The 47,656-nt window shown below is 31.0% G+C and carries 46 protein-coding genes; 33 read left to right on the forward strand and 13 right to left on the reverse strand.

The window, feature by feature from the left end; all coding sequences use genetic code 11:
- Positions 1-216: 216 nt before the first annotated feature.
- The gene (locus B5F09_RS09485; RefSeq protein ID WP_087373824.1) at positions 217-1,029 is read right to left on the reverse strand and encodes a purine-nucleoside phosphorylase; all 813 of its coding nucleotides are present in this window, start codon (positions 1,027-1,029) and stop codon (positions 217-219) included.
- Positions 1,030-1,205: 176 nt separating this feature from the next.
- Between B5F09_RS09485 and B5F09_RS09490 the strand changes: the two genes are divergently transcribed.
- The gene (locus B5F09_RS09490) at positions 1,206-2,438 is read left to right on the forward strand and encodes an HD domain-containing protein (protein WP_087373825.1); all 1,233 of its coding nucleotides are present in this window, start codon (positions 1,206-1,208) and stop codon (positions 2,436-2,438) included.
- A gap of 15 nt (positions 2,439-2,453) precedes the next feature.
- Here the strand turns inward: B5F09_RS09490 and B5F09_RS09495 are convergent, their stop codons facing one another.
- Positions 2,454-4,331 carry a transglycosylase domain-containing protein gene (locus B5F09_RS09495; RefSeq protein ID WP_087373827.1) on the reverse strand — a complete coding sequence of 626 codons (1,878 nt, stop codon included), beginning with the start codon at positions 4,329-4,331 and terminating at the stop codon, positions 2,454-2,456.
- Between the two features lie 80 nt (positions 4,332-4,411).
- Here B5F09_RS09495 and B5F09_RS09500 point away from each other — a divergent pair, with 80 nt between their 5' ends.
- The 6 genes from B5F09_RS09500 to B5F09_RS09525 all read left to right on the forward strand — a co-directional run bounded on the left by B5F09_RS09500 (position 4,412) and on the right by B5F09_RS09525 (position 9,832).
- On the forward strand, positions 4,412-4,792 hold the full coding sequence (locus B5F09_RS09500; protein WP_087373829.1) for a DUF1934 domain-containing protein: 381 nt from the start codon (positions 4,412-4,414) through the stop codon (positions 4,790-4,792).
- A 2-nt stretch (positions 4,793-4,794) separates the two neighbouring features.
- Positions 4,795-6,315 carry a cardiolipin synthase gene (cls, locus tag B5F09_RS09505; RefSeq protein ID WP_087373831.1) on the forward strand — a complete coding sequence of 507 codons (1,521 nt, stop codon included), beginning with the start codon at positions 4,795-4,797 and terminating at the stop codon, positions 6,313-6,315.
- A gap of 201 nt (positions 6,316-6,516) precedes the next feature.
- Entirely contained in the window at positions 6,517-8,178 is a 1,662-nt protein-coding gene (argS, locus tag B5F09_RS09510) for an arginine--tRNA ligase (protein ID WP_087373833.1), read from the forward strand.
- Between the two features lie 13 nt (positions 8,179-8,191).
- Positions 8,192-8,539 (forward strand): DNA-directed RNA polymerase subunit delta, encoded by a 348-nt coding sequence (rpoE, locus tag B5F09_RS09515; RefSeq protein WP_087298767.1) that lies wholly within the window; start codon positions 8,192-8,194, stop codon positions 8,537-8,539.
- Between the two features lie 79 nt (positions 8,540-8,618).
- Positions 8,619-9,401 carry a uridine phosphorylase gene (gene udp / locus B5F09_RS09520; protein WP_087373835.1) on the forward strand — a complete coding sequence of 261 codons (783 nt, stop codon included), beginning with the start codon at positions 8,619-8,621 and terminating at the stop codon, positions 9,399-9,401.
- Entirely contained in the window at positions 9,401-9,832 is a 432-nt protein-coding gene (locus B5F09_RS09525) for a GNAT family N-acetyltransferase (protein WP_087373837.1), read from the forward strand. The genes udp and B5F09_RS09525 overlap by 1 nt, the downstream gene beginning before the upstream one ends.
- A gap of 49 nt (positions 9,833-9,881) precedes the next feature.
- On the opposite strand, the gene B5F09_RS09530 is transcribed toward B5F09_RS09525, so the two are convergent.
- Complete coding sequence (locus tag B5F09_RS09530) at positions 9,882-10,457, reverse strand: ATP-dependent Clp protease proteolytic subunit (RefSeq protein ID WP_087373839.1); 576 nt, start codon at positions 10,455-10,457, stop codon at positions 9,882-9,884.
- A gap of 246 nt (positions 10,458-10,703) precedes the next feature.
- On the opposite strand from B5F09_RS09530, the gene gap reads away from it, so the two are divergent.
- From gap to B5F09_RS09550, 4 genes are all read left to right on the forward strand, one after another.
- Complete coding sequence (gene gap, locus B5F09_RS09535) at positions 10,704-11,720, forward strand: type I glyceraldehyde-3-phosphate dehydrogenase (RefSeq protein WP_087244524.1); 1,017 nt, start codon at positions 10,704-10,706, stop codon at positions 11,718-11,720.
- 62 nt (positions 11,721-11,782) lie between these two features.
- Positions 11,783-12,691, forward strand: coding sequence for a ketopantoate reductase family protein (locus tag B5F09_RS09540; RefSeq protein ID WP_087373842.1), 909 nt, complete (start codon positions 11,783-11,785; stop codon positions 12,689-12,691).
- Positions 12,692-12,888: 197 nt separating this feature from the next.
- Entirely contained in the window at positions 12,889-13,719 is an 831-nt protein-coding gene (locus B5F09_RS09545; RefSeq protein ID WP_087373844.1) for a PRD domain-containing protein, read from the forward strand.
- A gap of 176 nt (positions 13,720-13,895) precedes the next feature.
- Positions 13,896-18,758: a discoidin domain-containing protein gene (locus tag B5F09_RS09550; protein WP_087373846.1), complete on the forward strand. Its 4,863-nt coding sequence runs from the start codon at positions 13,896-13,898 to the stop codon at positions 18,756-18,758.
- Between the two features lie 34 nt (positions 18,759-18,792).
- Here B5F09_RS09550 and B5F09_RS09555 read toward each other — a convergent pair whose 3' ends face one another.
- The 5 genes from B5F09_RS09555 to B5F09_RS09575 all read right to left on the reverse strand — a co-directional run bounded on the left by B5F09_RS09555 (position 18,793) and on the right by B5F09_RS09575 (position 24,100).
- Positions 18,793-19,488, reverse strand: coding sequence for an LrgB family protein (locus B5F09_RS09555; RefSeq protein WP_087373848.1), 696 nt, complete (start codon positions 19,486-19,488; stop codon positions 18,793-18,795).
- Positions 19,481-19,840, reverse strand: a complete 360-nt coding sequence (locus B5F09_RS09560; protein WP_087373850.1) for a CidA/LrgA family protein — start codon at positions 19,838-19,840, stop codon at positions 19,481-19,483. The genes B5F09_RS09555 and B5F09_RS09560 overlap by 8 nt, the downstream gene beginning before the upstream one ends.
- 76 nt (positions 19,841-19,916) lie before the next feature.
- On the reverse strand, positions 19,917-21,215 hold the full coding sequence (locus tag B5F09_RS09565) for an NlpC/P60 family protein (protein WP_087373852.1): 1,299 nt from the start codon (positions 21,213-21,215) through the stop codon (positions 19,917-19,919).
- A gap of 180 nt (positions 21,216-21,395) precedes the next feature.
- Positions 21,396-22,736 carry a glycoside hydrolase family 1 protein gene (locus B5F09_RS09570; protein ID WP_087373853.1) on the reverse strand — a complete coding sequence of 447 codons (1,341 nt, stop codon included), beginning with the start codon at positions 22,734-22,736 and terminating at the stop codon, positions 21,396-21,398.
- A 149-nt stretch (positions 22,737-22,885) separates the two neighbouring features.
- On the reverse strand, positions 22,886-24,100 hold the full coding sequence (locus B5F09_RS09575) for a C40 family peptidase (RefSeq protein WP_239404307.1): 1,215 nt from the start codon (positions 24,098-24,100) through the stop codon (positions 22,886-22,888).
- Between the two features lie 184 nt (positions 24,101-24,284).
- Here B5F09_RS09575 and B5F09_RS09580 point away from each other — a divergent pair, with 184 nt between their 5' ends.
- Positions 24,285-25,295, forward strand: a complete 1,011-nt coding sequence (locus B5F09_RS09580; RefSeq protein WP_087373855.1) for a glycoside hydrolase family 25 protein — start codon at positions 24,285-24,287, stop codon at positions 25,293-25,295.
- Here the strand turns inward: B5F09_RS09580 and B5F09_RS09585 are convergent.
- Both B5F09_RS09585 and B5F09_RS09590 read right to left on the reverse strand, forming a co-directional pair.
- Positions 25,288-25,728 (reverse strand): rubrerythrin family protein, encoded by a 441-nt coding sequence (locus B5F09_RS09585; protein WP_143357495.1) that lies wholly within the window; start codon positions 25,726-25,728, stop codon positions 25,288-25,290. The genes B5F09_RS09580 and B5F09_RS09585 overlap by 8 nt on opposite strands.
- A 91-nt stretch (positions 25,729-25,819) precedes the next feature.
- Positions 25,820-26,314, reverse strand: a complete 495-nt coding sequence (locus B5F09_RS09590) for a GNAT family N-acetyltransferase (protein WP_087298781.1) — start codon at positions 26,312-26,314, stop codon at positions 25,820-25,822.
- 136 nt (positions 26,315-26,450) lie between these two features.
- Here B5F09_RS09590 and B5F09_RS09595 point away from each other — a divergent pair, with 136 nt between their 5' ends.
- From B5F09_RS09595 to B5F09_RS09670, 17 genes are all read left to right on the forward strand, one after another.
- Positions 26,451-27,227 carry an HD domain-containing protein gene (locus B5F09_RS09595; protein WP_087373857.1) on the forward strand — a complete coding sequence of 259 codons (777 nt, stop codon included), beginning with the start codon at positions 26,451-26,453 and terminating at the stop codon, positions 27,225-27,227.
- A gap of 180 nt (positions 27,228-27,407) precedes the next feature.
- Positions 27,408-27,551 (forward strand): hypothetical protein, encoded by a 144-nt coding sequence (locus B5F09_RS14875; protein ID WP_158095179.1) that lies wholly within the window; start codon positions 27,408-27,410, stop codon positions 27,549-27,551.
- A 194-nt stretch (positions 27,552-27,745) separates the two neighbouring features.
- On the forward strand, positions 27,746-27,973 hold the full coding sequence (gene acpP / locus B5F09_RS09600; protein ID WP_087298783.1) for an acyl carrier protein: 228 nt from the start codon (positions 27,746-27,748) through the stop codon (positions 27,971-27,973).
- A 76-nt stretch (positions 27,974-28,049) separates the two neighbouring features.
- Positions 28,050-28,511 carry an acetyl-CoA carboxylase biotin carboxyl carrier protein gene (gene accB, locus B5F09_RS09605; RefSeq protein WP_087298784.1) on the forward strand — a complete coding sequence of 154 codons (462 nt, stop codon included), beginning with the start codon at positions 28,050-28,052 and terminating at the stop codon, positions 28,509-28,511.
- Positions 28,512-28,513: 2 nt separating this feature from the next.
- Complete coding sequence (locus tag B5F09_RS09610) at positions 28,514-29,866, forward strand: acetyl-CoA carboxylase biotin carboxylase subunit (protein ID WP_087298785.1); 1,353 nt, start codon at positions 28,514-28,516, stop codon at positions 29,864-29,866.
- A 3-nt stretch (positions 29,867-29,869) separates the two neighbouring features.
- On the forward strand, positions 29,870-30,742 hold the full coding sequence (gene accD, locus B5F09_RS09615; protein ID WP_087298786.1) for an acetyl-CoA carboxylase, carboxyltransferase subunit beta: 873 nt from the start codon (positions 29,870-29,872) through the stop codon (positions 30,740-30,742).
- The gene (locus B5F09_RS09620) at positions 30,742-31,692 is read left to right on the forward strand and encodes an acetyl-CoA carboxylase carboxyltransferase subunit alpha (protein ID WP_087298787.1); all 951 of its coding nucleotides are present in this window, start codon (positions 30,742-30,744) and stop codon (positions 31,690-31,692) included. The genes accD and B5F09_RS09620 overlap by 1 nt, the downstream gene beginning before the upstream one ends.
- Complete coding sequence (locus B5F09_RS09625) at positions 31,685-32,146, forward strand: MarR family winged helix-turn-helix transcriptional regulator (protein ID WP_087298788.1); 462 nt, start codon at positions 31,685-31,687, stop codon at positions 32,144-32,146. Before B5F09_RS09620 ends, B5F09_RS09625 begins: the two co-directional genes overlap by 8 nt.
- Positions 32,147-32,154: 8 nt before the next feature.
- A complete protein-coding gene (locus tag B5F09_RS09630; protein ID WP_087373859.1) occupies positions 32,155-33,096 on the forward strand; it encodes a beta-ketoacyl-ACP synthase III in 942 nt (313 codons plus the stop codon).
- A gap of 3 nt (positions 33,097-33,099) precedes the next feature.
- Entirely contained in the window at positions 33,100-34,032 is a 933-nt protein-coding gene (locus tag B5F09_RS09635) for a DUF561 domain-containing protein (RefSeq protein ID WP_087373860.1), read from the forward strand.
- 2 nt (positions 34,033-34,034) lie between these two features.
- Positions 34,035-35,099, forward strand: coding sequence for a nitronate monooxygenase family protein (locus B5F09_RS09640; protein WP_087298791.1), 1,065 nt, complete (start codon positions 34,035-34,037; stop codon positions 35,097-35,099).
- On the forward strand, positions 35,099-36,031 hold the full coding sequence (fabD, locus tag B5F09_RS09645) for an ACP S-malonyltransferase (RefSeq protein WP_087298792.1): 933 nt from the start codon (positions 35,099-35,101) through the stop codon (positions 36,029-36,031). Before B5F09_RS09640 ends, fabD begins: the two co-directional genes overlap by 1 nt.
- 1 nt (position 36,032) lies before the next feature.
- Positions 36,033-36,785: a 3-oxoacyl-[acyl-carrier-protein] reductase gene (fabG, locus tag B5F09_RS09650; RefSeq protein WP_087298793.1), complete on the forward strand. Its 753-nt coding sequence runs from the start codon at positions 36,033-36,035 to the stop codon at positions 36,783-36,785.
- Between the two features lie 8 nt (positions 36,786-36,793).
- A complete protein-coding gene (gene fabF / locus B5F09_RS09655) occupies positions 36,794-38,035 on the forward strand; it encodes a beta-ketoacyl-ACP synthase II (RefSeq protein ID WP_087373862.1) in 1,242 nt (413 codons plus the stop codon).
- Positions 38,036-38,039: 4 nt separating this feature from the next.
- Entirely contained in the window at positions 38,040-38,465 is a 426-nt protein-coding gene (gene fabZ, locus B5F09_RS09660) for a 3-hydroxyacyl-ACP dehydratase FabZ (protein WP_087298890.1), read from the forward strand.
- Positions 38,466-38,571: 106 nt separating this feature from the next.
- Entirely contained in the window at positions 38,572-39,438 is an 867-nt protein-coding gene (locus B5F09_RS09665) for a DMT family transporter (RefSeq protein WP_087373863.1), read from the forward strand.
- Between the two features lie 387 nt (positions 39,439-39,825).
- Positions 39,826-40,521 (forward strand): biotin--[acetyl-CoA-carboxylase] ligase, encoded by a 696-nt coding sequence (locus B5F09_RS09670; RefSeq protein ID WP_087298796.1) that lies wholly within the window; start codon positions 39,826-39,828, stop codon positions 40,519-40,521.
- A 45-nt stretch (positions 40,522-40,566) separates the two neighbouring features.
- Here B5F09_RS09670 and B5F09_RS09675 read toward each other — a convergent pair whose 3' ends face one another.
- The gene (locus B5F09_RS09675; RefSeq protein ID WP_087373865.1) at positions 40,567-41,508 is read right to left on the reverse strand and encodes a GTP-binding protein; all 942 of its coding nucleotides are present in this window, start codon (positions 41,506-41,508) and stop codon (positions 40,567-40,569) included.
- Complete coding sequence (locus B5F09_RS09680; RefSeq protein ID WP_087373867.1) at positions 41,508-42,617, reverse strand: GTP-binding protein; 1,110 nt, start codon at positions 42,615-42,617, stop codon at positions 41,508-41,510. Before B5F09_RS09680 ends, B5F09_RS09675 begins: the two co-directional genes overlap by 1 nt.
- Positions 42,618-42,819: 202 nt before the next feature.
- Between B5F09_RS09680 and B5F09_RS09685 the strand changes: the two genes are divergently transcribed.
- Together B5F09_RS09685 and B5F09_RS09690 are read left to right on the forward strand one after the other, a co-directional pair.
- Positions 42,820-43,566, forward strand: coding sequence for a DeoR/GlpR family DNA-binding transcription regulator (locus tag B5F09_RS09685; RefSeq protein WP_087373869.1), 747 nt, complete (start codon positions 42,820-42,822; stop codon positions 43,564-43,566).
- A 125-nt stretch (positions 43,567-43,691) separates the two neighbouring features.
- The gene (locus B5F09_RS09690) at positions 43,692-43,916 is read left to right on the forward strand and encodes a hypothetical protein (RefSeq protein WP_087373871.1); all 225 of its coding nucleotides are present in this window, start codon (positions 43,692-43,694) and stop codon (positions 43,914-43,916) included.
- A gap of 16 nt (positions 43,917-43,932) precedes the next feature.
- On the opposite strand, the gene B5F09_RS09695 is transcribed toward B5F09_RS09690, so the two are convergent.
- Positions 43,933-44,829 (reverse strand): glycyl-radical enzyme activating protein, encoded by an 897-nt coding sequence (locus tag B5F09_RS09695; protein WP_087373873.1) that lies wholly within the window; start codon positions 44,827-44,829, stop codon positions 43,933-43,935.
- A 181-nt stretch (positions 44,830-45,010) separates the two neighbouring features.
- Here B5F09_RS09695 and B5F09_RS09700 point away from each other — a divergent pair, with 181 nt between their 5' ends.
- Both B5F09_RS09700 and B5F09_RS09705 read left to right on the forward strand, forming a co-directional pair.
- Entirely contained in the window at positions 45,011-47,422 is a 2,412-nt protein-coding gene (locus tag B5F09_RS09700; RefSeq protein ID WP_087373875.1) for a glycyl radical protein, read from the forward strand.
- Positions 47,423-47,440: 18 nt separating this feature from the next.
- Positions 47,441-47,656: transaldolase family protein (locus B5F09_RS09705; RefSeq protein ID WP_272482087.1), on the forward strand; the 216-nt coding region annotated here is incomplete at its 3' end.

The following is a 47,656-nucleotide window of genomic DNA, read 5'->3' on the forward strand; positions in this document are numbered from 1 at the left end:
TTTTAGTTTATCAATACTGATGTGCTGTACCATATCTTTGCAAATCTGGGATTTCTAACGTATCAAGGCTCATTCAATGGTAGTAAAATCGTAGTAATTTGAAGTATTTAAACCCCTTGAAAATGCTGATAGATACAGTGTTTTAGAGGACAATCAGATTTTTAGTTGGTTTTTATAATAAAAAGTGGTATGAGCTGACCCATAGGGTCGAGTTCACTACCACTCTTTAATAATTCCTTTAATTAATGTTGCAAAGTTTTTTTCTGATTTTTCGGCAATTTCAATTACTTCATCATGACTTAGTTCTTGGCTTGATAATCCTGCAGCTTTATTAGTGATTAATGAGATGCCTAAAGTTTTCATATTACAATGACGGGCTACAATAGCTTCAGGAATTGTTGACATTCCTACAGCATCAGCACCTAAAACTTTTAAAGCTCTAATTTCAGCTGGTGTTTCATACATTGGCCCTTGGCAATAAGCATAAACACCATCTTTTAAAATAATATCATTTTCATCAGCTACTTTATGAGCAAGTTCACCAATTTCTTCATTATAAGCTTCACACATATCAGGGAAGCGAGGACCAAATTCGTCTAAATTAGGACCTCTTAATGGACTATTCATAAATAGACTAATATGATCTTTAATCAACATTAATTGACCAGGATTTAAGTCTTCACGAATACCGCCACATGCATTTGTTAAGATTAAATTTTCAATACCTAATCTTTTAAAGACTCTAATTGGTAAAGTGACAATTTGCATATCATTTCCTTCATAATAATGGAAGCGGCCTTTCATGGCTATGACAGTTTTACCTTCTAATGAACCAATAACTAATTTACCAATATGGCCTTTTAAATTAGTTAAAGGAAAGTGGGGGATATCGCGGTAATCCAATTCAATTGGGTTTTTGATTTCATCAACTAGATGCCCTAAACCAGAGCCTAAAATAATCGCAAGATCAATTTTACCATGATATTGCGACTTGATGTAATCAGTAGCTTCATTGATTTTAATGTGCATACATTATACCTCCTGCTTTCAATTATAGCATAAACTTATTAAATGTATTATAATGAAAGTACAAAAAACTAAAGATTATTGGTTTTTAAAATAATAATGGCTTTAAAATACTAAAATATGGTTTACATTAAGTAGTTATAATCATTTTTAGTTTTTTTAACATAAGGAGTGATAATATGGATCGATCAACTTATCAATTAAATCAAACAAAGCTACGTGATAGCAAAGTATTTCGTGATGCGATTCATAATTATATCCATGTTGACCAGCCAGTTATTTTAGATTTAATAAATTCTAAAGAAATGCAACGTCTTAGAAGAATAAAACAATTAGGTGGTGTTCATCAGGTTTATCAAAGTGCTGAGCATTCACGCTTTTGTCATTCATTAGGTGTTTATTATGTCGTAAGAAAAATGATATTCAATAGTGCTATTGGTCAGGCACTATGCGATTATGATAAATTAATAGTCATGTGTGCAGCTTTATTACATGATATTGGTCATGGACCTTTTTCACATTGTTTTGAAGAAGTATATCAAATAAAACATGAAGACTATACAGTTAAAATAATCAATGGTCAAAGCGAGGTCCATCAAATCCTGGAAAATTTTAATAAAGGTTTTGCTAAAGAGGTAAGTAGTGTTATTGAAAAAAAACACCCTAATAAGATTTTGGTTCAAATGGTATCCAGTCAGTTAGATGGAGATCGAATGGATTATTTACTTAGGGATTCTTATTTTACCGGAACTACTTATGGCCATTTTGATATGGCTAGGATCTTAAGGGTGATGCAAGTATATGATGGAAAAATTGTATTTAAAGAAGCTGGAGTTCAAGCTATCGAAAATTATATCTTAGCGCGCTATCATATGTATTGGCAAGTATATTATCATCCAACAAGTCGCAGTTATGAACAGCTATTGATGAGTATTTTTAGAAGAATCAAAGATCTCTATGATTCTGGTTATCAATTTGGTGATATTAACTATTTATTGCCTTTTTTAAAAGGAAATGTTAGTGAACAAGATTATGTTAAATTAGATGAAAGTATCATATTATATTATTTTATGGTATTTAGTGAGGGTAAAGATACTATTTTAGCGAATCTGTGTAATCGTTTTTTAAATCGGAAATTATTTAGTTATCGTGATTATAATAATGAAGATGATTTATGTGATGTAAAAGATTATGTTTTAAAGTGTGGTTATGATCTGCGGTATTATCTTGTTTTTGATGATCAAAAACAAATACCATATCTTTATTATGGTAATAGTGATGATATAAGTGAAATTGAAATTCTAGTTGATGGTAAACTAAAATTTTTACCCGAGGTTTCAGAAATTGTAGGGGCAATAATTAAATCAAAAAATAATAAAGATGATCGTAAAATATTTTATCCCGAAGTATAAACTTCGGGATATTTATTATTCCTTTTTAAACCAGTAGACTAAACCATTTTCATCATTTTCACCAGTTAGTGGATTTATGGCGATTTGTTGTAAAGAAGAAGTTGGCTGATACCAGTTAACTTCCTTGATTTTATTAGTGTATTGTAAAACATCAACGACGGTTTTTTTAGCGACTGTTTTATCATTAGTCGTAGTCATTTTACGATTATCATCATAACCTACCCAGCTAGCAACTAATACTTCAGGATTATAAGCGACCGCTAAATTATCAACATCGGTACTCCCAGTTTTACAAGCATTAATATTATCTAATTGATAACCAGCCATCGTAGCTTGTAAGTAGGTACTAAAAGTATCGTTAAAAGTAGAAGTTAATAGTTGTGATAAAACAAGACAAGTATCCTGATTGAGCATTTTTTGATCTTCACGTTCGTGTTCATATAATACTTCACCGGCAGCGTTAGTAATTTTTTCAATCATATATAAATGATTATAGGTTCCTTCGCTAGCAAGACAGTTATACATATTAGCTAGATTGTAAATATTAGTATTTAAGGTTCCCAGGGCTAGAGAAGCATTAGCTTCAACATTGTCGATACCAAATTTTTTAATTAAGGCGGCTAAATTCTCTTCTCCTAAAAATAAATGGGTTTTAACAGCATAGATATTATCAGATACTGCAATAGCCTGAGCAAGAGTAATATCATCATAAGCATATTTGTCATTAAAATTACCAGGACTATAGGTAGTATTATCATCAAGTTTAAAAGTTGTTGGCTCACATAAAAAAGTGGTTGTTGGGGTAAAGCCGTTTTCTAATGCTAGATAATAAAGCAATGGTTTAATTGTACTGCCGATTTGTCGATTGGTCTGGGTAGCTCGGTTATATTGGGATTGAGCATAATCTTTACCACCGATTAATGCTAGTACTTTACTAGTATAAGGCTCAACAACAATACTAGCGGTTTCTACTTCACTATCTTGAGTGTATTCTTTAGCACTTTTAGTGATGATATCTTGATAGCCTTGATCAAAGGTAGTATAAACATTTAATCCTTGATTTAAATAAGTATTATTATAGAAACCAAGTGCTTCCAATTCTTCGATAACGGCATCTTTATAATAATTATTATCAATATTTTCATCAACTTGGTGCTCTTTAGCTAAGTTTAAATCACTATTTAAAACTCGCTGTTTTTCATTTTCCGTAATATTACCACAATCAATTAACGCATCTAAGACTAAACTTTGTCTTTTTCTAGCGGCAGTTTCATCATTTAAAGGCGAATAATAAGTTGGTCCATTAATTACTCCTGCCAACATGCTGCTTTCATTTAAATCAAGATTTTTAGCACTTTTACCATAGAAATACTGTGCAGCATTTTCAATGCCATAGATACCATGGCCAAAATAAACATTATTTACATATCCTTCAAGAATTTCATCTTTAGTTAAATGAGTTTCCAATTGCATTGTTAAAAAGGCTTCTTTTATTTTTCTAGACCAGGACTTTTCGTTTGTTAAATAGAGCAAACGTGCATATTGTTGAGTAATTGTACTTGCTCCTTGGGATTTATCCTGATTGATTAAATTAACTTTTATTGCTCTTGCAATACCAATTGGATCAAAACCACGATGTTGATAGAAATGCTGATCTTCAATAGCAACAATACTTTCTAAAAAATAATCACTAACGTTATCTAAAGTAACATAATGACCAGCATAATCATTAATAGATTGATAGAAAATATCTTGATTGTCGTCATAGAGTTTTAAGTATCGATTTTTATTTAAATCTGGTTCACCCATACAGTATGCAACTAAATAAAGTGAGAGAACAAAGGTAACTAAACTAGCAGCTATGATTACAAAGATTTTTATGACTTTTTTCATTTATTTGATCACCAAAAGTATTCTTGACGCTTTTGTGCTATAATATGCACTGATTAAATAGAAAAGAAAGATGGGATACGATGAAAAAATTAATTAAATTAAATTATCATAGTGTTTTTAAATATGAAAATGATAAAGAATCATTTAAGTATAATGGTGCTGCTTTTTTAGAAGAGTTAGATGATAAGACGATTATTAGTTATGGAGATAAAACTAAAATTAAATTTATTTTAAAAAAGGATGAAGTTTTTTTACATAATGATGCAAGTGTTTTGCACTTACATAAAAATCGAGTTATACTAAACCATTATCAAACAGAATATGGTATTTTAAAACTACAAACAAGATTAATTAATTATGAATATGATAATACTATCAAAATAAAGTATGCTTTATATGATGGTATGAATTTAATAAGTGAGGTTTATATTGTATTGAATTATCAGATTTTGGAGAATTAGAAATGAAAATTTTAAAGCTTTTACAAAATCGAATCTTTGTATCGGTTACCTTAATATTATTACAGATTATTTTAATTTTCTTATTCATGCAGTTTATCTTTTTAGATGCTAAGGCATTAAGATTTTGTTCGATGATTATTAGTGCTTTAGTAACGTTATATATTATTAATAAAGATGACGATGATCCTAATTATAAAATAATCTGGTTAATTCCTATTTTGGTTTTTCCCGTTTTTGGTGGTTTATTGTATTTAGTTTTTGGTAATAAAAAACCGGCTAAAAAATTACAGGAAGCATATCGAAAACAAGATCAGGCGATTAAACCATATCGTTATTTTAATGAAGTTCATAAAACAATTGGTGATGAGGTAGTTAGGGGCCAAGTAAATTATATTGTTGATGAGCAGTTTCCGGTTTATAAAAATAGTGAGGTAAAGTATTATTCTTTAGGTGACAACGCCTTTCCTGATTTATTAGATGAATTAAAAAAAGCCAAGTATTTTATTTTTATGGAGTATTTTATTGTCGAAGAAGGGGAAATGTTTAATCAGGTATTAGAAATCTTAAAGCAAAAAGTTAAAGAGGGTGTCGAAGTTCGTTTTATGTATGATGATATGGGTTCTTTAACGATGCTGCCATATCACTATTATAAAAAACTAGAAGAATATGGTATTAAATGTATTGCGTTTAACCATGTTGTACCGTTACTTTCTATTGTAATGAACAATCGTGACCACCGTAAAATTACGGTTATTGATGGAAATGTAGGATTTAATGGTGGTTTTAATTTAGCGGATGAGTATATTAATGCTAAAGTTAAATATGGTCATTGGAAAGATACTGGTGTTATGATTAAAGGTGAAGCAGTCTGGAATTTAACACTAATGTTTTTAACGACCTGGAATGCTTCATTAAATCAAACCGAAGAGTATGATCGTTATCATCCACGTCATTATCCTTTGCCTGATATTAAACCAAGCGGATATATTTTACCATATGGTGATTCACCGCTTGATGATAAGCCGGTTGGTAAAAATGTGTATTTAAATATTATCAATCAAGCTCAGCGCTACTTATATATTTATACCCCTTATTTAATTATTAATGATGAGTTAAAAAATGCATTATGCTTAGCGGTATTACGTGGTGTTGATGTTCGAATTGTTACCCCAGGGATCCCGGATAAAAAAACGGTATTTAAAGTAACTCGTTCTTATTATGAACCTTTAGTATTAGGCGGTGTTAAAATATATGAGTATACTCCTGGTTTTATGCATGGTAAAAATTTTGTTTGTGATGATAAGATTGCTACCGTAGGTACTATTAATTTAGACTATCGTAGCTTGTATTTACATTTTGAATGTGGTGTATATATGTATGATGTTGCGGCCATTAAGGATATTAAAGAAGATTTTTTAAATACAATTGAACTTAGTAAAGAAATTACTTATGATGATGTTTTAAGAGGCCGATTTAGAGGCTGGTTTGAAGCAATATTAAGATTATTTGCACCATTATTATAAATGGATTAGTTAATAATAGGAAGAATTGAAAAAGTATTCAATTCTTTTTATTTGGGTGTTTAAAAATTACTCTTGATTAATTTTATTTCAATGATATTATTTTACAGTAGATTTGTGATAAAATTTTTTAAAAACATTGACTTAATGAGGGTTTAATGGTAATTTAATGAAGATATGTAAAAAGATTAAAGGAGGACAATAATGGCAGTTAATAAAATAGAAGCAACTTTAAAAGAAACGTTGAAACAAGCGATAATTTCGTGTGGTTTTGTTGAAGAATATGATCAAAATAGTATTGTAATTGAAATTCCTAAAGATAAAGCTCATGGGGACTATTCAACAAATTTAGCGATGCAATTAACAAAATTATTAAAACGCAATCCACGACAAATTGCTCAAGAAATAGTAGATGCAATTGATAAAGATAAAGCTCAAATTGAAAAAATTGAAATTGCTGGACCGGGGTTTATTAATCTGTTTTTAGCTAAAGATGCGATGACATCAATAATAAAAGAAGTTTTAACAGAAAAAGAAGCTTATGGTAGAAGCAATTATGGAAACGGAACTAAATATAATGTTGAATTTGTATCTGCCAACCCAACAGGAGATTTACATTTAGGACATGCTAAAGGAGCAGCGGTTGGAGATAGTATTTGTAGAATCATGTCGGCTGCTGGCTATGATGTAACTAGAGAATATTATATCAATGATGCTGGTAATCAGATTTATAATTTAGCGTTATCTTTATATGCTCGTTATCGTCAAGCTTTTAATCTAGAAGCACAAATGCCTGAAGATGGTTATTATGGTCAAGATGTTAAAGATATTGCCGTAAAGATAAAAGAAAGCGAAGGCGATAAGTATTTAAATATGCCAGAAGATGAAGCGATTGCTTTCTTTAGAAAAAAAGGAACTGAATATGAATTACAAAAAATCAAAGATATTTTAAAACAATTTAGAGTATCATTTGATGTTTGGTTTTCAGAAACTTCATTATATGAAGATAATTGCGTTGTTCCAACTGTCGAAAAATTAAAAGCAGCTGGATATACTTATGAAAGTGATGGTGCTTTATGGTTTAAATCAACTGAATTTGGGGATGATAAAGACCGTGTTTTAATAAAAAGTGATGGCAGCTATACATATTTAACACCAGATATTGCTTATCATTTAAATAAACTTGATCGTGGATATGAATATTTAGTAGACTTATTTGGTGCTGATCATCATGGTTATATTAATCGAATGAAAGCCGCTATTCAAGCATTAGGATATAATGCTGATCAATTAAATATTGATATTATTCAAATGGTTAGAATGATGAATAATGGTGAACCAGTTAAAATGTCTAAAAGGACTGGTAATGCGGTAACGATTCAAGACTTAATTGATGAAATTGGTGTTGATGCTACACGTTATTTCTTTGTATCTAAAGCAGCAAATACAACTTTTGATTTTGACCTTGCCCTTGCAAAATCTAAGTCAAATGAAAATCCAGTATATTATGCTCAATATGCTCATGCTAGAATGTGTTCAATTAAAGCTCAAGCAGCTAAATTGAATTTAGAATATAGTGATCATTATGAATTGCTTGTAAATCCAAAGGAAATTGAACTTGTTAAGCATATTAATGAATTTAGAAACATAGTTATAGATAGTGCGGTAAATAGAACACCACATAAAATTGCAAATTATATTCAACGTTTAGCACAATTATTCCATAGTTTCTATAATGAATGTTATGTAATCGATAAAGATAATCTTGAATTAAGTAAACAGAGATTAGCATTGGTAGAAGCTAGTAGAATTACACTTGCAAATGCATTAAACTTAATTGGTGTTAGCGCTCCAGAAAAGATGTAGGAGGATAGGTTAAATGGATAGTATGGATAAATATCGTGATATGTCAATGGTAGATGTTGCTTTTGAATTAATGTCAAAGAAAAAATCTGCAGTTAACTTCTTTAAGTTATGGGAAGAAGTTTGTCAGATGAAAAAATTTGATGAACAGCAACAAGCAGATAAAGAATCATTATTTTATACAAATATTACTTTAGATGGTCGTTTTATTACTGTAGGAGAAAATGCCTGGGATTTAAGAAGCCGTCATAAATTTAGTGATGTTCATATCGATATGAATGATATTTATAGCGATGATGAAGAAGATGATTCTGAAGAACCAGAAGATGATGTTGATTCTACAATTGAAGATGATTATAACTAGGGATTGAAGACAGATAAGAAAATAATTTCTTATCTGTTTTTTTAAATGCTATAATATAATTAAAAAGGAGGAACGAAAAATGAAGTATTCACAAAACGGGAAAGAATATCATCTTGATATTAAAAAAGGTGATGTTGGAAAATATGTTATCTTACCAGGAGATCCTAAACGCTGTCAAAAAATTGCCCAGTATTTTGATGATCCTCAATTAATAGCAGATAATCGTGAATATGTAACTTATACAGGATATCTCGATGGCATTAAAGTAAGTGTTACTTCAACTGGTATCGGTGGACCATCAACTGCGATTGCTATTGAAGAGTTAGTTAAATCAGGAGCAGATACCTTTATTAGAGTCGGGACATGTGGCGGTATGGAAATAGATGTAAAAAGCGGTGATATTGTTATTGCTTCTGGGGCTATTAGACAAGAAGGGACTAGTAAAGAATATGCACCAATTGAATTTCCAGCTGTTGGTAACTACACTATAATTAATGCTCTAGTAGATAGTGCTAAAAAAATGAAGAATATTAATTATCATGTTGGTGTTGTTCAATCTAAAGATTCTTTTTATGGACAGCATGATCCTTCAAGCAAGCCAGTAAGTTATGAATTAGAAAATAAATGGGAAGCCTGGTTAAGATTAGGGACATTGGCTTCAGAAATGGAAACAGCGGCTTTATACACAGTTTCTAGTTATTTAAAAGTTCGTAGTGCTACTGTACTTTTAGTTGTGGCTAATCAAGAACGAGAAAAAAAAGGATTAGATAATCCGGTTGTTCGTGATACTGATAAAGCTATTAAAGTAGCTATCGAAGCAATTAAATTATTAATTAAGCAAGATAAATTGGAGAGTGAATAATGATTCGAGAAGTAAAAGCTAGTGATTATCCAGCGATTGCGAAAGTTATGATGCGTGCTTTTGCTAATCCACCATGGAATGAAGATTGGGACTATTCAAGAGCGTATCAACGAATAGAACAACTAGATGATGGTAAGTATACTAGATGTTATGTTTATGAAGAAAATGAAAAAATCATCGGTGTTTTATGTGGAAAGTTAATTACTTATGTTAATAATTTAGAATTGATGATAGAGGATTGTTATATTGATCCTGATTATCAACGATTAGGAATTGGCGGTAAGTTGATGCAAGGGGTTGTTGATAGATTAAAAGAAGTAGATGCTTTTACTCTGCTTACTGGTCAAGGATTTTATAGTGTTGATTTTTATTTGAAAAATGGTTTTAAAATTGATAATAACTTAGTTTTAATGCGTAAAGAGTTAAAATAAATGCCATGGGGTTACCATGGCATAAATGTTTTTAAAGATGCTAGTAAAGTTAACCGATTATTTCATCTATCAAACCGTATTCTAAAGCTTCTATAGGTTCTAAGAAAAAATCACGGTCAGTATCAGATTTAATTTTAGCTAAAGGCTGGTTAGTGTTTTGACTAAGAATTTTGTTTAATTTTTCTTTTTGTTTTAAAATTCGCTTAGCGCTAATTTCGATATCGCTTGCTTGACCTTCATAAGCGCCTAGTGGCTGGTGAATCATGATTTCACTATTTGGCAGACTACATCTTTTTCCTTTAGCACCGGCACTAAGTAAAAAAGCGGCCATACTAGCTGCCATTCCAATAACGATTGTAGATACATCACATTTAATAAAATTCATTGTATCATAAATAGCAAACCCAGCATTGATACTACCGCCTGGTGAGTTAATATACATATATATATCAGCAGTGTTATCAAGCGATTCTAAATATAATAGCTGTCCTACGATACTGCTTGCCATTTTATCATCAATGGTGCCAGTTAAAAGTATTATTCGATCTTCTAAAAGACGAGAATATATATCATAAGCATATTCACGCTGATTTGTTTTTTCAATTACTGTTGGGACTAAGTGCATTATTTAACCTCCTGTAATAAAGTATAGTTATTTAATTAGTAATTATTCATTTTTAATAAAGATTTTGATTAAGATTATTATTAATATTAAGTTTTTTATAAAATTTTGTAAGTTTTGAAAAAAAGATAGCAAAGATTAATTTTTGCTAAGAAAAAATTTTAACGAAACCCCTTTCACTGGTTGCTTTTCTTTAATTTCTGGAATATAATAATACCATAAAAGAACATTCAAGGAGGAATAAAAAGAATGGCAGTAAAAGTAGCAATTAATGGATTTGGACGTATTGGACGTCTTGCATTCAGACAAATGTTTGGTGCTGAAGGATATGAAGTTGTAGCAATCAACGACTTAACTGATCCTAAAATGTTAGCACACTTATTAAAATATGATTCAGCACAAGGTAAATATGCTTTAGCAGACACAGTAGAAGCTAAAGAATCTTCAATCGTAGTAGATGGAAAAGAAATCGAAATCTACAAAGAAGCAGATGCTTCTAAATTACCTTGGGGAGAATTAGGAGTAGACGTAGTATTAGAATGTACTGGTTTCTATACTTCTAAAGCTAAATCTCAAGCTCATATCGATGCAGGAGCTAAAAAAGTTGTTATTTCTGCACCAGCAGGAAATGATTTACCAACAGTAGTATTCGGTGTAAACGAAGGTACATTAACTGCTGATGATACTATTATCTCTGCAGCATCTTGTACAACTAACTGTTTAGCACCTATGGCTAACGCTTTAAATAAATTAGCTCCAATTAAATCTGGTATCATGTTAACAGTACATGCTTACACTGGTGACCAAATGGTATTAGATGGACCTCATAGAAAAGGTGACTTAAGAAGAGCTCGTGCAGCAGCTGTAAATATCGTGCCTAACTCAACTGGTGCAGCTAAAGCTATCGGATTAGTTATCCCTGAATTAAATGGAAAATTAATCGGTTCAGCTCAACGTGTACCTGTTCCTACAGGATCAACTACAATCTTAACTTCAGTTGTTGAAGGTGAAGTAACAGTTGAACAAGTTAACGAAGCTATGAAAGCAGCAGTAACTCCATCATTTGGATATACTGAAGAACAATTAGTATCTTCTGATATTATCGGAATGACTTATGGTTCATTATTTGATGCAACTCAAACTATGGTTAAAGCATTAGATAACGGAACTACTGAAGTTCAAACAGTTGCTTGGTATGACAACGAAAATTCATATACTTCTAACATGGTTAGAACTATCAAATATTTCGCTGAATTAACAAAATAATTAATTGAAACTTAATGCAAAGGCTGGTCGTTAGATCAGCCTTTTTCGTGGAGGTTAATAGGATGATTAAAAAAGTTGGAATTGTGGGCATGGGTGCTTTAGGATTGATGTATGGTAACTGGATCAAAGAAAATAATACTGATGTTGTAGTTGACTATATCATGGATAGTAAACGGCTAAAGCGTAACCAGGAAAAGACTTTTAGTATTAATGGAAATGTCGTTAACTGTAATATGATTGATGCTAATTTAGCCACTTGCTATGATTTATTAATTGTAGCGGTCAAAGCACCAGCTTTACAAAGTGCTTTGAAAGTAATGGAAAATGCAGTAGATAAAAATACAACAATCATCTCAGTGCTAAATGGAATAACAAGTGAAAAGATTATTGGTCAAAGATATAATGAACAGCAGGTTTTATATGCAATCGCTCAAGGAATGGATGCAGTAAAATTACAAACTGATTTAACTTATTCAACTAGAGGACATTTATTAATTGGAATAAAGGATGATAGCCAAAATGATAGATTAGAAGAATTAGCTTCATTTTTTGATCAATGTAAAATAGACTATTTTATCAAAGAAGATATATTGCATCATCTTTGGGCTAAATTTATGTTGAATGTTGGCATTAATCAAACATGTATGGTTTATAATACTAATTATGGTGGGGCTTTATTGCCAGGAAAAGCACATGAAACATTAATTAAAGCAATGCAAGAAGTAATCGAGTTATCTAGTTATGAAGGGATAGATTTAAGTGAAAAAGATTTAAATTTTTATTTGGATTTATTAGCTACCTTAGATCCTAATGGTTTACCTTCAATGGCCCAGGATGCTAAAAACAAGCGTTATAGTGAAGTAGAATTATTTTCAGGGACAGTAATTAAACTTGCAAGTAAGCATCATTTAGATGTACCAGTTAATCGTTTTTTGTATCAGCGGATAAAGGAAATTGAAAGTGAATATTAATTTTAACTAAGCATCGGTAATATTAACTGATGCTTTTATCATATTATAATGTTAGTTATTGAGATGATTATGTGTTATAATAGCTTATATGTCTAAAAATGTATTATTGTTCACTTTGATAGTTTTAATAAAACAATAGGCAGGGAACATATCAGGGAGAAACTTTAAACAGTTTGTGAAAGTGACGGAGAATTAAAATGAGAATTATAAAGGTATTTAATAATAATAGTGTAGCAGCACTGTCTAATGAGTTAGGCGATATTATTGTAACTGGCTCAGGAGTTGGTTTTCAAAAGAAAATTGGGGATTTAGTTGATGAAAATAAAATTGAAAAAACTTATTTGTTTAAAGGTAAGGATCAAGAAAAATTAACAAAAGATATTGAAAATATGGCCCCTATTTATTATGAGATAACTAATAAAATTGTAAGTAAGGCTAATAAAGAGTTAGAAACAAAATTTTATGGTGAGATTTTTTTGGCGATAAGTGATCATATTGCTTTTGCGATAAAAAGAATTAGAGAAAATATCAATCTTCCTAATATTATTTTAAATGATATTAAAGCGTTGTATAAAAAAGAGTATCAAATAGGATTGTGGGCTCTTGATTATATTGAAAAGAAAACTAAAGTACGTTTGGAAGAGTCAGAAGCTGGATATATTGCTTTATATCTGGTTAATTTTTCAATGAGTGATAAAACTAATAATGTAGCTCAAGTTGTTACGTTAACTAAAGAGGTTTTAAGTATTATCAAAGAAACTATGGGAGTTGACTTTGAAGAAGATTCTATGAGTTATGCTCGAATAAGTATTCGTTTAAAGTATCTAGCGGAACGTATTTTTCATGATGTAAAAGGTAATAGCAAAGATACAACCGCTAATATTCGCAAAATGTTAAAAGAAAATGAACGTTTAGCATTATGCATTGAAAAAATTGTAGCAATGATCAAGCAATGTTACAATTATGAATTATCGCCTGATGAACAGACTTTTTTAGCAATTCATATCAAAAATAATGCTGGAATATAAAAAATATGTTTGTTGACTAATGAAATTTGATTTGCTATAATTTTCAAAGAAAAGGATTGTTACTTTAAGTAGGCAAGACCAAATACAAAGTAAGTATGTTGAGACATGCTCTTTTGTGTTTGGTCTTTTCTTATGTTTTGTAATGATTCAAAAATTGAGAAAGGGACAATGGGAAAATGAAACTAAAAAAGAAAAGTTTGGCAGCGGTGTTAACATTTACCATGCTATTCAGTTCACTTTTTAGCATTATTCCAGTAAAAGCAGAAGTAACAGATGGGACTAATTTAGCATTAAATAAAACAGTTACTGTTTCTGCTGAATATGGAGGTAATTTAGCTAAAGAGTATTTGACTGATGGTGATGAAGAAACACGCTGGTCAACCGAAGCAGACGTAACTCAATGGGCTTATGTCGATTTAGGTCAAGAGTTCGAAATGAACAAATTCCAAATGATTTGGGAAAGTGATAGCGTTTATGCTAAAGATTATAACATTTACGTATCTAATAATGTTGATGACTGGGGTGAACCAGTTATAACAAAAACAGATAATAACACAAAGACAAGTGAAGATATCTTAACTACAAAAGTAAGTGGAAGATACGTTAAGTTAGAAATTACTAGAATGCAAGGCTATCCAAATGTATCTTGTCGTGAATTTAAGATTTTCAATACTGATGAAAAATATCAAGATCCGACAACTAATGTTGCTTTAAATAAAACAGCGGTGGCTAGCTCTCAAGAAGCTGATAGTGTAAAAGCAGCTAATGCAGTTGATGGTGATACCACTTCAAGATCATCACGCTGGGGAAGTGCTATTGGTAATGGACCAGATTGGATCTATGTTGATTTAGGAGAATCTTTAAATGTTAATGTTGTTAAAGTTTTCTGGGAAAACCGTAAAGCAACAGCTTATAAGATTCAAATTGCTAATACCGAAAGTAGACCAAGTGAAGGTGATTGGCAAACAGTAAAAGAATTTTCTGATCATCCAGCATCAATTGATGAAAAAATTGTTTTAGATCAAGTATATAAAGCCCGCTATGTTCGTTTATATATTGATTCTCATACTTCACAAGATCCAGATGGTGGTGTTGCATGGAATACTGTTTCTATTTATGAATTAGAAGTATATGGTGGTAATCCAGATACTAAACCGCCTATTAGTGAAGTATTAAATGGTATTGAAGTTAAAACACCTGAAAAAGGTGATCAAAAATTAGAGGTAACTTTACCTGAAATTGAAGGTTATACAGTATCATATAACGGAACTGATTTTGAACAAGTTGTTGATGATGATTTGACTATCTATCAGCCAGTTGTTGATAAAGATGTCAAAGTTTCTTTCAAAGTTACAGATACTGATACAAATGATTATCGTTTTAAAGAAGTAAACGTAACGATACCAGGTAAGTATAGCAGTGATGAAAGTGATAATAGTGCTCCTAATGTTTTACCAGAGCTTGCTGAATGGAAAGGCGGTAATGGTGACTTTGTAATTGATGGAAGTACTAAGATTGTTTATCAAGATGATGCTTTAAAAGCTACTGCTGAAGCTTTAGCAAATGATTATGAAGAATTAACTGATAAGTCTTTAGAAGTTACTAAAGGTACAGCGGATAATGGAGATATTTCATTAGCATTAACATCTGATAAATCTCAAGGTTTACAAGATGAAGGATATTTAATGGAAATCTCAAATAATTCAGTTGCTATAACGGCACAAACAACAACAGGAGCTTATTGGGCAACTCGAACTATATTACAAAGCGTAAAACAAACAGGTGATATTCCTTGTGGAATTACTCGTGATTATCCTTTATATGAAATTAGAGGATTTATTTTAGATGTTGGTCGTAAAACATTTACGATGGACTTTTTAAAACAAGTAGTAAAACAAATGTCTTGGTATAAGATGAATGATTTCCAAGTACATTTAAATGATAACTTAATTCCAATTGAAAATTTAGAAGATCCAATGACTGCTTATTCAGCATTTAGATTAGAGTCTGATGTTAAAAAAGGTGGTAATGGTGGTTTAAATCAACAAGATTTAACAAGTACTGATTTATTCTATACTAAAGAAGAGTTTAAATCATTTATTAAAGAATCAAGAACATATGGTGTCAATATTGTACCAGAAATTGATACTCCAGCGCATTCTTTAGCTTTAACAAAAGTAAGACCTGACTTACGTCATGGTACTAATGGTCGTGAAAATGATCATTTAGCTTTACGAGATAAATATGATGAATCATTAAGTTTTGTTCAAAGTATTTTTGACGAATATATGAAAACAGATGATCCAGTATTCGATCAACAAACAACAGTACATGTTGGTGCTGATGAGTATAACGCTGATAAAGAAGCTTATCGTAAATTCTCTGATGATATGTTGAAATATGTTCAAGATACTGGTAGAACAGCGCGTATTTGGGGAAGTTTAACACAATGTTTTGGAACTACTCCAGTTAGAAGCGAAAATGTTCAAATGAATTTATGGAACTTTGGTTATGCAAATATGGATCAAATGTATGAACAAGGTTATGATTTAATTAACTGTAATGATGGTAACTATTATATCGTACCAAATGCTGGTTACTACTATGATCGTTTATATGATAGTACGCTTTATAATTTACCAATCAATAGTATTGGTGGTGTAACTATCCCAGCTGGTGATGAACAAATGATCGGTGGGGCTTTTGCAGTATGGAATGATATGACTGATTATTTAGAAAATGGTATTAGTCAATATGATGTTTATGATCGTATTGAAAATGCGATTCCATTATTTGGGGCTAAATTATGGGGTATCAATGATAACTCATTAGAAGAAGCTAATCAAATAAGAAATCAATTAGGTGGGGCACCAGGAACTAATTTTGATTATCAAGTTCCAACTGATGAAAATGGTGTTATTGCTCATTATAAATTAGATGATTTAAGTGGTTTAACAGCAGGTACTAACGCTGATATTACAAGTGTAGATGGTCGTAATGCTTTACAATTAAATGGTAAAGAAAGTTATGTAACATCTCCAATTGTAACTGCTGGTTTAGGTAATGATCTAAGAGTTAAAGTTAAAAGAACTTCTTCAGGTAGTGATGAGCAAATTTTATTTGAAAGTGATTATGGTTCAATTAAAGCAATTCAAAAAGATACTGGAAAAGTTGGATTTAGCCGTGAAGGTCGTGACTATTCATTTAGCTATGAACTACCAGTTAATGAATGGGTAGAGTTAGAATTTAAAAATGAAATAAATGTCACAAAACTATATGTTAATGGTCAGCTTATCGATACTTTAGGTGATGATGAACAAGTTGAAGGACGTCCATTAGTGGCAACAACTATGTTCCCACTTGAAAGAATTGGAAGTCAAAGTAATGCTTTTGTTGGATATGTTGATGATATTCGTTTATCAACAGAAAAAGAATTTAATTCAACAATGTCATTAGATTATGCAATGATTACAGCTCAATCAATTTTAGAAAATACTGAAAATGATGAGTTGCAAGCATTAGTTGCTGAAGGTAAAAAAGTAATCGATCAATTTGCACCAGAAGCAGCAGTTATTACAGATTTAACTACTAAGATAAATGATGTATTAAATACAATTGAATACAAAAAAGCTGATTATAGTCGTGTGGATAAATATTTAGCTTTAGTAGCAGAAGATTTATCTATCTATACAGATGCTTCAATTAATAATTTAAATCAAGTAATTAATAGTATTCGTAGAGATTTACCACTTGCAATGCAAGATATCGTAGATGGTTATGAAGCTAATCTAGCTAAAGCTTTAGCACAATTAGAATTAAAATCACAATTAAATATTAATTATGTAGATAATAAGCTATTAACAGCTTCAGCATCATCTTATCAAAAAGATGGTTCTAACCCAAGCAATGTTTTAGATGATAATCCTGCAACAATGTGGCATACTGATTGGAATATAACAACATTACCACACTGGATTGCTCTTGAAAGTCAAACACCAATTTCTATTAATGGATTAACTTATGTACCACGTCAAACTGGTACTAATGGAAATGTAACTTCATATGCTATTGAAGTTAGTGATGATGGAAATGACTGGCGAGTTATTAAAGAAGGCAAATTACCATCTGATTCAAGTACAAAAATCATAGGATTTGATGAAGTTACTACTACTCATGTTCGTCTTGTTTATAGAGAAGCTGAAAACGATAATGGTAGTGCTGCGGAAATTAAATTACATCGAGGTGATGTTCCGGCTGATTTAACTGGATTACAAGCAGCTATCGAAGCAGCTGAAGCGATTGAAAATATTGGTTATACAGGTGCTTCATGGCAAAATCTTCAAGATACTATAGCTGATGCTAAGGCATTATTGAATAGTGTAAATCCAGATCCTAATGATGTTGAAATTGCAAAACGTAATTTAAGTGCGGCTACAATGAAATTAGTATTAAAAGTTGATTCACGTCAATTAGAATCATTAGTTGACAGTTTTAAAGATTATAATGAAGATGACTATACTCCAGAGTCATGGGCTAATTTTAAAGCAGCTTTAGATGCAGCAAAAGCAGTTATTAATAACAGCGATGCTACTAAAGATGATGTTAATAAGGCATACCAAGACTTATTAGATGCTTCAAGTTTATTAGTAGAAGTCAATCATAAAGAAGGATTAGAATCATTGATTAATAAAGCTGAGTCTTTCGATTCTTCTAAATATACTGTGGAATCATGGGCTAAATTAGCAGAAGCTTTAAAATATGCAAAAGAAGTATTTAATAATGAACAAGCTACTAAAGAAGAAATTGCTACTGCAGTATTAAATCTAGAAACAGCAATTAATGGATTAAAAGAAATTGAAGGCAGTGAAGGTCAAAATCCATCAGACCCATCAACACCTTCAGTAACTCCAAAACCAGGAACAGATGATGATAAAGGTCAATCTGCAAAAACAGGTGATAATAGTCCAGTTTTAGCACTTGTAAGTATTAGTACTTTGGCTCTTGCAGGAATGTGGTTAGCTAGAAGAAAAGAAGATTAAAAAAAAAGAAATCGGTTTATCCGATTTCTTTTGTCTATATAATTAAATTAACCACTAGTGGGGCAACGACTACAGTTAATAATCCTGCAATAACAATAGATAAACTACTCATAGCTCCCTCAATTTCACCAAATTCCAAAGCTTTAGAAGTACCAATAGCATGGGCACTATTACCTAAAGCTAAACCAATAGCAACCGGATGATGTATTTTAAAGATTTTAAAGATTCCTTTAGCAATAAGAGCACCGAGAATACCTGTGATAATAACTATTCCAACCGTGATAGTAGAATTCCCACCTAATTTATCAGAGATCCCGATTGCAATGGCTGTTGTGATTGATTTTGGTAATAGTGAATAAAAGATAACAGGTTTTGCTTTCATGATTAAACAAAGCACTGTAATTGAAATAATACCAGCTAAACAGCCACTAAATAAACTAATTAAAATAGCATCTAAATGCTTTATTAATATTTGGGTTTGTTTATATAGCGGTATTGCAAGACAGACAGTTGCTGGTGTTAATAGAAAAGTAATAAATTGCGCTCCTTGATTATAGGTTTCAAAATCAATATCAAAGATAATTAGAAAGACAATTAAAAAAATAGCACTAAGTAATAATGGGTTAATAAATGAATAAGGCAATTTTTTACGAATTTGCACAGCTAGCCAATAAGCTAACAAACTCATTACTAATCCAAAATAAACTGTTTCAACAAAAAACTCATTCATGATTCTTTTCCTTTCTTTCAATGATTATTTGCGCTACTTTTCCAGTAACAGTCATTACTACAATAGTACTAATAAGCGTTACAATACTAATTAATAATAAATCCTGTAATATTGCTTCACCAACGTTAATCAAACTAACAGCTGAAGGAACAAATAATACTGGCATAATTAAAATTAACCAGTCAGCAACATCTTCAACCTGCTTCAATTTTATAATTCCTGAAAATAAGCAAATTAGCATAATTGAAAGGCCGTATACACTAGCTGGAATTGGAATAGGTAAGGTCAAAGCTAATAACTCACCAATAAAACTAATAGTCATAATAATTAAAAATTGATTTATATATTTCATAATTCCCTTCTTTCGAGGGGTATTATATCATTTATAATACTAAATAAAAATAAAAATCGTATCAAATTGATACGATTTATCCAATATGTCTAATTGTAGAAATTCTACTATAATAATATGAACCAGGTTCAATACTAGAAATTTTTACACAAGCATTTGGATCATCACCAAAAGTTGATGAATTTCCACCACCGGCATGAATCATTGAACGAGTTCCATTACTATTAACAATAACAATGCCAATGTGATATGCTGGACTTCCAAAGCATACTAAATCTCCAGTTTGAGAATTAGCAAAGCTTACGCTAGACCACATTCTTGAATATCCAGCAGCAGTTGTTCTACCAACGCTAACCCCAGCTTGATTTAATGACCAGTATACAAATCCGGAACAGTCAAAATAATTAGGACCAGAGGCACCCCAATAATATCTAGAGCCAAGTTTAGAATAAGCGCCACTATAAATTCTTTGTCCTAAATCGGTAGTTATATTAGAATTATCACCATTAGAACCAGAATCAGTATTACCATTATTTGAACCACTGTCGTTATTATTAGAAGGTGGTGTTGTAGGCACTTCTGATGGTTTAGGTGGTTCTGGAGTTGCTATTTCATAAGCGTTTTTATTAAACTCATCGATAGCAGCACTTAATTCTTCAGTCATTTCACCATAATCATAAATTGAGTTTTGAGTAGCGGCGATAGCATTATTTTGTTCTTGTAATAATGCAGTGTATTTTGTTTGTAATGCTTGTTGTTCTTCTTGTTGAGCTAATAAAACAGCTTTTGTTTCTTCTAATAAAACCTGTTGTTGTTCTACTTGTGCTTTTTGCGCGTTTAATTCTTCAATCAAGTCTTGATCGCTTTGAGTTAAAGTATTGAAACTATCGATTCTAGAAAACATATCAGTAAAATTAGAAGCTCCGAAAATAAAATTAATAAATGTATTTTCATTAGTATAAGATTGCATAGCATACATACGATCTTTTAGTAATTGGGTATTTTTTTCAATGTTTGCCTGCAAGTTAGAAATTGTCGTATTTAAATATGTAATTTCTGCTTCCTTTTCACTAATTTGATTATTGATATCATCAAGTTGAGCTTTAATACTTTCAAGCGTATCTTCAGTGTTGCTGGCTTCTTCTTTTTGAGAAGCTAACTGACTTGATAATTCACTATTTTTATTTTTTAAATATTGATTAAATTCTTCACAAGTTGATTTATTGCTATTTGATAAGTTAGCTGATGAACAAATATTCATATATTCGCTTTCTTTGCCTTCAAATTCAACAGCTGTTACTGGTCTAGCTAAATACATTGTTGAAGTAAGCATTGACAAAGATAATACAGCAATAAAAATTTTATTTTTCTTCATTTAATCACCTCGATACAACGTCATTATCCTATATTTAATCAAGGATGTAAATAACAAATTTAGTTGATTACTAAAGAAATAATTGTGTTTTCTAAAATGTGTAATATTTTAAATAAAGATGTGATTTATGATTATCAATATTTAATTAAATTATAAAATATCAATAATATTTTTAATCAATTATAATATTTCACCATTACTTTCAATAACTTGTTTAAACCAATCGAAAGATTTCTTTTTTATACGTTTCATATCTTTTAAATCATGATTATCACGGTTTACATAAATCATACCATAACGTTTTTTCATTTGTGCCCGGCTGCTTAAAATATCAACAGGACCCCATGCTAGATAACCGCGACAATCAACACCTTCTTTAACCGCTAATTTCATTTGTTCGATATGTTTTTTCATATAATCAATGCGATAATCATCTTCGATTTTACCATCAATGATTTGATCATCATAACCAAAACCATTTTCAACAATATAAATTGGCATTTCATAGCGATCATATAATTGTCTTAGAGTAATTCTTAAACCAATTGGATCAATTGTCCATCCAAACTCAGACATTTCTAGATATGGATTCTTTTTAATAACAACATCATTAATATTAGTCAAGCTTTCTTCACCATAGTGTGAAATTGTAGACATATAGTAACTAATAGATAAAGAATCAGTGATTCCTTTTTTCAAAATTTCTAAATCTCCATCAAGAATTTCTGGCATTGTTCCTTCATTTTGCATATTAGCATAATAATATGAATTATAATGTCCTCTAGCAAAAACATCTAAGAAAACATATGCTTCACTTTGAGCTTTCATACTTTCAAGAGTATCTAATGGATGACAGGTTTCAGGATAACTTTGAACAACAGTTGCCATTCCCATAACTTTACCACCTTTTTGATGGATATATTCGTTTATTAAACTGTGAGCGATTAAGGTATTATGCATTAATTGATTATCAAATGTTTGTGGGTTCATGTTTTCAGGACAAACTGCTCCAAAAAACATTTTTGGTCCTTTTTGAAGAATACCGTTTTGTTCATTAAAGATAATCCATTGGAATACTTTTTCATGATAACGATCAACGATTTTTTTACATAGCTCAACAAAAATATCAACTACTTTACGACTATAAAAACCATTATATTTTTGATGTAAGAAAACTGGCATTTCAAAATGATATAATGTAGCAATAGGTTTGATTCCTCTTTTGATTAATGCATCAATAAAATGATCATAAAAAACAAATCCAGCTTCATTATAAGTAGTTTCGCTATCCATTAAACGTGACCAGTCAAAAGAAAAACGATAAGCATTAAATCCCATTTCCTGGAACATATTAAAATCTTCTTCATAACGATGATAAGCATCGATACCATCTTTAAAATCTGAAAATTCACCAGTGACAGTTAAATCACAAACTGCTGGTACTTTACCGCCTTCACTGTAAGCACCTTCACTTTGATGAGCGGTTACTGCACCACCCCATAAAAAATCTTTTTTAAGCATTTATACTTCCTCCTGATTAAATAACTATATTTATAGGTTACAACAATATTATCTATAACGCTAACTGTAAAAACAACAGTAAATCACTTGAATTTTAAAGTAAATATAAAAAAACTTACTGAAAAATCAGTAAGTTTTAATAAATTACATTAGTATAATCTTCTTACCTGGTACCATGATGCTTGCCAGTAACTTGAACTTAAAGATGAAGTTTGAACTGGTTTACCACTACTAGGAGCGTGAACCATCATGTTATTTCCGATATAGATTCCAACGTGGTGAACACCACTTGCACTACCGTTGCTACTAAATAAAATAATATCACCAGGTTGCATATTGCTTCTTGATACTGCTGAACCAACATTTAATAATGTTTTAGTAGAATGACTACCAATATTAACACCAGCTTGATAATGAGCCCAGTTTACTAATCCAGAACAGTCAAAACGATTTGTATTTGGGTTAGCGATAGATGCCATATCATGACATGCTCCCCATAAATACATACATCCTTGTCTTGATAAAGCTTTGCTGGCAATTGCGTTTCCAACTGCTGAATCACCATTAGGTGTATATCCAGCACCTGGTGAAGTTTGAGATTGTTCAGTAGCGGCTGCAATTGCTGCCAAGTTATCACTAATTTCCTGACTGTTATCAGCAGCTTGAGCTGCTGCCTTTTCTTGAGCAATCAATTCAGCATTTTGTTGAGCATATAATGTTTGATATTCAGTTTGTAAAGCTTGTTTTGAAGCTCTTTGGCTTTCAATATTAGCTTTAGCAACTTCAACAGTTTCTTTTTGTTGTTTAACTTGTTCTTTTTCACTAGCTAATTCAGTAACTAGTTCATCGTCATATGCTGTGATTTCATTAACGCTTTCAATACGAGCAAACATATCAGAAAAATCACTAGCACCAAAAATAAAATCAACATATGAATTACTATTGTTATAAGATTGCATAGCATACATACGTTCCTTAACTTCTTCTTCTTTAGCTTGGATGCTTGCTTCTAAATTGCTGATAGAAGTTTCTAGATATGTGATTTCTTTTTGTTTTTCTTCGATTTGAGTATTTAAAGAATTAATTTCACTTGAAATACTATCAAGACTTGCTTGAGTTTGAGAAAGCTGATCTTTAGAATTGCTTACTTGTTCTTTTAAGTCCTGATTTTTTTCTTTCAAGTATGTATTAAACTCTTTACATGTTTGTAAATTACTTGATGATAAATTAGAAGAAGAACATAATTTCATATATTTATCTTCTTGACCGGAAAAATCAGTAGCCTCAACAGGAGCTGGAGTTGTAGTTATTCCTACAAGCATGCTTGTTGCTAAGGCGGTTAGAAAAATCCTTTTTAATTTCATTCCATCGACCTCCATTAGTTTACATTATATATTATTAAGTTTTATATTAAATTTTGCAAGCTGATTTTTGTCAACCAAAGCAATTATAACACATAATTATCTTTTTCGCATTAAAATGATAAAAAAGTCGAGAAAGTCACACAATTTCTTTAAATGCACATATATTACTAGTGGGGGTGGAAAGATGACAACACATGGAATTGATGTATCGCAATATCAAGGCTTGATCGACTGGGAAGTGGTTAAGGATCGAATTGATTTTGCGATTATTCGTTGTGGTTTTGGTCAAGATCGTCCAGATCAAGACGATAAATTATTTAGACGAAATGCTGATGAATGTACGCGACTAAATATTCCTTTTGGTGTCTATTTATATTCATATGCTAAAAATACTAATGATGCAAAAAAAGAAGCTGATCATGTTTTAAGATTAGTAAAAGATTATCAAATGGCTTATCCAGTCTATTATGATTTAGAAGATAATAATACTACTGGAAAACAATCAAATGAAGTCATTGGTGATATCGCTAAAACATTTGCTGATATATTAGAAGGTCAAGGGTATTATGTGGGGATTTATGCTTCTTTATACTGGTGGAAAACTAAGTTAACTAGTCCAGTTTTTGATCGTTATACTCATTGGATTGCTAATTATACTGCTGAGTTGAATTATGATGGTACTTATGATATGTGGCAATACAGTTCAACCGGCTGGGTAGAAGGGGTGCCAACAATTGTTGATTTGAATTATTGCTATGCTGATTTTCCAGCGATTATTAAACGAGCTGGAAAAAATAACTTTGATAAAGATATAAAAGCTAATATGTATAATATTGGGGATACAGTAAGATTTAACTATGTCTTTTTAACTAGTGAATCAGCTAATCCATTACGACCATATCGAAATATTGGAACAATAACGAAGATTGAAGAAGGGGCTCGTAATCCATATTTAATCGGTAATGATCAAGGCTGGGTCAATAATGAAGTAATTGAAGCTAAGATTAATTATTTATCTAATCCAGATTATATGGGTGATAGTTTGGTTGGAGCCTTACAACAAATAGATGTAGATACTAGTTTTCAAAATCGTCAGCGTCTAGCTAGATTAAATGGAATTAATAATTATGTTGGTAGTGCGATGCAGAATTTACAAATGTTACAATTATTAAAAGAAGGGAAACTAATTAGTTAGATTTTCTAACTAATTTAGTTTCCCAGTTTTTTAAAATAATCAAGTGCTGTTTTTCATCACTGATGAGTTGATTTAAAACAGTTTTTATGCGGTTGTTTTTTGTTGAGATTATCTGGTTAGTGTATGTTTTGGTCGCTAAATAATTTTGTTTGATCAATGTATCAATAATAATAGCGATGCTAACAGGATAATTAAGATAGGCGGGAGACCAATAATCACATTGATCATTGTGATAAGTCCATAACCGTGGGTCGCCACCTAATGTTAATACCAGTTCCATTAGTATTTTTAACTGTTTTAATTCATCATTTAAAATATTTTCTAATGATGATGAAAGATCTGGTTCTTTGTGCTTTAAAATAGTTACGCTATAGAGAAACTGATTTACCATTGTCATTTTACCGTTGATACTGCTAATATCATCTAAAATCATCAAGAGATCGTCATTTATTGTTGTTTCAATAATATTATCACCTCATTGTTAATATAAATTAAAATGGGTGATTTATGTGTAGAAAAAAAGTCTAGCTGATTATTTTTTCAAATGCTAGACGTGTTTCTTTATTTTCTAAATAAATAATACCACAATAACTAAATCCATATTTTTGTAAAAAACGTTGCATTGATTTATTATCTTCATGGGTATCAATTCTTAAACTTGGTAAATCAAATAATTCAATTGCTTGATCAAAAATTATTTTAGCAAGCCCATTACCTTTTTGATCATCACGAATAGCAATTCGATGAATTACTAGATATTTACCATCAGTTAACCAATTACCTTCAATATAATTATAATTGTTTTCACCGTTAGCTGAAATCATCACCGTAGCAACAATATCACCATCATTATCTAATACGTATGATTCATTGCGCTGGATATCATTTACAATTGAAATTTCATTAGGATATCCATCTTGCCATTGGTTAATACCATGGCTTTTAAAATAAGCTTTTGCTTGATTAATAATAGCCATGATAGCAGCTAAATCACTATGTTTTGCTTTCCTTAATTTCATTTTCATCACTTCCTTGGCTAATAATATCATATCTTAATCTTTAAAGAAAAGCATTTTATCAAATATTTAATAAATCTTTTTTGATCAACATAGCCAAAATAAGATAAATAATTTATAATTGATTTTGGTGATAAAGATGATTGATTTAAAAAAAGCAAAATTAGTATTTAATGAATATGTTAATAATTATGATCAAAATGACGATAAAGTGATTTTAAAAATTAGTCATACATATCGGGTAATGGAACGTTGCCAGGAAATAGCTGCTAGTTTAAATTTAGATGATGAAAATATACAACTAGCTGGGTTGATTGGTTTGTTGCATGATATTGGTCGCTTTGAACAATTGAAGCGATATCAAAGTTTTATTGACAGTCAAACCATCGATCATGCTAATCTTGGAGTAACTATTTTATTTGATGATAATTTAATTGAAAAGTTTGAAATAGATAAAAAGTATTATCCAATTATCAAGACTGCGATATATAATCATAATAAATATGAAATTGAAACAGGATTAGAATCAAAAACGGATCTTCATTGTCGAATTATTCGTGATGGTGATAAAATTGATATTTTTAAAACTGGATTATTAGAAACGTTTGAAGCTTTTTTAGGGACTAGTCAATTTAAGTTAGAACATGATGTTGTTACTGTTAAGGTGTTTAGGACTTTTATGTCTTGTAAAACGGTTTTAAGTACTGATCGGAAAACAGATTTAGATCGTTGGGTTTCTTTTTTAGCTTTAGTATTTGGTTTGGAATTTGAATATAGTCTGGAATATGTTAATAGTCATCGTTATATCATTCGTTTAATGGATCGTTTAGATATTAAAGATGCTGATACTCGATTACAGATGCAACAAATGAAAAATTGTTGTATTGATTTTTTGTTTAGAAATACTAATGATTAAAAGAATTGTTTTAAGCAATTCTTTTTTTGCTTTATTATAGCTATAAAAGGGAATAAATTTTGTAAAACTTTAAGCCTGGCAAGACTGTTGAATTTTGTCATTTTTATCAAAATGGGGATTATATAAAAAAATAAAACATAATTTATTATACGGAGGTGTTTTTTTAGATGAAGCTGGTAATTGATTGTTTATGGATGTGGGTACAAGATTATTTATACTCGAAAAAAACAAGAAATGGTCAAGGATACTAAATTAGAAGAATTGATTGAAGAGGGAATTGATGATTTAAAAGAATTACTAGAAAATAGTTATTTAATTAGTTAAAAATGTTTTAAGAATGGTAATATTTGTTTGATTATATAAATATTTTTTAAGAAAATCTAATGAAAAATTATTGATTTTACTAGTGTTTCAGAGCTTTTTTCATATTTTGATAAAAATTTTGAACATCAAACTATTTACAAATATTTATATTTTGATATAATGGGTGCGTAATAAACACGAGGAGGAAATATAACGTGGTATTTGAAAAAGTAAAAGAAATAATTGTAGATTCTTTAAGTTGTGATGAAGATAAAGTTACTTTAGAAGCTAACTTAAAAGAAGATTTAGAAGCTGATTCTTTAGATGCTGTTGAATTAATTATGGCAGTAGAAGAAGAATTTGATGTTGAAATTCCTGATGAAAAAGCAGCTGAAATGAAAACTGTTCAGGATATCGTTGATTATATCGAAGCAAATTCTTAATAATTTATTACCCAGAGTGACTGGGTAATAATTTTTTTAAAAAATTACTTTGATATTCAAAATAAAGGAGGACATTATGAATATTGATTTAGTTAAACAATTGATTACTGAGTTTGAAAACTCTGATGTTTTTAAAATGAAAGTGGAAATTGAAGATATAAAGTTAGAATTAGAAAAAGCACCTGTTGCCCCTGTAAACGTTGTTAGTGCTCCAGTTGCTTCTATGCCAGTAGCACCGGTTGCTCCTGCAGTTAGTCAAGTGCCAGAAGCACCAGTAAACAAGGAACCAGAAGTTAGTGGAACACCGGTTAAATCACCAATCGTTGGGGTTTTCTATGCTGCTAGTTCACCAACTGCTAAACCATATGTAGAAGTTGGAAGCAAAGTAAAAGCTGGTCAAGTATTATGTATTGTTGAAGCAATGAAAGTAATGAATGAAATTAAAGCTCCAATCGATGGAACAGTCACTGCGATTATGGCAAATAGTGAAGATTTAGTAGAATATGATCAAGTATTAATGATCATTGAAGGGAATTAACAATGTTTAAACGAATTTTAATTGCTAATCGTGGCGAAATCGCAGTTCGTATTATTCGAACTTGTCAAGAATTAGGAATTGAGGCAGTAGCTGTATATTCAGATGTTGACAGTACTTCATTGCATGTTCAATTAGCTGATTATGCCGTTTGTATTGGTCCGGCAAAAGCAGCTGATAGTTATTTAAATATGAAAAATATTTTAAGTGCTGCTACCGCTTTAGGGTGTGATGCCATTCATCCAGGTTTTGGATTTTTATCAGAAAATTCAACATTTGCTCGTTTGGTAGAAGAATGTGGAATGACATTTATTGGTCCTAGTGGTGATGTCATTGATATGATGGGAAATAAAAGTATGGCTCGTCAAAAAATGATTGAAGCTGGGGTACCAGTTGTACCAGGAAGTGATGGTAGTGTTAATACATTAGAAGAAGCTAAAGCTTGCGCTGATAAAATCGGTTATCCGGTATTGATCAAAGCTTCTGCTGGTGGTGGTGGACGCGGAATGCGCAAAGCTTTTAGTGAAGAAGAATTTGAAGATGCGTATTTAACTGCTAAGGCTGAAGCTAAAGCTTGTTTTGGTGATGATGATATGTATTTAGAAAAATTAATTTTAAATCCTAAACATATTGAATTCCAAATTTTAGCGGATAATTATGGTAATGTAATCCATTTAGGTGAACGTGATTGTTCAATCCAAAGAAGAAATCAAAAGATGATTGAAGAAGCACCTAGCAAAGCTTTAACACCATTATTAAGACAAAAAATGGGTGAAGATGCCATTAAGGCTGCTAAAGGAGCAGGATATCGTAATGCTGGTACCGTTGAATATGTATTAGATCAAAATGGAAATTATTATTTCATTGAAATGAATACTCGTATTCAAGTAGAACATCCAATTACAGAAATGGTTACTGGTGTTGATTTGGTAAGAGAACAAATCAGAATAGCAGCTAATCAAAAACTAACTTATAAACAAAGTGATATTCATTTAAATGGTCATGCTATTGAATGTCGTATCAATGCTGAAAATCCTAAAGAAGGATTTAGACCATGTCCAGGAGTTGTCAATAGTGTTCATCTACCTGGTGGACCAGGAGTTAGAATTGATACAACATTATATCAAGGATATCGAGTTTCTTCACATTATGATTCAATGATTGCTAAAGTAATTGTACATGGATCAAATCGATTAGAAGCGATTCGCAGAATGCGTCGTGTTTTAGCGGAACTGGTAATTGATGGAATTGATACTAATCAAGAATTACAATATTTAATTTTACATTCAAGTGAATATGTAAAGGGTAATTTCGATACTAGTTTCATTGAAAATAATTTAGATAAGCTGGTGAGATAGTAGATGGAAGAATTATTTAAGGAACGGAAAGCAAAATTAAATTTATTTAAATCATTCCGTCATAAAATACAAAATAATAAAAGAATCGAAGTACCTGATGGTCTATATACAAAATGTGATGATTGTGGGGAAACGGTTTTAACTGCTGATTTAAAAGAAAATTATTATGTATGTCCAAAATGTGGGGCACATTTAAAGATGCAGGCATATACGCGATTAAAACTTCTTTATGATGGGGGTAAATATAGAGAGTTATATCGTAATATTCAATCAAATGACCCATTAATGTTTCCAGGGTATAAAGATAAATTAAATAAATTAAAAGAAACTACAAAATTAAATGAGGCTGTAGTTTGTGCAACTGGAAAAATTGATGGTAAAAAAGTCGTTGTTTGTGTAATGGATTCGCGTTTTTTAATGGGAAGTATGTCCGGAGCAGTTGGTGAAAAAATCACTAGAGCAATCGAACATGCTACAAAAAGAAAAGCACCATTGATTATTTTTACTACTTCTGGTGGTGCAAGAATGCAAGAGGGAATTATTTCATTGATGCAAATGGCTAAAACAAGTGCTGCTTTAGCTAAACATCATGAAGCTGGTTTGTTATATATATCATATATTACTCATCCAACAACAGGTGGAGTTACGGCTTCATTTGCCATGTTAGGAGATATTATCATTGGTGAGCCTAAAGCATTAATTGGGTTTGCTGGACCACGTGTAATTGAATCAACAATCAAACAAAAATTACCTGAGGGGTTCCAAAGAACAGAGTTTATGTTGGAACAGGGATTTATTGATTTAATTGTTGAACGTCCTAAAATGCGGGAAACAATTATAAGGATATTAAAAATGCATAGTCGGGGGGTTCAATAATGTCATTACAAGAAAAAGAAGTTAAAATTAAAGAAATTGAACTTGAAATATTAAAGCTAAGAGAGGATCAGGAAGTTGATCATACATTACAAATTCAAGATCTTGAAAATACTAAGAAAAAGTTAGAATCTGAAGCATATAAAAATATTACAGCTTATGATCGTGTTTATTTAGCACGTAAACCTGATCGCCCTAATGTTTATGAATACATTGATAATTTATTTGATGATTTTATTGAACTACACGGTGATCGTTTATATAAAGATGATGGTTCTATTGTTGGAGGCTTAGCACTTTTTAATGACATTCCTTGTACTGTTATTGGTCATTTGAAGGGAAGATCTGTTGAAGAAAACATTAAATGTAATTTTGGGATGTCATCACCTGAAGGATATCGTAAAGCATTAAGATTGATGAAACAGGCTGAGAAATTTAATCGTCCAATTATTACTTTTGTTGATACTCCAGGTGCTTATCCAGGCTTAGAAGCTGAAAAAAATGGTATTGGTGAAGCAATTGCTAGAAATTTGATGGAAATGTCACAAATTAAAGTACCGATTATTGTTATTGTAATTGGTGAAGGTAATAGTGGTGGTGCTTTAGGTATTAGTATTGGTGATCGTATCGTAATGTTAGAAAACAGTGTTTATTCAGTACTTTCACCAGAAGGATTTTCTTCTATTTTATGGAAGGATAAAGAAGGAAAACGAGTACAGGAAGCTACTGAACTAATGAAATTGACAGCTTTAGATCTATATCAAATGAAAATTATAGATAAAATTATTCAGGAACCACAAGGTGGTATTACTAAAAAGCCTGAGTATGTTTATAAACGATTAAGAGTTTATATTCGAGATACTTTATCAGAATTAATGAAGTTATCTAAAAATTCATTAATTAATAAGCGTTATCAAAAATATAGAGAAATGGGTAGAGCAACGAATGACTAATCGAGATATTTTAAATCGCGAATTAATTAATCATCTTTTTGTACGCTTGTTCAATCAAATTCTTGACATTGAAAGTAAGTATATGGTTGCTCATGGTGTTGAGGATTTAAGTGTTTCAGAATTGCATATTATTGACGCGATTAGTTCTTTATCAAGTCCTACAATGTCAACTATAGCTTCAAAGGCAACACTTACTAATGGTACTATTACTACAGCGATAAAAAAATTAGAGGCTAAAGGCTATGTTAAACGTCATAAAGATCAAAATGATCGTCGTATAATTAGAGTTGAGCTGACAGCAAAAGGTACTCGTGTTTGTAAGGTACATAGTGAATTTCATGAAGAAATGGTTAGTCGTGTTTGCGAAGATAGTGACGCTTTAGATAATGAATTATTAATAAAATCGTTACAACAGTTGGTTTATTTCTTTGAGGATATCAAAGAAAAGTATTAGGAGATTATATGGATGGAATAAAGGTATTATCTACCGGTTATTATGCACCAGAAAATATTCTTGATAACTTCGACTTAGAAAAGATGGTTGAAACATCGGATGATTGGATCGTATCAAGAACCGGGATTAAAAAAAGACATATTAGTAAAGGTGAAGATTGCACAGAGATGGCTTATCAAGCAGCTTTGCAGGCAATTGAAAAAATAGATAAAAATAAAATTGGGATAATCATCTGTGCGACAATGACACCTGATTATTTTACACCAAGTACAGCTTGTTTATTGCAGGAAAGATTAGGGCTAAATGATCATGAAGTAATGTGTTTTGATTTAAGCGCAGCATGTAGTGGTTTTGTTTATGCTTTAACTGTTGCTCAGGCTTTACTAAAAAATACTAAGGATAAATATGCGTTAGTAGTTGGAAGTGAGGAATTATCAAAAATTATTGATTTTACCGATCGTAATACTTGTGTGTTATTTGGTGATGGAGCTGGAGCTGTTGTTGTCAGTCAAGGTGATGGTTTATTTGCAAGTTATTGTAATTCGGCAGGAAATATAGGAGCATTAAAAGCGCCAGCGATAAATAATAAAGAGGATAATCATTATTTAACGATGGCCGGACAGGAAGTCTTTAAGTTTGCAGTTAAAGTAATTCCTGAAAGTATTAATGCGATTTTAGAAAAAACAGGATTAGAATTTGATGATATCGCTTATGTTGTTTGTCATCAGGCTAATTATCGGATCATAAAAAATGTTTATAAAAAAATGAAAGCTGAACCTGAAAAGTTCTATATGAATTTGCAGGAATATGGAAATACTTCAGCGGCTAGTATTCCTTTAGCTTTAGGAGAAATGAATGCCAAAGGAATGTTAAAATCTGGTGATAAAATTATTTGTGTAGGTTTTGGTGGCGGTCTAACATGGGGCGCAACATTAATAGAATGGAGTTAGAATATGAAGCTAAATGAATTATTAGGAATTAAATACCCGTTAATTCAAGGGGGAATGGCAAATATTGCTACAGGTGAATTTGCTGCAAGTGTATCTAATGCAGGAGCATTAGGGTTAATTGGTGCTGGTGGCATGGACACAGCAACATTGAAAAAGAATATTGAAATTTGCCGTAGTTTAACTGATAAACCTTTTGGGGTTAATATTATGTTAATGAATCCTTATGCAGATGAAATGGCACAATTGGTAATTGATGAAAAAGTACCGGTAGTAACTACAGGAGCTGGTAATCCAGGTAAATATGTAGCAGCTTGGAAAGAAGCTGGTATCAAAGTTTTACCAGTAGTACCTAGTGTAGCTTTAGCTAAACGTTTAGAAAAATATAACGTTGATGCAGTTATTGTTGAAGGAACTGAAGCTGGTGGGCATATTGGAGATTTAACAACAATGGCTTTAGTACCACAAGTAGTTGAAGCTGTTAATATTCCTGTTATTGCAGCTGGAGGAATTGCTTCTGGTAAACAAGTATTAGCTGCTTATGCTTTAGGAGCATGTGGTGTTCAAGTAGGAACTTGTCTGTTAGCTAGTGAAGAATGTCCAATTCATGAAAATTATAAACAAGCTATTGTTAAAGCTAAAGATACTAGTACAACAGTTACAGGTCGAATTGGTGGAACACCAGTTAGAATTATTAAAAATAAAATGGCTAAAGAATACATTAAACGTGAAAAAGAAGGTGCTGGTATGGAAGAACTTGAAAAATATACTTTAGGTTCTTTAAGAAAAGCAGTACTTGAAGGTGATGTTGATAATGGTTCTTTAATGGCCGGACAAGTGGCTGGAATGGTAAATGAAATCCAACCAGTAGCTACAATTATTAAAAACTTATTTGATGATTGTAAAAATGAATTAAATAGATTAGAAAGTGAGATATAAAAATGAAAAGTGTTTGCATAGGTGATATGAAGTTAGAAGTACCAATAATCCAAGGGGGCATGGGAGTCGGTATTTCACTAGGAAACTTAGCAGGACACGTAGCAAAGAACGGTGGAATGGGGGTCATTTCCACAGCACATCCAGGTTATCGAGCAGAAGATTTTGAAAAAAATCCAACTGAAGTTAATAAAAGAGAGCTGGCAAAAGAAATCCAAAAAGCTAAGGAAATCGCTAAAGGTAAGGGAATGGTAGCTATTAATGCCATGGTGGCGATTACTGATTATGCTCAAATGGTTGAAGTAGCAATTAAAAATAAAATAGATGCTATTATTTCTGGTGCTGGATTGCCAATGAATTTACCTGGATTTGTTAAAGGGACTAAAGTTAAGATTGCACCAATCGTATCAAGTGGTAAAGCAGCGCGATTAATTTGTAAAACATGGGATCGTCGCTATCATGTTGCTCCAGATTTTGTTGTTATTGAAGGAAGCGAAGCTGGGGGACATTTAGGTTTTCATAAAGAAGATGTTTTAAATAAAACAACAGCTAAATTAGCCGATATTTTTAAAGAAGTAAAAGAAACATTACAACCTTTTGTTGAAAAATATCAAAAAGAAATACCTATTTTCGTAGCTGGTGGTGTTTATGACGCTGATGATATTAAACAATTTATGGATTTAGGAGCTGATGGAGTGCAAATGGCAACACGTTTTATTTGTACTGAAGAATGTGATGCTGATATTAAATATAAAGAAGCATTTATCAACGCTAAAAAAGAAGATATTGAGATCGTTAAATCACCAGTAGGTATGCCAGGAAGAGCAATTATGACAAAACTTACCGAACGTTTAAAAAATGATGAGCGCATTCCGGTTAAAAGATGTTATAATTGTTTAGTACCATGTGATGTTAAAACAACACCGTATTGTATTAGTTCGGCACTGATTAACGCAGCTAAAGGAAATCTTGATGAAGGTTTGGTTTTTAGTGGCAGCAATGGATATCGTAATGATAAAATTGTTACAGTGAAAGAATTAATGGATGAATTAAAGGAAGGGTTTAAATAATGGGTAAGATTGGATTTGTATATGCTGGTCAAGGAAGTCAAGTTGTTGGTATGGGAAAATCTTTCTATGACAACTATCAAGTAGCTAAAGATGTTTTTGATCAGATTGATTTAGATATTGATGTAAAAAAATTATGTTTTGAAGGACCAATTGAAGAACTTTCTAAAACAAGTAATACACAACCATGTATGGTTGCTGTTGCTGTAGTAGCAACTAAATTATTAAAGGAAAATGGTATTAACCCTGATTATGTTGCTGGTCTTAGTTTAGGTGAATACTCAGCTTTAAATGCAGCTGGAGTATTAGATGATCAAACAGCAATTAATTTAGTTCGTTTCCGTGGTCAAGCTATGGAAGAAGCAGCAGCTGGTATTGAAAGTAAAATGATTGCTATTATTGGTTTAGACCGTGATTTATTAAATGAAGCTGTTAATGAAGCTAGTGAATTAGGAGTTGTATCTATTGCTAATTATAATTGTCCTGGACAATTAGTAATTGGTGGTGAAGCTAAAGCAGTAACTAAAGCTAGTGAATTAGCATTAGAAAAAGGTGCTCGAAGAGCAATTCCTTTAAATACAAGTGGTCCTTTCCATACTAAATTACTTGAAGCAGCAAGTGTTAAGTTAAAAGAAAGATTTGAAACAGTAACTTTCAATGAAATGAAAGTACCAGTAATTTTTAATAGTACAGCTAAAGAATTAGCTGAAGATACAACAGTTGCTAAGATGTTAGAAAAACAAGTAATGTCATCAGTATATTTTGAAGATAGTATTCGTTATATGATAGCTAACGGTGTTGATACAATTATCGAAATTGGACCAGGTAAAGTATTAAGTGGTTTTGTTCGTAAAATTGATCGTAAAATTAAAACTTATCAGGTTGAAGACCAGGCGTCTTTAGAAAAAACATTAGCAGGATTAAAAGGAGAGTAACATGAAATTAAAAGATAAGGTAGTTTTAGTAACTGGTGGAGCTCAAGGAATTGGTAAAGAAATCTGTTTTGCATGTGCTCGTGAAGGTGCTAAAATTGTAGTAAACTATATTGATATTGGTGATAATAAAGAAATTGCCCAAAAAACTAAAGATGAACTTGAAGCTACTGGGGCAACAGTAATGTTAGCTCAAGCAAATGTTGCTTCTTTTGAAGAAACTGGGGCAATGGTTAAAGAAGTAGTTAAAGAATTTGGTAGAATTGATGTTTTAGTAAATAATGCCGGAATCACTAAAGATAATTTATTAATGAGAATGAAAGAAAGTGATTTTGATGCAGTTGTTGATGTAAACTTAAAAGGAACATGGAACTGCATGAAACATGTTACTAAAATTATGATGAAACAACGTTATGGTAGAATCATTTCAATGTCATCTGTAGTTGGTGTAATGGGAAATGCTGGACAAGTTAACTATGCAGCAACAAAATCAGGTATTATTGGAATGACAATGTCATTAGCTCGTGAAGTAGGTAGTCGTGGAATTACAGTAAATGCTGTTGCTCCGGGATTTATCAAAACTGCAATGACAGATGTATTACCAGATGATATTAAAGAAAATATGATTAAACAAATTCCATTAGGAACTTTAGGTGAAGTTAGCGATATTGCCAATACAGTTGTTTTTTTAGCTAGTGATGATGCTAAATATATTACAGGGCAAACTATTCACGTTGATGGCGGAATGGCGATGTAAGGAGAAAGATGATGAAAAGAAGAGTTGTTGTTACAGGTATTGGAGCAATTAATGCAATTGGTCATAATGTAGAAGAAACTTGGAAAAGTATTAAAGACGGTGTTTGTGGAATTGGAGAAATTACAAATTATGATAATTCCCTAACAAAAGTAAAAATTGCTGGAGAAGTAAAAGATTTTAATGTAGCTGATTATCTTGATAAAAAAGCTGCTCGTAAAATGGATCGTTTTACCCAATTTGGGGTTATCGCTGCTAGAGAAGCTTTTAAAGATTCTGGTTTAGAAATTGATAAAATTAATGCTGATCGTTTTGGAGTAGCTGTTTCTAGTGGAATCGGTGGAATTGGAACAATTGAAAAAGATCATAGTAAAGCTTTACAAAAAGGATATGATCGTGTTTCCCCTTTCTTTGTACCAATGGCTATTACTAATTTAGCTGCTGGTAATATTGCCATTGATTTAGGTGCTAAAGGAATGTGTACTTGTCCAGTAACAGCATGTGCTGGTGGTACTAATGCAATTGGTGATGCATTTAGAAATATTCGCGATGGATACCAGGATATTATGGTTGCTGGTGGTGCTGAAGCAAGTATTACACCACTTGGAGTTGGTGGATTTACATCAATGAAAGCACTTTGTGATAATAATGATCCAGCAAGAGCATCTATCCCATTTGATGCTGATCGTAGCGGTTTTGTAATGGGTGAAGGTGCTGGAATATTAGTTCTTGAAGAATTAGAACATGCTAAAGCTCGTGGTGCTCATATCTATTGTGAAATGGTTGGTTATGGTGCTAGTTGTGATGCTTATCATATTACTGCTCCATTATCTGATGGTTCTGGTGGTGCTAAAGCAATGGTTAACGCTTTAGAAGATGCTGGATTAAAACCAGAAGATGTAACTTATATTAATGCTCATGGAACAAGTACACCATTAAATGATAAAGGTGAAACTTTAGCTATTAAAGCTGCTTTAGGTGAAGCTGCTAAAAACGTAGCTATTTCATCAACAAAAGGAAATACAGGACATTGTTTAGGTGCTGCTGGTGGAATCGAAGGTGTAATCTGTGTTAAAGCAGTTGAAGAAGGTTATATTCCAGCAACAATCAATTATCAAAATCCTGATCCTGAATGTGATTTAGACATCGTTCCAAATGTTGGTAGAGAACAAGAAGTTAATGTTGCTATGTCAAATTCTTTAGGTTTTGGTGGACATAATGCAACAATTGTATTTAAGAAATATGGAGAATAGAGAGATGGAATTAAATAGTAATCAAATTCAAGAAATAAATCCTCATCGTTATCCTTTTGCTTTAGTTGATCGAATCACTGATTATAAACCAGGTGAATATGCAAAAGGTATTAAATGTGTAAGTGTTAATGAAATGCATTTTTGTGGTCATTTCCCACAACATCATGTAATGCCAGGAGTTTTAATTGTAGAAGCATTAGCACAAGTAGGGTGTATTGCTATTCTTTCTAAAGAAGAAAACAAAGGAAAAATTGCTTTCTTTGGTGGAATTAATAAATGTAAATTTAAAGGACAAGTTACACCTGGTGATGTTTTAGAAATGGAATGTCATTTAACAAAGCAAAAGGGACCAATTGGTATTGGTGAAGCTGTTGCTAAGGTTGATGGAAAAGTTGTTTGTAAGGCAGAATTAACATTTGCAGTACAATAATAAATACTGTGGTATGGCTATGGCGATACCACTTTTTTATTAAAGCAAAATGTTTGACAGGAAGACTTAATTCGTTATAATTCATATGGATATAATGGAGGCTTTTATGAATAACACTAAAAAAGGAATGATATATATAATTTTAGCGGCTTTCTTCTTTGCTGCTATGAATGTTTTTGTAAAGTTAGCAGGTGATATTCCTTCAATCCAAAAAAGTTTCTTTAGAAATTTAATTGCAGCTTTTTTTGCTTTTGGAATATTAGTAAAAAATAAAGAAGGATTTAAATATCATCGCAAAGATTTAAAAATGTTATTATTACGTTCAATATTTGGAACCCTAGGAATTTTATGTAATTTTTATGCTGTTGATCATCTTTTAGTTAGTGATGCATCAATGCTTAATAAATTATCACCATTTTTTGTAATTATCTGTTCATCGTTGTTTTTAAAAGAGAAGGCTACTACAGTTCAGAAAATATCAATAATAATTGCATTTATTGGTAGTTTATTTGTAATTAAACCATCTCTAAATATTTTAAATAATGTTAATTCATTAATAGGGGTATTAGGGGCTTTAGGTGCTGGGATTGCTTATACTTGTGTTCGTCAATTAGGGAAACAAGGTGTTTCTGGTCCTAAAATTGTCTTTTTCTTTTCATGTTTTTCTTGTTTAAGTGTAGTACCATATTTAATTTTCAATTATCAGCCAATGACATTATCACAAACTGCAATTTTAATTTGGGCTGGTTTAATGGCTGCTGGTGGACAATTTGCAATTACTGCTGCTTACAACAATGCCGCTGGAAAAGATATCTCAATTTTCGATTATAGCCAGATTGTTTTTGCAGCGATTTTAGGATTTGTTTTTCTAAATCAAATTCCAGATTTAATGAGTATTATTGGATATGTAATTATTATTTTAGCGGCTTTATTTAGCTATTTATATCAACGTAGAAGAACTGTGGAATTATAATAGTAAAGAGACTTGATTGTGCAAAAAATCAAGTCTTTTTAATAGATAATATTGATTTTATAAAAATAGTCTTGTATCGTGGAGAGGATTGATTTTTGATGTTAAAAAGTTTATTAAATTATGTTATATACTTGTTTGTAAAAAATGTTATTTATTTTTAAATTGGGTTAGAAGTTGATGATGAGATATATTTATTTATGTTGGTGCTAATAAGGATTTAAATGAGAATTTAGAGAAAATATGAGAAAGTTGATCTGCTGGTATAAAATTAATGACCTGGATTTAAATTATTAATCTTTATAATATTTTTATACGGATATGTAGCGAATTATTTGTTTAATCGGTAAGGTTGTATTATAATTAAAAGTATCTAGTGGGGTGGTAATGATGAGTTATATCGAATTAGATACAGTGGATTCAACTAATGAGTACGTAAAAAAAAATATTGACCGGTTAAATAATTTAAGTGTTGTACGTTGTAATTATCAAACCAGTGGTAAAGGGAGAAATGGTCATGTTTGGCAAAGCAAGCCGGGCGAAGATCTATTAATGAGTATTTTGGTTAAGGATTTTAAAAACCCTCAGGATTTACATAAAATGACACAAATAGCTGCTTGTAGCGTAGTAGGTTTATTAGAACGTTATGGAATCAAAGCAAAAATAAAATGGCCAAATGATGTTTATGTTGATGATTTGAAAATTTGCGGGATTTTAGTTGAGGCTGTTTTTGAATCAAATTTAAAGGGAATTATAGTAGGAATTGGCTTGAATGTTAATTCTATTAGTGGTAGTTTTGCATCGATGAAAATGAAAACAGGTCAAGAGTATCATGTGAAGTCTTTAATGATTGCAATGTTAACGTATTTTAATATTTATTATAATCTTTATCAACAAGGATGTTATAATAAAATTCTTGATTATGTCAATGATATTGCTTATTTAAAGGATAAAAAAGTTAACTTTGAAGATTATGGTTTAGTGACATTTACATCATTAAATGAAGATGGTACTGTTGATTTTATCGATAGTAATAATATAAAACATAATAAGCTGATTAATGAGATTTCATTACACAGTAAATAAAAGAAGCTAAACGAATAAAAAGGTTTATTCGTTATAGCTTCTTTTTTAATCAAATGTAACATAAGGATTATCTAGTGGTGGAACGACTTCAAGATGATCTACTGGTAATACTGGCACATCCATTTGATATTCAGTATCATATTCAACTTGTATTTTTCCTTCAACGCTAACCCATTCTTCAGGAATCAGTTTTTTAGCTAAAGGACTAATACAAATTAAACCTATTAAAGATGTATCTTGCTCACAACATACCATTGCTTGTCGTCCTAAGACAAATCCATTATCTAATACTCGGTCTAAACCAATAAATTTACCTTTGATTTTAATTGTCTTACCTTCATATTTTCGAGGATGATCCATAACATCCATACAAAAAATACCAAAATCATGATCAAGAATTTCAATTCGATCTCGATTAATATCAAAAGGCATTTCTTCTTCAGTGTTTAAAGTATCGATAGTACCATCAGGTAACTCATAGATGATTTGAGCATTAGAATTAATAGCTTTAATATTATTCCGTAATGATGATTTTTTGACATTACGATTATAACGATTAAAGATTACTAAATCGCTAAATACAACTTGCCCATATACTAAAGAACGCATATTACTTACATACATTGAAAAAGTAGTTGTATCAATAGTTGTTAAGACTTGAACAACATTCCAGTTTTCAGGAACAATTTCCTTTACAAATGCGTTCAAATCCATCATCCCGTTAGCTTCAATTAAAATTTGCGTAGGATGATATTTATTTTCTAATGCCATTAAATCATTAGATGTGTAGTTTTCATGATCAAGAATTTCTAAATTAGTATTTGCTCTTTTTAAGATACTTTCTTGATAAGGAACTTCGCCTTCTTCAAAACTAATTAACAAAGTATCCTCACCATTATAAAAATCAGGATTACTTAAAGTATCATTAATAAATGTAGTTTTACCACTATCTAAAAATCCTGCAAAAATATATACTCGAGTACTCATTAAGCCACTCCCTCAAATAAAGCATCTAATTTAGCTTCATCTAATTTTTCACCAATGACACAAATACGTCCAGTAAAATCAGCATTACCAGTTCTAATTTCGTATTCACCAGGTACTAAATCAAAATACCACCATTTATCTTCATTGCTATCAACATATCCTTTTGCTCTTAAGATATTGCCAAAGCTATTATCGCTACTTAACTCTTTTAAAATAGCTTCTAACTGTTCTTTAGTATATTTTTTAGGTGTTTGTTTACCCCAGCTTGTAAATACTTCATCAGCATGATGGTGATGGTGGTGATGTCCACAGCCACAATCATGATCGTGATGATGTTCATGGTGTTCGCAATCACAGTCATGATCGTGATGATGTTCATGATGTTCGCAGTCACAGTCATGATCGTGATGATGTTCATGGTGTCCGCAGCCACAGTCATGGTCGTGGTGATGTTCATGATGATGACCACATTCTGGACAAACATCTAATTCAGCTAGTAATTCATCTCGTAAATTATCACTATCACTAAATGCATTAACAAGAGTTTCTTTTGTTAGCTGATCCCATGGTGTAGTAATAATATTTGCTTTATCATTATGATCTTTAATGATTTTAATGCATTCATCTAATTGATATTCAGTAACATCTTGAGTTCTGCTTAAGATAATTAGTGAAGCATATTCAATTTGATTGTTGAAAAATTCACCAAAGTTTTTAGTATATAAACGACATTTTTTAGCGTCAATAACAGCAATATAATTATCAAGTTCTAATTCATCGCTGTTAACATCGTCAACTGCTTTGATCACATCAGATAGTTTACCAACTCCTGATGGTTCAATAATGATGCGGTCAGGATGATAAGTTTCTAATACTTCTTTTAATGAAGCTTCAAAATCTCCAACTAAGCTGCAACAAATGCAACCGGAATTGATTTCAGTTACTTCAATACCAGCATTGTTCATAAAAGTTCCATCAATACCAATTTCACCAAATTCATTTTCAATTAAAACTATTTGTTGACCTTGATATACATCATTAATTAATTTTTTTATAAAGGTTGTTTTACCAGCCCCTAAAAAACCAGAAATAATATCTACTTTTGTCATTAAATCATCTCCTATTCGTGACTATTATAGCATTAAGAATTTAATCGTTCAAATGATGTATCTTATCATAAAAGACAAAAGTAATATATAAATGGATGTTTTAAGTTTTGTAAGTAATTTGATGTTGAAAGTGATAAAAAGATAAGAAAAGTTGCTAATAAAATTTGATTATGTTATCCTTTTGTCAAAGAGAGTGATAGTTATGAATGAAAGACATACAAAGATATTAGATTTACTTACGAAATATAAAAAAGTAGAAGTAAGTAAGTTATCGCAATTATTAGGAGTATCCCAGGTTACAATTCGTAAAGATCTAGATCATTTAGAAAATACCGGTATTTTAATTAGAGAACACGGTTATGCTAAGCTAAATGAAAGTGATGATATTAATAATCGTTTAGCTTATCGCTATGATATTAAACAGAAAATAGCAAGCTACGGGGCAACAATGGTTAATGACGGGGAAACAATTATGATTGAATCTGGTTCATGTTGTGCTTTATTAGCCTTAGAGATTGCTAAGACTAAAAAAGATGTGACAATCATCACTAATTCAGCATTTATTGCTGATTATATTAGAAAAAACGGTCATGTTGATATTATTTTGCTTGGTGGTCAATATCAACAAGAATCTCAGGTTATGGTTGGACCAATTACTAAAAGATGTATGGAACCTTTTTTTGTGGATAAATTATTTATTGGAATCGATGGCTTTAATGAAAAAACTGGATTTACTGGTAATGATTTTATGCGAGGGGAAACGGTAAAAGATATGACCAAACAAGCAAATAAAGTTATCGTTGTTAGTGATTCAGGTAAATTTGGTCGGCTTGGTCTAGTTAATTTAGTACCAACTAGTCAAGTTAGTTGTGTGATTACTGATGATAAAATAAATGAAAGTAGTAAATTGTATTTAGAAGAACAAGAAATTGAAGTAATCGCGATATAGTATTTAATATCGTTTGATGAAAATAGTAATTGTAGTTATAATTTAAGTAGTCAAGATGAGTTGTGTTATCACGTAAATCCAATCGTGAGACACAACTCTTTTTTTGTTAAGGAAGGGTGGATAAGATGAAATCAGTAAGTAAAAATGAATTAGTAAAATTATTATCAATTTGTGGCCAAGTGGCTAAACACAAGAGTGAAAAACTGCAAGAACATGAAAAAGATGAAAGTTTAATTTTATCGGCTTTATCAAAAGAAAAGCAGGATCAACTAAAATCTTTATTAGAAAAACTACAAAAACAATGGTTAGAAAATCATAAAAAACATCATCAAAAAATACAGACTAAATAAATGAAGTCTGTATTTTTTAAAAGAAACAATCAATTCCTTGATCGATAAATATTTGTTGATATTCTTTTAAATCTTCAGGATAAAGGGCTTTAATATTTTTTAAAGCATAATTACGATTTAAAAGTTCATATTTTTTTTCACCAAATTGATGAAAAGGTAATAATTGAGCTTTTTTAATTTTTATATTGGCTAAAAAACTAGCAATTTCTTTAGCGTCTTCATTACTGGCATTAAAATTAGGGATTACTGGGATTCTTGGTAATATAGAGATATTATTTTTTAAAGCCCAGATTAAATTGGTCTTGATCAAATCACAAGATACGCCAGTTCCAGCGATATGTTTTTGATTATTTACATGTTTGACATCGAATAATAATAAATCAAATAGTTTAGCTAGTTCTTGAAATGTTGCCGATTCAACATAACCAGTAGTTTCGATTGCAAGATGAAGATTATGTTCTTTTAGTTTTAAAACTAATTGTTTTAAAAAAGTTGGCTGACACATTGCTTCACCACCAGAAATGGTAATACCACCATTAGATTCTTCATAAAAAGCAACATCTTTTAGACATTCATCAACAATTTCATCGATATTTTTATATTCGCCTTCATTTGTCAAAGCACTATTTAAACAGTTATTAACACATTTTAGACATCCGATACATTTTTTATGATCGATAATAATTTTATCATTTACTAAACTAAGAGCCTTTACAGGACAGCTATTTAAGCAATTTAAACAATGAGTGCATTTAGTTCGATCATATAAAATTTGTATTTTATCTAATTGTGATTCCGGGTTAGAACACCATTTACATCTTAATGGACATCCTTTAAAAAAGACAGTCGTTCTAATTCCAGGACCATCGTGGATACTAAATTTTTGAATATTAAAAATGATTCCTTGGTTCATAATATTTGCTCCTTTAAAATTATCTTATCATAGGTTGTTATAAAAGTAAATAAATCAATTTCAAATGAAAGTGATTTTAATTGTTTATGAAACATAATCTTGACTAAACGCTAATTAATGTTATGATGATATTGTAAATAAAACAATTATTAGTTTCAAACGAAACAACGGAGGAGATAATATGAAAAATGTTGAACATTTTGGCGATTTAACACCACGAATGAATAGTTTTAGAGAAGCAGTTTTAGACAAAAAACCATATATTGATGCAACTAGAGCATTGTTAGTAACTGAAGCTTATAAAAAGCATCAAAATCAACCAGCAGTAATGAAACGTGCATTAATGTTAAAAAATATTTTAGAAAAAATGCCTATTTATATTGAAGATGAAACTTTGATCGTTGGAAATCAAGCATCTTCTAATAAAGATGCGCCAATTTTTCCCGAATATACTATGAAATTCGTTATTGATGAACTTGATTTATTTGAAAAACGTGATGGGGATGTTTTCTATATAACAGAAGATACTAAAGAAGCATTAAGATCAATTGCACCATTTTGGGAAAATAATAATTTAAGAGCTAAAGGGGAAGCTTTATTACCAGATGAAGTTAGTGTATTTATGGAAACTGGTTTTTTTGGTATGGAAGGTAAATTAAATTCTGGTGATGCCCATTTAGCAGTAGACTATCAAAATGTTCTTGAAAATGGTTTGGTAAGCTATGAAAACAGGGTTTTAAAATTGAAAGCTGATTTAGATTTATGCAAACCAGAAAACATTGATAAATATCATTTTTATAAAGCGGTTTTAATAGTCATTGAATCAGTTAAAACTTTTGCTGCTCGTTTTAGTGAACTAGCAAAAAAACAAGCCGAAAATGCTAATGGTAAGCGAAAAGATGAATTATTAGAAATTAGCCGTATTTGCAAAAAAGTTCCTTATTTTAAAGCCGAAACTTTTAAAGAAGCCATTCAATCAGTATGGTTTATTCAATTAATATTACAAATTGAATCTAATGGACATTCTTTATCTTATGGTCGTTTTGATCAATATATGTATCCTTATTTGAAACATGATTTAGAAAATGGAATTTTAAGTGAAGACGATGTGGTTGAGTTATTGAATAATTTATGGATCAAAACTTTAACGATCAATAAAGTTCGTAGTCAGTCACATACTTTTTCAAGTGCTGGTAGTCCAATGTATCAAAATGTAACTATTGGTGGTCAAACTCGTGATAAAAAAGATGCAGTTAATAAATTATCATTTTTAGTTTTAAAATCAATTGCTCAAACTAGATTACCACAGCCTAATTTAACAGTAAGATATCATAAAAATATAAATCAGGAATTTTTAGATGAAGCAATCGAAGTTATGAAGTTAGGAACTGGAATGCCGGCATTTAATAATGATGAAGTAATTATTCCTTCATTTATCGAAAAAGGTGTTAAAGAAGAAGATGCCTATGATTATTCAGCGATTGGTTGTGTTGAAACAGCAGTACCAGGTAAATGGGGTTATCGCTGTACTGGTATGAGTTATATGAATTTTCCGAGGATCTTATTAATTGCAATGAATAATGGCGTTGATATGACAAGTGGTAAACGATTTGTCGAAGAATGTGGTTATTTTACAGAAATGGATTCTTACGAAGATTTGATGAATGCCTGGGATAAAGTAGTACGGCAACTAACTAGAATGAGTGTTATTGTTGAAAATGCAATTGATTTAGCTTCAGAACGTGATGTCCCTGATGTTTTATGTTCAACATTAACAAATGATTGTATTGGTCGCGGAAAAACGATTAAAGAAGGTGGGGCTATCTATGACTATATTTCAGGTTTACAAGTAGGAATCGCTAATATGGCTGATAGTTTAGCGGCAATTAAAAAATTAGTCTTTGAAGAAAAGAAGATTACAAAACAGCAATTATGGGATGCTTTATTAGATAACTTTACAAGTGAAGAAAATCAAAAGATTCAAAAAATGTTAATCAATGAAGCTCCTAAATATGGTAATGATGATGATTATGTTGATCAATTAGTTGTTGAAGCTTATGATAGCTATATTGATGAAATGAAAAAATATCCAAATACTCGTTATGGACGCGGACCTATTGGCGGGATTCGTTATGCGGGAACTTCATCAATTTCTGCAAATGTTGGACAAGGATTTTCAACAATGGCGACTCCTGATGGTCGAAAAGCTCAGACACCGCTTGCTGAAGGTTGTTCACCAGCTCATAGTTGTGATAAAAGTGGACCTACAGCAGTATTTAAATCAGTTTCTAAATTACCAACCCATGAAATTACTGGAGGTGTTTTATTAAATCAAAAAGTAACACCACAAATGTTATCGAGTGATGAAAATAAACAAAAACTAGAAATGTTAATTAAAACGTTCTTTAATCGATTAGAAGGTTATCACGTTCAATACAATGTTGTTTCTAGAGAAACATTAATTGATGCACAAAAACATCCTGAAAAGCATAAAGACTTAATTGTTCGAGTTGCTGGTTATTCTGCATTTTTCAATGTATTGTCAAAAGCTACACAAGATGATATTATAGAGAGAACAGAACAAACGTTATAAATGAAAGGAGTTTAAGACGTGGAATTTATAATTGATACAGTAGATTTAAAAGAAATTGAAGAAGCAGTAGAGTATTTACCAATTTCAGGAGTTACTAGTAATCCTTCAATAGTAAAAGCAACTAGTCCTGAAAATTTCTTTGATCATATGCGTAAAATCAGAGAAATGATTGGAATGGAAAACAGTTTGCATATCCAGGTAACTGGTTTGGATTGTGAAACTATGGTTAAAGAA

The organism is Erysipelatoclostridium sp. An173 (genome assembly GCF_002160495.1).
In the GTDB taxonomy this organism is placed as follows: Bacteria; Bacillota_I; Bacilli_A; order Erysipelotrichales; family Coprobacillaceae; genus Thomasclavelia; species Thomasclavelia merdavium.

What these genes read in the sequence shown, in the direction of transcription:
- B5F09_RS09555 (WP_087373848.1), bottom strand. Translation starts at nt 19,488, where the DNA reads ATGAATGAGTTTTTTGTTGAAACAGTTTATTTTGGATTAGTAATGAGT.
- rpoE (WP_087298767.1), top strand. Translation starts at nt 8,192, where the DNA reads ATGGATAGTATGGATAAATATCGTGATATGTCAATGGTAGATGTTGCT.
- B5F09_RS09550 (WP_087373846.1), top strand. Translation starts at nt 13,896, where the DNA reads ATGAAACTAAAAAAGAAAAGTTTGGCAGCGGTGTTAACATTTACCATG.
- B5F09_RS09530 (WP_087373839.1), bottom strand. Translation starts at nt 10,457, where the DNA reads ATGCACTTAGTCCCAACAGTAATTGAAAAAACAAATCAGCGTGAATAT.
- B5F09_RS09700 (WP_087373875.1), top strand. Translation starts at nt 45,011, where the DNA reads ATGAAAAATGTTGAACATTTTGGCGATTTAACACCACGAATGAATAGT.
- B5F09_RS09585 (WP_143357495.1), bottom strand. Translation starts at nt 25,728, where the DNA reads ATGATTTTAGATGATATTAGCAGTATCAACGGTAAAATGACAATGGTA.
- B5F09_RS09590 (WP_087298781.1), bottom strand. Translation starts at nt 26,314, where the DNA reads ATGAAATTAAGGAAAGCAAAACATAGTGATTTAGCTGCTATCATGGCT.
- B5F09_RS09500 (WP_087373829.1), top strand. Translation starts at nt 4,412, where the DNA reads ATGAAAAAATTAATTAAATTAAATTATCATAGTGTTTTTAAATATGAA.
- B5F09_RS09665 (WP_087373863.1), top strand. Translation starts at nt 38,572, where the DNA reads ATGAATAACACTAAAAAAGGAATGATATATATAATTTTAGCGGCTTTC.
- accB (WP_087298784.1), top strand. Translation starts at nt 28,050, where the DNA reads ATGAATATTGATTTAGTTAAACAATTGATTACTGAGTTTGAAAACTCT.
- B5F09_RS09640 (WP_087298791.1), top strand. Translation starts at nt 34,035, where the DNA reads ATGAAAAGTGTTTGCATAGGTGATATGAAGTTAGAAGTACCAATAATC.
- B5F09_RS09570 (WP_087373853.1), bottom strand. Translation starts at nt 22,736, where the DNA reads ATGCTTAAAAAAGATTTTTTATGGGGTGGTGCAGTAACCGCTCATCAA.
- B5F09_RS09635 (WP_087373860.1), top strand. Translation starts at nt 33,100, where the DNA reads ATGAAGCTAAATGAATTATTAGGAATTAAATACCCGTTAATTCAAGGG.
- B5F09_RS09490 (WP_087373825.1), top strand. Translation starts at nt 1,206, where the DNA reads ATGGATCGATCAACTTATCAATTAAATCAAACAAAGCTACGTGATAGC.
- udp (WP_087373835.1), top strand. Translation starts at nt 8,619, where the DNA reads ATGAAGTATTCACAAAACGGGAAAGAATATCATCTTGATATTAAAAAA.
- fabF (WP_087373862.1), top strand. Translation starts at nt 36,794, where the DNA reads ATGATGAAAAGAAGAGTTGTTGTTACAGGTATTGGAGCAATTAATGCA.
- B5F09_RS09540 (WP_087373842.1), top strand. Translation starts at nt 11,783, where the DNA reads ATGATTAAAAAAGTTGGAATTGTGGGCATGGGTGCTTTAGGATTGATG.
- B5F09_RS09675 (WP_087373865.1), bottom strand. Translation starts at nt 41,508, where the DNA reads ATGAGTACTCGAGTATATATTTTTGCAGGATTTTTAGATAGTGGTAAA.
- B5F09_RS09620 (WP_087298787.1), top strand. Translation starts at nt 30,742, where the DNA reads ATGTCATTACAAGAAAAAGAAGTTAAAATTAAAGAAATTGAACTTGAA.
- B5F09_RS09680 (WP_087373867.1), bottom strand. Translation starts at nt 42,617, where the DNA reads ATGACAAAAGTAGATATTATTTCTGGTTTTTTAGGGGCTGGTAAAACA.
- fabG (WP_087298793.1), top strand. Translation starts at nt 36,033, where the DNA reads ATGAAATTAAAAGATAAGGTAGTTTTAGTAACTGGTGGAGCTCAAGGA.
- B5F09_RS09685 (WP_087373869.1), top strand. Translation starts at nt 42,820, where the DNA reads ATGAATGAAAGACATACAAAGATATTAGATTTACTTACGAAATATAAA.
- B5F09_RS09560 (WP_087373850.1), bottom strand. Translation starts at nt 19,840, where the DNA reads ATGAAATATATAAATCAATTTTTAATTATTATGACTATTAGTTTTATT.
- B5F09_RS09595 (WP_087373857.1), top strand. Translation starts at nt 26,451, where the DNA reads ATGATTGATTTAAAAAAAGCAAAATTAGTATTTAATGAATATGTTAAT.
- B5F09_RS09495 (WP_087373827.1), bottom strand. Translation starts at nt 4,331, where the DNA reads ATGAAAAAAGTCATAAAAATCTTTGTAATCATAGCTGCTAGTTTAGTT.
- cls (WP_087373831.1), top strand. Translation starts at nt 4,795, where the DNA reads ATGAAAATTTTAAAGCTTTTACAAAATCGAATCTTTGTATCGGTTACC.
- B5F09_RS09610 (WP_087298785.1), top strand. Translation starts at nt 28,514, where the DNA reads ATGTTTAAACGAATTTTAATTGCTAATCGTGGCGAAATCGCAGTTCGT.
- B5F09_RS09565 (WP_087373852.1), bottom strand. Translation starts at nt 21,215, where the DNA reads ATGAAGAAAAATAAAATTTTTATTGCTGTATTATCTTTGTCAATGCTT.
- B5F09_RS09580 (WP_087373855.1), top strand. Translation starts at nt 24,285, where the DNA reads ATGACAACACATGGAATTGATGTATCGCAATATCAAGGCTTGATCGAC.
- B5F09_RS09695 (WP_087373873.1), bottom strand. Translation starts at nt 44,829, where the DNA reads ATGAACCAAGGAATCATTTTTAATATTCAAAAATTTAGTATCCACGAT.
- B5F09_RS09485 (WP_087373824.1), bottom strand. Translation starts at nt 1,029, where the DNA reads ATGCACATTAAAATCAATGAAGCTACTGATTACATCAAGTCGCAATAT.
- B5F09_RS09630 (WP_087373859.1), top strand. Translation starts at nt 32,155, where the DNA reads ATGGATGGAATAAAGGTATTATCTACCGGTTATTATGCACCAGAAAAT.
- B5F09_RS09575 (WP_239404307.1), bottom strand. Translation starts at nt 24,100, where the DNA reads ATGAAATTAAAAAGGATTTTTCTAACCGCCTTAGCAACAAGCATGCTT.
- B5F09_RS09670 (WP_087298796.1), top strand. Translation starts at nt 39,826, where the DNA reads ATGAGTTATATCGAATTAGATACAGTGGATTCAACTAATGAGTACGTA.
- B5F09_RS09625 (WP_087298788.1), top strand. Translation starts at nt 31,685, where the DNA reads ATGACTAATCGAGATATTTTAAATCGCGAATTAATTAATCATCTTTTT.
- gap (WP_087244524.1), top strand. Translation starts at nt 10,704, where the DNA reads ATGGCAGTAAAAGTAGCAATTAATGGATTTGGACGTATTGGACGTCTT.
- fabD (WP_087298792.1), top strand. Translation starts at nt 35,099, where the DNA reads ATGGGTAAGATTGGATTTGTATATGCTGGTCAAGGAAGTCAAGTTGTT.
- B5F09_RS09545 (WP_087373844.1), top strand. Translation starts at nt 12,889, where the DNA reads ATGAGAATTATAAAGGTATTTAATAATAATAGTGTAGCAGCACTGTCT.
- accD (WP_087298786.1), top strand. Translation starts at nt 29,870, where the DNA reads ATGGAAGAATTATTTAAGGAACGGAAAGCAAAATTAAATTTATTTAAA.
- fabZ (WP_087298890.1), top strand. Translation starts at nt 38,040, where the DNA reads ATGGAATTAAATAGTAATCAAATTCAAGAAATAAATCCTCATCGTTAT.
- argS (WP_087373833.1), top strand. Translation starts at nt 6,517, where the DNA reads ATGGCAGTTAATAAAATAGAAGCAACTTTAAAAGAAACGTTGAAACAA.
- B5F09_RS09525 (WP_087373837.1), top strand. Translation starts at nt 9,401, where the DNA reads ATGATTCGAGAAGTAAAAGCTAGTGATTATCCAGCGATTGCGAAAGTT.
- B5F09_RS09690 (WP_087373871.1), top strand. Translation starts at nt 43,692, where the DNA reads ATGAAATCAGTAAGTAAAAATGAATTAGTAAAATTATTATCAATTTGT.